The organism is Rothia sp. HMSC067H10 (genome assembly GCF_001810635.1).
Classification (GTDB): Bacteria; Actinomycetota; Actinomycetes; order Actinomycetales; family Micrococcaceae; genus Rothia; species Rothia dentocariosa.
Window position 1 is genome coordinate 38,807 of the sequence record NZ_KV802315.1, and the last position, 45,439, is coordinate 84,245.

The window sequence follows — 45,439 nt, forward strand, 5'->3', positions numbered from 1 at the left end:
TGGCTTCACCCTAAGCTTATAGCCTGGGTATTCAATGGAAGCTCCCTGAATATTCTCAAAAAATAATACTTTTAATTTATCTGATGCTAAAAAGGCTCTTTATTTATATAAAGCAAGATTTCTAACGCTTTATTGAAATAAAGAGCCTTTTTCGCACCCCGAGATATGCGTATTACTCAGGTGAACCTTCCGATGCCGATTTCGGAGAATCCGCACGTACACCTTCAGCGGCACTATCTACGCCATACGTTTCTGCCGAGCCAGCATCCTCGGTGCCCGCATTCTTCTGCGACTTCTGCCCCTGCTCTCTGCGAACCTGAACCAGCGGGATCTGCCCGGTGCTGAGGTCCTCAACCAATTCGTCAGTCAGAGTTGGGCCGTTCACCACTTGAGGCTGCGAAGCTGACGCGGAATCAGCCTCCGAGGCGTCATTCGCCGCATCGTCAGGATGCTCGGTGTAGAGGGGCACCGCATCCGTCGCCGGCTCAGCCTGCATAAGCACCCGACCCTTCTTGCGCTTGCGCCTAAAACGCTTCTTCTTGCCTGGCTTGAGCTCATGAAGCTGCACGTCAAGCCCGGATGTCGCGGTTGCTCCCGCACCCTTCGGAGGTTTACGTTCCAGGGTGTAGATAACCCGTGCAGGCTTCGGTTCCATGCCGATCTTGGCGCGCATCCAGTTGATAATACGGTCAAGCCAGTTGTAGTCTGCGGTCGCCTCAACTACCTGGTGGTTGCGCGGAATCATGCCCACATCGCTGAGCACGCGCGGATATTCATCAATCTCTTGAATGCCCGCCATGTACATGTTCTCGCGGAACTGCTGCGCGAACTCGTGCTGCCCAATAAAAAGCAGGTCAGAGTAGGTTTTCGCGGTCAGCCGCTCGGTGTACGCCTGCACGGAATCGCGGCTGCCTCGCTTGGCGCCGTAGGTGTCCCAGAAATAGAAATACACGTTATTGGCGATAATCGCCGAACGAATCTTGTTTTGTAGGTACCAGAGCCCGCCAACGGCGAGAAGCCCAATAATGATGATGACGAGCGAGCCAACCGGAATTGAATAGTCCACATAGTTATCGGCGCTGCGGGTTATAAACATGCGGTACAAATACGCACCGAACGAGATCAGCACCGGAATACCCAAGAAAATGGTGGCTATCGGAATCCAAATAAAGGCGAAAAGCCACAGAATAAGACGATAGTAAATAATGGAATCGCCAAACCCGATGGGGGTAGGCTTTACGGGAGAATGCGCGCGTTTCATCAACAGGTTGAATAGGCGGTTATTCTCGATACCGACCTTACGCAGCTTCGATTCGAGCGATGCACGCTTGAGGAAAACCCGGTAATTTTCAAGGATCTCGCGCTGTTCGGCGGTAAGTTCATCCTCGGGCGGCAGGTCGCCAATGTCGATTCCCGCTTCCGCAAGCAATTTGCTCCACAGCTCTAAGCGGGCAAGTTCCGAGGGTTTGGCTTGAGTTTGTGATTGGTAGTTTTTATAGGAGATGAAAATGGTACTGGCGCCGATGGCGAGCGTGACCATAGGCGCCATCCAGTCTTTAATATCCACGTGGTTATCCTCCCGGCGCGCGGCGACTGTAGCGACTGCCCTTGTGCGCATCCTAGTAGCCTGGATGCGCGGATGCGGCGGCAAAGAACGCGTAAGCTGACGCGGCACCTACTCGCTGAAGCTGGTACTTCTACCGTAGCATCTGAGCTTCTTTCTGCCGCGTTCATTTGGTTTCCATGTAAAATTTTATTCCCTGAATTATGCATTTTCTGCCGCCTTACCGGTATCTACCTCCGCGATAAAAAGAGCCTTTATGTGAATAAAGAGTATTTTTTACCGCTTTATTTACATAAAGGCTCTTTTTAGCAGTGAAACCGGAGTTCCGTCCTAGTGCTCTGCTTTCTCCAGTTCGGCGGGTGCCGAGTGGAGCATCCGGTAGGTGAAGACCGACAGCACCGCCAGAAGCACGGCGCTAAAGGTTGCGGTTACCAACACACCCGAATCGAATGCGGCATGCGCCGAATGCAGCAGCTCGGCACTTAGATCCGAGGGAAGCTGCCCGGCAACTGCGGTCGCGCCGCCGAGGGTTTCGCCCGCCGCATGGGCCGCATCCGCATTAAGACCGGCGGGAACCATCACCTGTGCACGGTAAATTGCGGTCAGCATGCCACCGATCACCACGGTACCCAGCACGGTGCCGAACTCATAGGCGGTCTCAGAAATCGCCGACGCAGCACCCGCCTTATTCGCTGGAACGCTGGAAAGAATTAGGTCATTCGAGATGGTCTGTGCTGCACCCACGCTCAACCCTAGGAACATGAAGGAAAGCATGAGCAGAAGGTCGTTGCGCGAACCAAAGAACACCACAAACAGGTACCCGAGGGCACCCAAGGCAAGCCCTGAAGACACAATCACCGCCGGGTGGAACCGCGAAACGAGCTTAGCGGCGTACAGGCCCGCAACAATGGTGCACGCCAGACCGGGAATCAGGAACAGTCCAGCCTGCATGGGAGAGTACCCTGAAACCAGCTGCAAATGCTGCGAGACGAAGAGCAGGAACCCAACATCTACGAACATGGCGAACAGGCTCGCCAGAATCCCCCCGGTGAACACGGTGTTTTTGAAGAGACGAACATCGAGCATGGGGGTGGTTCCCGCACGTCCGCGGCGCAGTTGACGGCGCACGAAGAAGAACCCGAATACGGTGCCAATAAGCGCGGTGGTGAGTGCGAGCGCATCCACGCCTGCCTCAGAAATATGGGTGAGGCCGAAGGTTACGCCGATCATGGCGATCATAATGAGCAGGATGCTCACCATATCGAGCGGTCCGGGGTTTGGATCCTTCGATTCGGGCACGGTCATGGGTGCTAGGGCGAGGAACGGTACGAGTACGGGTACCGCCATGAGGAACACCGACCCCCACCAGAAATGGCTCAGCAGGAATCCGCCCACGATGGGACCGAGTGCTGCACCGGCGGAGAAGCCTGCCGCCCACACGGCGATTGCGGTGCGGCGTTCTTTCGGGTCACGGAAGATGTTGCGAATGAGTGAGAGCGTGGCGGGCATGAGCATGGCGCCGAAGAACCCGAGTACGGCGCGGGCGACGACAAGCAGCAGAGCGGTGGGTGCGAATGCGGCGAGTGCTGAGATAACTGCAAACCCGACGGAACCGATCAGCAGGATTTTACGCCGCCCGATGCGATCCCCCAGGCTTCCCATAGGCACGAGCAGCCCAGCGAGCACGAGCGAGTAGGCGTCTACGATCCAGAGTTGCTCGCTGGAGGATGGTTCGAGCGCCTGCGCGATTGAGGGTACGGCGAATGCGAGCACGGTGTTATCGACCGAGACAAGCAGCACCGGCAGCATGAGCACGGTCAAAGCAATCCACCGTTTGATTTTCTGATCGGGCGCGTGAATAGGCAGCGCCTCGGTGACGGGGTATGAGTTGTTCATCGTTGTGTTCACACGCATCTGGGAGTTTTCGGCACTTGCGGCAGATGCGCCGGGCGGCAAGTGCTCATAGCCCGCAGAGGGGTTGCTGCTAGAGGCTTTGTTTAGGGTAGTAAGGATGCGCCGCGCAGACAACCACGGACACACCAACTATACCAACTAGACGGTAAAGTTTCTAATCCGTAGAATGGTTATTATGACTACCCCAGCCAGCGCCTCCAGAACCCCGTGCGACCCGCGCCAACAACTCGCGCGAGCAGATTCTAGACGCTTATGAACATCTGCTGGTACAGGCCGGTGAACGTGCCGCAACCCTTGATGCGGTCGCCGCCCAAGCGAAAGTTTCTAAAGGTGGGCTGCTCTATCATTTCGGCTCGAAAAAGGCGCTCTTCCAAGCGCTTTTAGACCGCACCCGCACCTACGCAGACGAAGACCTTGAGAAGATGCGCGCCGCACCCGAGGGGGCCAGCGCCTATTACATCAACACCTCAACCTTTCAGGGCACCCCATTCGATATATGCCTGGTTGCCCTCTCGCGGTTGGCGCAGGATAAGAACCCGGCGGCACGCGAACTCATGGACGAGATTCAGGGGCAGTGGTATGAGCTGATTCGCGCGGAGATTGGGGACGATAAGATGGCGCGCACCGTGCTTTTGCTGGGGGACGGCATGTATTACAGCGCGGCGTTTGCGGGAGGCATGGCGAACCCGGCGGCGCGCAAACGCATCAAGGCCGATCGGGATATTCTGCTGGATGCGCTCGACATTCTCAGGCGCGCAGCACGGTAGTGTTTGTATCGGTATAACACCGCGAGCAGATAGTATTTCGACGAGCAGATAACGGATTGCTATCTTTTCGTCGAAATACTATCTGCTCGCAGGCAAGAAGCAGGCAAGAAACAGCCTCTACCCCTCGAAGGTGCGGTGCAGTTTCGCCAGCGACAGCCCAATATTACGGCGGTTACGCGCGAACACACCAACCCTACGGAATACCGGCGCAGCTGGGATGAACCCAAAAATTTTCGCTTCGGAAGCATCCCAGGTTTCACGCACGGTCACGGTGCCGTCGTGGTTATCTGCGATCTCCCAGGTCCAGTAGTGGCCGGTGGGCATACGCCACGAGAGGGCCCGGTTCTTTTCGGCGCGCACGACCTTGGGAGACATGCGGTACGGCAGGCCCAGGAACATTTTTTCGGTGAAGCTATCGCCCTCGCGCAGTTCGGGGGTGCCGCCGGATATCAGTCCGCGCACCGAACCGCCTCCGTCAAGCTCGGTATGGCGAGCGGGGTCGGCAATTAGGGCGTACACATCACTTGCCGCCACCCGCAGAGTAGTTTCGGCAGAGATCATGGCGAGGTCAGTCTCAAGGAACTTTATCTGTGCAGTAGTCATACCTTTAACCCTACGCCCGTGAACACCCCACGACTAGCCGCGAGCAGGTGGTTTTTGGCCCGAGCAGGTTGGAAAATCCTACCTTGTCGACGAAATCCGACCTGCTCGTGAATCTGAAGCTCTGCCCGCGCGAGTGCATCCTGTGAAAGAATAGAAGTGTTCCGTATCTTGCGTATTAGGAGTCGTTATGATTTTTATTGTTGTGAAATTTCCCGTCAAGCCCGAATACACCGAAAAATGGCTGGATTTAACCCGCAACTTCACCGAGGCAACCCGTGCCGAACCCGGAAACAAGTGGTTTGAGTGGTCGCGCAGCGTTGAGGATCCGAACGAGTTCGTGCTGGTAGAGGCGTTCGAGGATGACGGCGCGGCGGCGCACGTGAACTCCGCGCATTTCGCCCAAGCTATGACCGATATGCGCCCGGCCCTGCGCGAGACTCCGAAGATTATCTCCCGTCAGATCGACGGCGACAGTTGGGGTGCTATGGGGGAGCTGAACATCGAGAATTAGCCGCTTTACATCAAGAGCCTGACTATGCAGCGCGTGTATCCGCCGGATGCGCGCGCCGTAAGTCGTGCGACGCCGTTTTTACCCTTAAGATGGTTATAGTGCACACAAAAATAAGTACAGGAGTCATGGATGAACTCATCACCACATTACCAAGCTGAGGTCCCCGAAGAACACGAGGTCGACCACAGTTCGGTTTCGTTAGCGGTTTCTACCGTGATTCTTGCATTACGCCACAAAAAGAATAGTGCGCGCCCAAGTCTTTGGCTGCCGCTGGTGCGCCGCCTGCGCGAGCCCTATAAGGGTCAGTGGGCGCTTCCTGGCGGTCCCTTGCAGTCCCAGCAGTCCCTAGAGCAGGCGGCGGGGTACACGCTCAAGCGCGCGACCGGTCTTGAGCCTGGGTATTTGGAACAGCTGTATGCGTTCGGTGATGTTTTGCGTGCCCCGGAGGCGCGTGCAGCGCGCATCAACGGCACGCCGGTTCCGGCGCCTGGGGCGGATCATGAGCGCGTGGTTTCGGTGGTTTATTGGGCCTCGATCCCGGCGACTGAGGTTTCGCAGACTCGCGTGCACGAAAATATTCGCTGGTTCCCGGTAGATGAGCTTCCCGAGCTGGCTTTCGACCACAACGAGATTGTGGAGTACGCCCTGTATCGCCTGCAGAATAAGGTCGAATATTCGCGTATTGCGCACTCGTTCTTGGGTGATGAGTTCACGTTGGCACAGCTGCGTGAGGTGTACGAGGCAATTCTCGGTCGCCCGTTGGATCCCGCGAATTTCCGCCGCCAGATTGCAGCTTCAAAGTCGATTATTGATACCGGCCGGCGTATTGAAGGTACCCGCCACCGCCCACCGCGCCTATACCGTTACAACACGGCGCAGGCTTATGCGGATGCGGGTCCGCTGGGCATGTACCGCGAACGCCGCGAGTCTTAGACGAGTTCCGGGAGCGGCAATTTTGTGCCGCTCAGGGGTCGTTATTTTGATCGTGTAGAGTACTGGTACCAGGTTTAAGACTGGTGGAATATCAGACACTCTGAATCCGGGGGTGTTTTCTTCATACGGGAGCAGTAAAGTGCTCCCGCCTGAAGAAAACACCCCCGTTTTTATATTCTCCGCATCATGACGTCTTGGTCAGCAGAAAATCCTGCATTAAGAACCCTTGTTACTGTGGCAAATCTGCGGTGATTGACAGAGAAGAGCCCTCAGACATTAAGTTTTGATGTCTACACATAAATAACAAAGCCAGACATGAAAAATTTTCATGTGAGCTTCTTACTAAAGCACAGTGTCAAGACAAGTTCAGCGGTATATCGGCTTTTTCAGACATAGAATCCTCACATCAGACATGAAAAGTTTTTTCTGATGAATAATTTTCGTAGATGGAGTATTATATTTTTTGTTCTCTGCGTAGAACAGGAATACACCATGGAAGGCACCCCTTACAATAACCAACCTTCACTCGCTAAACCCAATGAAAATAAAGCAGGAACCTACACACTCATAGGTTGCCTGGGCTGTGCCGGGCTGTTGGCTCTTGGCCTGGTATTTGTTGGAGTGATAGCCCTCATTGGCGCATCGTCTCCCAGCAGGCCAGCATCGGCAAGCCCCTCTGCTGTTGCTTCTTCTCACATGCCCGAAGAAGCAACCCCAGAAAGCACCGCCGCGCAACCTCCCGCCGAAGAAAAGAAAGAAGAACCGCCACAAAACACTCACACAACCACAAAGAAAAATACGCGTACTGTGACCATTGAAGCTACTGCGTCAGGCTCTGGAAATGCATCCTACGGAGGTTCAGGGTCGCATAACACCGCAAAATTTGAAAATTCATGGTCATACACCGAAGAAATTGGCAAGAGAGATTATTACAGCGTTTCCGTTAGTGGAGACATTTTCAACTCTGATGATTCACAGGTCGTCACCTGCAAACTCATAATTGACGGCAAAGTTAAATCAGAGAAAAGTGCCACCGGTAAATATGGCAGCGCTTATTGCTCTACGTTATAACCATCGAATAGACAAACTCATCACGCAGAGATCTATAATTACTGCGGTACCAATGGCCGGTACCGTTATCACACAAATTACTTACAACTATTTCTAAGGAAACACTGATGTCTCAACCTTCCGCACCTCAATACCCCATGCCCGAACCCAAGAAAAAACCTAAATGGCCTTGGTTTCTTGGTGGCGGCTGCCTGGTCATTCTCCTCATTTTTGCAGGATGCTCAGCGCTAGTTTTTGCTGGCGCAAAATCTGCGTCAGATTCCATTAGTTCTGCGTCAGCCCATGCAGACGAGGATATCAAAGTTGAGCTAGTAGCGACCTCCACCGGCGAAGGACACGTGACATATGGCACACTAGGGTCTACAAGCAGCGCAGATTTTAACGGCGAATGGAAGCAAGAAGATCAGACTAAGCGCAAAGACGGTTATAACCTCCACGTCAGTTCCACCGAAGACGGCGTAGAAGTAACGTGCAAGATCATCGTTAACGGCGAAGTTAAAGATGAGCAGAAGGCTACAGGAGACGGATACTCCAGCGCACATTGCAATCTCTCTGCCGATTTTGGATATGGAGACAAGTAACCAAAAATACCTGAAACCAGCTACCGGGACTTATTAGTAAGTAACAGTAGCTCATGGCCGAATCAGAGCTCCGGCATCTTTGAAGGTGCCGGAGCTCGATGTTTACAAGAGTTCGAGCAGAGCTTACGAGGCACTTTGTCCGACGTCAGCCTCGCGCCAGCTGGCACTAATGTGTAAATATAAAAGCTATCCGCGTATATACGCGTTCTGCAGCCTCAACGTGGAAAGGGATCGCCTAGTGACAGTCAGCAGCAGGTATGGGGCGCGGGCGGCGGAATATTGTGAGGCGCTGGGGTCGCTCGATCAGATGGAACCGACTGATATTGCCCTGATCACCTCGTGGGGCGCATCCGTGCCAGGCAGTATTCTTGATGCCGGATGCGGCCCCGGGCATTGGGCGCGCCTGCTCGCCTCCGCAGACCGGCTCGTCACAGGCATAGATGTAACTCCCGAATTTATTGCCCATGCCCGCGCCGCCTCTAGCGCCCCAAATCTTAACTTCGAGGTCATGGATATGGCACACACGCCTTATACTGACGGGTCTTTTGCGGGAATTCTTGCCTGGTATTCGCTCATTCACACGCCGCCAGCTCACCTTACCGGCACACTCACCGAGTTCTATCGGCTGTTGATTCCGGGAGGAAGCCTTCTTCTGGGGATGTTTCTGGGCGAACACGGTTTGCCCTTCACACACGCCGTAACAACCGCCTATTATGTGAGCGTTCCAGAGTTTTCCGCGCTGTGCGAGAAGGCTGGGTTTACGGTGAAAGAAGTTCACACCCGCAGCACCGGGAGGCACCGCGACCACCTGGCGATAGTAGCGCGCAAGCCAAAGATTAATGCGCCCCATGATTGACAGGCGCTATCGCCACTCCCTACACTAGAGGTTATCCGGGTCACATTCCGGATTGTCCCTATCTATTCCACCGAGGCGCACGGAAGCGCATCGGCACACGAGGAGGCACCAGCACATGAACGGCTCCCGAGCATAGCCCGGATCAAAATACCAGGTCAGAGCGCTTTTATGCGCCCACCCCACTACCCGGGCTTACGTGTATCTAAACACCGTGCTCGGGTTTTTTCATGCCCTCACGCCTAACGCGCGCTGCGCTGGCGGGGACCCGAGCACCTACTCGAAGGGACTCGGCCCATGCCACGCTACATTACACTCGACCATATTTCGTATGCGCATCCGGGTGAACCCCCGCTTTTCACCGACCTCTCCGCCGTATTTTCCGCCCCGCTCACCGGGCTTATTGGCGATAACGGCACCGGGAAAACTACCCTCTTCAGGCTTATTCTTAGCGAGATAAAGCCTAGTCACGGCACAATCAGCACCCCGCCGCGCATAGCGTATCTGCCGCAAGATTTAGGGTTGAGCGAGCATCAGCATCTTGCCGATATTTTTGGAATTACAAAAATTCTGCGAGCGCTTGATGCCCTGGAATCGGGCGACTACTCCCCTAGCCTTTATGAAACCATTGGCGACACCTGGGATGTTGAAGAGCGCACCCTCGCAGTCCTTGCCGAGTACGGTTTTAGTCCTGCGCGCACCACGGATGCCGCCGACCCGCACGCCATTCGCGACCTTCTGATGCGCCCCCTTAGCACCTTTTCGGGCGGTCAGACGGTCACTGCCGCCCTCGCCGCGCTTCTGCGCTCGAACCCCGAGTTTATCCTGCTGGATGAGCCCACAAATAACCTGGATTCCGCCGCGAAGAATCGGCTTTTCACGACTCTTGAAACCCTCACCTGCCCGGCGCTCATCATCAGCCATGACCGGGATCTGCTCGCGCATATGAACGCGATTGCCGAGCTGCACGCCGACCGTGAGGGGCGGGCGCATCTGCACACATATGAGGGCAACTACGACACCTACCGAGCGGCGCGAAAGGCTGAGCAGAGCGCCGCGCATCGCCGCGTGAACGAGGCGAAAAATGAGATGCGTAAGGCTAAGAAAGAATGGATTCGTGCCCATGAAGTTATATCACGCAATACCTCCCATGTTTGGAAAGACGACCAACCAGATACGATTCGAGCTCTTGCTAAAGATGCCTCGCGCCAAGCAGCAAACAAGCTACGCGGAACCCGTAGCTCAGACCTTTCCAAGACACAGTCTATCTATGAAGAAGCCCAAGAGAACCTGCGCGTGCAGGAGCGTATCTATCTGGAACTTGCTCAGGATGCGCTCCCGGCAGGGCGGAAGGTACTGGAATTACAGCGGGTGGGGAAAGACCCTTGCGCGTCTGCGCAACAGAGTGCCGATTTTAAGAATGCACACACCCAAAATACAGTTTCACGTGAAACACAATCTTATGAAGTTGATTATTCGTCCTGCGGCCAAGACTTTCCCAAGGCTCTTATCCTGACCGGACCCGAGCATTTGCGCATCATGGGAGCGAACGGCAGCGGCAAGACCGTGCTTCTCAACGCGATAGCGCACGCGAATGACCCCGACTACCGCTCCCCCGTGCTGCCCGCTTACCGGGTGCTCTACCGCCTGGACAACGCCGCGTATCTGCCGCAGCGCATTACGCTTGACCCTGAATGCACCCTCCTTGAAACCGTGCAGCGGGCGAACCAGGGGGCGAGCGAACAGCATCTTCGCGACCAACTGGCGCGGCTGTTGTTCAGGCGCGAGAGCGTGCATCAGCGTATTGGGGAGCTTTCCGGGGGCGAACGTTTTCGTGCCGCGCTGGCGACGATTCTGCTCACCGACCCGGTGCCGCAGCTTCTTCTGCTGGATGAGCCTACGAATAACCTGGATATTTCGTCGGTGGATTGGCTGGTGCAGGCGCTCGACGCCTATACCGGCGCGTTGATCATCGTTAGCCACGATGAGGATTTTTGCGAGCGCATCCGCATCGACCGCACACTCAGCCTTTCGGCAAAAACCCTCAGGGAGGCACCGTGCTAAACATTCTTCGTTCCATCCCGTGGGCATTCCGTATAACCCTTCACACGGCACCCATTCCCTTCCTTGCTGCGGTTTGTACGGCCCTGCTTCTCACGTTCATGCCGAGCGCGCAGGTGATGCTGGTGAATGCTGCGGTGGGTTCGGTGGCCTCCGGCGATACTGCAGCATCACTCACGTGGGCCGCGGTAATCGGTGTCCTCGTGGCGGCGTACCTTCTGGTGCAGCGGGCAAGCATGTCGCTCTTCACCATGACGAAGGCGCGCGTGAATGCCGCCGCGCATCAGAAACTCAATACCACCCTGGCGCGGGTGAATCCTGAGATGATGAATGAATCCGAGATGCAGAAGCATCTTCGTGCAGCCCGTGAATCTCTTACGAAGCAGGAGATCCCCACGCAGGCAAATTCCGTGGTGACTCTCTGTGCCGCCGTGGCGATGGTTCTGCTGCTGTGCGCGACAATTGCAGGCACGAACCTTCCGGCTGCGTTCTTTGTGGCGGGATGCATGGTTCCGCTCTCTGCCGCGATGGTTCTGCTGGCGAAACGTGACTACCGCATCTACGGGCAGGTTTATGAGGACCGCCGTGAAGAGGCATATTTTCTGGATGCGCTCACCCACCCCAGTACAGCCCGGGAAATCGCGACCCTAGGGGCCGGTGGTTTCTTCGCTGACGGTGTGGCGCGGGCACGTGATCGTGCCACCGGGCGGGAATATAATCTGGAGGCGGTGCGCGGCATCGTGGTGGGGTTCGCCGGGCTCATCTGCTCGGTGCTGCTGATGGGTGCGCTCTACTGCCTGATCGGCTCCACGGCGAGCGCGGGCGAGATTGCCGGTGCGCTGGTGGGAACGCTCACCTGTATTGCGTCCACGCAGGATGTTGGCTACGCCTTCGGGCAGGTCTCGAACGGGGCGATGTCAATTGCTCAGTACCGCGCGTTTGTGGATAATCCGCGCTATGTGCTTGCTTCAGAGACAACGCATCATAATCCGCCCGCAACCGGTGATTCTCCGCGCGAACTCACTGTACGCAATCTGAGCGTCACCTATCCCGGGGCGGATGCACCAACGCTGCACCACGTGAACCTGCATATAAAACGCGGGCAGATGGTGGCTTTGGTCGGTGCCAGCGGCACGGGCAAGACTACGCTGGTACGCGGACTTCTCGGACTGACTCCCACCACCGCAGGCAGCGTGCTCTTCGACGATACTCCGGTCGAGTCGCTAAGCATGCAACAGGTTTTTAAGCACACCACCCTGCTCAGCCAGGACTACGGGCGGTACGAGCTGACAGTGCGAGAAAACCTGCTGTTGGGCACGCACGCTCAGGGGCAGGAACCGCCCACCGATCAGCGTCTCTGGGATGCGCTCAGCAAAGCCCGTGCCGCCGAGTTCGTGCAGGCTCTACCTGCCGGTTTAGACACTCAGCTGGGTGAGCAGTGGGGCGGCGCTGGTCTATCGGGCGGGCAATGGCAGCGTTTAGCATTGGCGCGTCTGATCCTGCGTAACACTGCCCTATGGATTCTGGACGAGCCGACCAGCGCTATTGATGCCCACGCCGAAGAGCAGATTTTCGCTACCCTGCGCAAAGTTGCGGCGGATCACATGACAATTCTGGTCTCACATCGAGCCTGGACTCTCAAACACGCGGACATCATTCATGTAGTGGATCACGGAACCATCGTCGAATCGGGAACCTACACCGAACTATTAGGCGCTGGCGGGCGGTTCGCCGAAATTTTCGCCTCACAGATAAAGGATGCGCCGGAACACACGCCGTCGAACTTGCCGGTTGCTGACGGTGCCGAATCCGCAGATGACACCGGGTTCACGAAAGAAGGAACACCATCGTGTTAAAAACGATTAGACAAACTCTCTGGGCCCTGCGGTATGCGCTGCGGGCGCATCCTATTCTTGTACTCAGCTCGTTCACCCTTCTCACAGTGCTCTCGTTTCTGCCCAGCGTACAGATGCTCCTCATAGCCGCAATCACCGACTCGCTCAGCACCGGGGATACGCACACTGCACTCACGTGGGCGGGCGTAACCGGGGGCGTGCTGGCGGGTAACCTTGCCCTACAGCAGGTGTCTAATTCGCTGGATATGTCGCTGCGGGCAGGTATGGCGCAAACAGGTATCCGGGCGATCGCCCGCAGGCTCGCTTCCCTCACCCCCGAGCAGATTTCGCGCGGCTCATTTTCGCAGCGCTCGCGTGCCGCCCAGGATGCGGTCGCCAACGGTCACCTGCACACCCAAGTAACCAGCACCGGAGTACTTCTCTTCACGTTTCTTATGGTGGGTTCGCTCTGCGTCATGGTAGCTCGCGTCAGCCCTGAGGCGGCGGCATGCCTTCTGTTGTGCCTGATTCCGGTGGCGTTCGTAGCGGGACTGTACACACGGCACAACGAGCAGGCCTGGGATAGCATTTATGCGCATAATCACCGAGCCTGGTACGCTACCAACCAAATAGCCTACCCGGATACCGCTGAAGAACTTTCGACCCTGAAAGCAGGCTGGTTCTTTGCGGCACGGGCTAACCGACAACGCAGGCTGGCCGCTGACGAAGAGGTGAAACTTACCGCATATGCCCTGCGTTTGCAGGTAATATCGGGGGTAATGTGCGCAGTCTTCCTGGTGGGTGCGCTAGATTTTCTGGTGTCCTCCGGGGCGAGCGCGGGTATCATCTCTGGTGCAATAGTGGGCGCGCTTTCCGCCATGATGTCGCTGACTGCAGCGAGTCACGATATGAGCTCGCTCGGCGCCGGGGCTAACGGAATTACACGGTATAGAGAGTTTCTGGAAGGCTCCGAAAATCCGTCTCGCAAGGCGGTCGCCACTCTTGATGCGCCGCTTAGCCGCGTGCGCATCGAGAACCTTTCCATCACCTACCCCAACGCTGAAAAACCTGTGGTGCGCGGGGTATCCTTCAAGATTGAGCGCGGTCAAACAATTGCGTTCGTGGGGGCAAACGGTGCGGGCAAGACCACGCTAGTACATGGGATTCTGGGCATGCTCGCCGTTCACGAGGGGCGTGTTCTTTTCGACAACACCCCGGTGAATGCTCTCGATTCCGCCGAACGGCACCGGCTGGCAACTATTCTCACCCAGGATTTTGGACGCTACGAGCTGACGGTTCGGCAGAATCTCCTCATGGGGATTTCCGGGCGCTCCGCAACCGACGAGCAACTGTGGGATGCGCTCAACAAAGCCCACGCCGCCGAGTTTGTTCGCACCCTGCCTGCCGGTTTAGACGCTCAACTGGGTGAACAATGGGGCGGCGTTGGTCTATCGGGCGGGCAATGGCAGCGGCTCGCATTGGCTCGCCTAATTTTGCGCAATACCGACCTGTGGGTTCTGGACGAACCAACCAGTGCTATCGATGCCGAAACGGAGGAAGATATTTTCGCCTCTCTGCGCGAGATTGCGGCGGATCACATGACGATTCTGGTCTCGCATCGCGCCTGGACGCTGCGTCATGCCGACCGTATTTATGTGATGGATGCCGGTAAAATCGTTGAATCCGGCACCTACGCCGAGCTGATGGCACGCGACTCCTATTTCGCCCGGCTTTTTGCTTCACAGACAGGGTGATTACTCGGTCGCTTCAGCCAACCCCACCAATCCGGGAGAAGTTTCTTATTCCGGAGCGATGAGAATACTCCCGCTTCTACGCCTCCCGCGCACAAGGTCAAGAATCGGGTCGTTTTCCACCCGGAACATCCGTATTCTCTAGTGTTAAGACCTTGAACTAGGAGAATCTTTGAGCATCACAGACCGTTCTGCAGCGAGCACAGACCCGATCGAGCAAACCGTCCAGTTCGGGCGCATAGCCGCCGCTATCGAGTACCTATATGACCACGCCGCAGATCAGCCCACGCTCGCGCAGGTATCCCAGGCAGTTCATGTGAGCCCCGAATACCTGCAGCGGCAGTTCCAGCAGTGGGCGGGAGTGAGCCCCAAGAAAATGCTGCAGCATATCAGCCTTGAACGGGCGAAGGCGGCGCTCGCTGGGCAGCAGAGCACGCTCGATGCGGCCTGGTCGAGCGGGTTCAGCGGCACAGGGCGCCTGCACGATGCGTTCGTCACCATTGAGGGCATGACCCCCGGTGAGTATAAGAACGGCGGGGCGAACCTGCGCATCGTCTGGCGTTACGCCGCGTCCCCTTTCGGCATGGTGCTGATCGCCGCAACGGATAAAGGCATATGTCATATGGCATTCGCCGATAACCCGGATGCGGCTCTTACGAACCTGCGCGCCGAATACCCGAATGCGCAGTTGCATGAGGGCGAGCATCCTTTTCACGAGCAGGCGTTGAGTATTTTCGGTGGCGGCGGGGAGCGCATCGCCCTGCATTTGAAGGGTACGCCGTTTCAGGTGCAGGTGTGGCGTGCGCTTTTGAATATTCCGCAGGGTGCCGTGCAAAGTTACGGGTCTGTAGCTGAGAGTATTGGTCGCCCGCGTGCCGCCCGTGCCGTGGGAACCGCTGTGGGGCACAATCCGGTTGCCATGATTATTCCCTGCCACCGAGTGATTCGTGAGAGCGGGGTGATCGGGGATTACCGTTGGGGTCGCGGCCGCAAAATGGCGCTTCTCGCCCAAGAACTCGGTGCGGCCTAGCGAACATCGGTCCATCCCAGTTTTACCCGCTCCCGTTTTTACGCTTTCGAGAGCATCCCGCGAGTATGTGTGCCCCTTTGGAAGTCGGCAAAGTTCAAAGGGGTTCCGTTGACTCCCCGGTGAAAGTTACACAATTGCCATCGAGAGTCACATTTTTGTCACTTTCATTCCGTTTTTTATGCCAAAGTGACAAAAACCCGTCTGAAAGTTACATTTTGTCACCCAAAATCACCAGCTTTGTAACTTTCAGCCCGGTCAGATGTCCACATTGTCACTCTCAGAGTTACAATATTTACATGTATACGCCTGAAGAAGTAACACAAACTCTGAATGAGCTACGCCTCCTCGGTCGGGATAGCCTGACCGTTGAGGTGAAGTCGGCGCATAACGGTTACCCATCGTCCATTGCTGAGACTATCTGCAGTTTCGCCAACCTTCCTGACGGCGGCACCATCATATGCGGTGTGGACGAATCCCAAGATTTTGCTCCCGTGGGCGTTTACGATCTTGAAGATTTACGAGCGAAAATTATTGACGCCGCGCAGAATCTCAAACCAAAAATCGCGGTAGAAACCACCGATATGGGTCTGGGCGATCATCAGGTGCTCATCGTATCTGTTCCAGGGTTACCGGTACAGGAACGCCCCTGCTTTAAAGGTAATGTGGCGTATCAACGCCTCGGAGACGGTGACTACCCGATGGATAGTTACGCGCTAAGCCTTATGTATGCCCAACGCCATAAACCACAGAATGACCTACGAAATATTCCTGGCACGTCCATCAAAGATTTAGATGAGCCGTACACTGAGGACTTTCTGCGTCAGGTTCGCCTCTCCTCAGCACGTTTGCGGCATGACTCTGACCAGGAAATTCTGCACAAACGTAATGTTCTCGCCGCCGCGCAGAACGATTTAACCTTGGCCGGATTATGTGCTCTGGGGGATTATCCGCAGCAGTTTTATTCTGGGGCAAGTATTATCGGCGTAGTGTCTATGAGCGGTACAGCCCGTAATGATGACCGTTTTCGGGGCGAAGGCCCTATTCCTGCCATGCTTGAAGATGCGCTTGCCTGGCTTGTGCGTAATCTTAAAAACCGCACCGTAACAACCCCTGACGGGGCGGGTCTGATGGATGAGCCCGAAATTCCTCTAGTGGCTCTGCGCGAATTCGTGGCCAATGCCCTTGTGCACCGCAGTTATGAGCAGGATGCTTCGGGGAAGTTCGTGCAGATTTTTATTAAGCGTGGCCGTGTTGAGATCATCAGCCCCGGTGGTTTTTGGGGTATTTTACCTAGTCAGGTTGGTCTTGTGCACCGCCCTGCGGCTGTGAATGAGGCACTGTACGCTATCTGTCAGAATATTCGTCTCAGCGACGGTCGTCGGCTCATTGAGGGAGAAGGCGGGGGTATTTTGGCGGCGCAGCAGGCCTTACGCAATGCTGGTTTGCGCGAGGCTCGCATCCTTGATGAAGGTATTCAGGTACGCGTTATCATTTACCGATCCACCAACGATGCACAGTCCACACGGGAGCGACGGGCGGCACAGTCTTCCCAGCATGTTGACGTACCGCAGGAACTATCCGCCACAGAATCACAGGTGTATTCTGCCTTAGCGCAGAAGCCCGCTACGGTCACCGATCTCGTAGAAGATACCCAGTTAACCGCGCGGCAGGTTCGGTATGCACTGCCCAAATTGGTCAAACGAGGTATGGCAGAGCAGCGAGCACACTCAGGGCGTCGCGGTTCTGTATACCATCTCATCACCGTGTAGCCACTAACCCATGAGTTCTATAGCGCAAAGCGGGTGCCCGGCGCCTCTTCTAACGAAGGCACCGGGCACCCGCCCGTATACGATACGCCCTGAGTGCGAGCGCACGTTAATCCTTAAGGACTACTCGGGAAGCACCAGACCCTTGGTCTGCGACACTGCACGGGCGAAGCGCTCAGCGACATCTGCCCAGTTCACGATGTTCCAGAATGCCTTGACGTAGTCGCCCTTCACGTTCTGGTAGTCCAGGTAGAAGGCGTGCTCCCACATATCGAGCTGCAGAACGGGAATCAGTGCCACCGAGATGTTGCCCTGCTGGTCGTACAGCTGCTCAATGATGAGGCGCTTGCCCACGGTGTCCCAGGCGAGAATTGCCCAGCCGGAGCCCTGAATGGTGAGGGCAACGTTGGTGAAGTGCTCACGGAACTTGTCGAAAGAACCGAAGAACTCGTCGATAGCCGCTGCGAGCTCGCCGGTGGGCTTGTCGCCGCCCTCGGGGGAAAGGTTCTTCCAGAAGATGGAGTGGTTGGTGTGACCACCCAGGTTGAAGGCAAGATCCTTGGATAACTTGGAAACGTTGCCGTAGGAGCCGTTTGCGCGTGCTTCCTCAAGCTGCTCTAGGGCTGCGTTTGCGCCTGCAACATAGGCTGCGTGGTGCTTATCGTGGTGCAGCTCCATGATCTTTGCGGAGATGTGGGGTTCGAGCGCCGCGTAGTCGTAGGGGAGCTCGGGAAGAGTGTACTTTTCAGCCATGGTGTATGCCCTTTCATTCAGAAGATGGCGTCGTTACAAGGGTACCAGCGTTTGCCTGCGAGTTCAGTGGGTTCTGGGCATTGTGCGGGGATGCTGTGCATAGGGTGGAGAAAGTTTTCCACAGGGGTGGATAAACCCGTGGATTTTATTTCAAATTCATCACGATTTCGGAGTATTTGCCGGATTTTTGCGGGATTCAGACCCGCAAATAACAGGTATGTAAGTTATCCACGCTGTGGATAAACTTTGTGGATAACCCATAATGATATTCTCTGTCGCGCATAGATAGGGACGATTTATGACGCCAAAAGCCGAAAATTAGTGTCGTTATGTTACGTGTAATTTTTACCGTGTTCGCTGTTTTTTAGCGTCTTTTCGCCCATAAAAACTCACGTGCTAGTACCGCATATAGTTTTCATAAGCAGAATTTAGTGTGTGCATAATGCACAACCTATTCTGTGGATAATGACCGGTGGAAATTGTTCACAAAGTTTTCCACAGGTGTGGAAAGTATCTGTTTAAAACTTGTCTCGACATCCTCAAAATTCTGGATGCGTCCACCGAAGATTTTCATCTCAGAGTTATTTTTGTGTATTTGCACGGATTAACGGGTGCGTTCTAAGACACAGTGGGCGTGATGCGTGTGTGAGCCAGATTCCCTAATAACAGTCGTGTAAATTCTCCACAGTGTGGAAAAGTACTGTGGATAAAGCCTCGGGAAGAGTTCATTGGGGGTCATATCAGCCGCATCTCCCAGAGCACGCTTACACTGCCTGCCCCTGTCGTTCCGCGTCGTGAGAGAGGTGCCTTTACCCTGTGAATGTCAGAATGCGCAGGAACGCGACACGCCGGGCGCATCCTGCTCTGATGGGGTATTAAGGTATGGATCTGGCGTACTGTGTGCGATCCCGCACGGCCCACTATGCACCACGCCGTGCAGAAAGGCATGAAAAATCCCCCAAGACCGTGACTGTCGGGGAAAAAATTAATAGAAAACCCCCGAAATATCGGGGGATTAGAGGGGTAGACACCGCATAATCTTTTTGATGTGCGCTTGCCCACCTATGAGGCATTCTTGCTAGTGTGGGCGGGGTGCTTAGGGTATTCTTAAAAAGAACGGCGCGGGAACCGCCCAACCACGAACAGTACCCGCACCGCACAACCGCCGGTAGAAATGCAGGTTACCTGCACACCGACGACAATCACCGATAAATAGAGAGTCGAACCCTGTCGGTTTGAGCTTCCGGTCTCGCCCCGCGGGCTTCTTTTTCGACCCCGTTATGCATACCAGTGTACACGCTTATTTATCATGTGCAAACCCAAATGGTATTTTTTCCCAAATTTTTTTAATCATTTTGTAATATTCCTGGCGAGTACTACCTAAGTGGCCTCAAAATTTTACCTTCTTTACGTGTAAAACCTTGAATTATCAAGTATTTTTTACAGGTAATCATTACAATGATTTCATTCGGGAAGCGCTATTTCCCGGGCAAATTGTCGAAGACACGCCGACAATGGTGTGACGTATTTCGGACAAATTTGTGCCGTCAGTGTGTACTTTAAGGAAAGACATACCAAGTTTTGAGCAATATCTGAGGGTTTGCTGTCTTAACAAGTACAATGAACTTTACACACCTTATATATGCGCTCAGTTTAAAAGCTGGAGGTGCGAGGAGGAACACTCATGCCCAAACAAGCAACCACCGTCTCTGGCGATCTTCCAGAGAAGGCGGAGCCCAAATGGCTAAATGAAGAAGAACGTGAGGGATGGCTGTTTATCAGCTCGATCATCTTCAACCTCACACGGCAGCTCGATAATCAGCTTCAGCAGGATGCCGATTTGAGCTATGTCGAGTACATGGTACTTGTTGGACTCTCAGAGTCAGAGGATCATGAGTTAACAATGACGCAGCTGGCACTGGCCACAAATACTCTGCCAGCGCGTCTTTCGCGCGTGGTCGCCAGACTGGAGAAAGACGGGTACGTGTCCCGGTCACTCAGCGCCGAAGACCGCCGCGTCAGCATTTGCCATCTGCTTCCTCAGGGTTTGCAGAAGCTTCAGGATGCGGCACCCGGTCACGTAGCACAGGTACGTCACGAGATTTTCGACCACCTCACGGAAGATCAGGTGCGTGCTTTAGCTAATATCGGCGAAAGCATCTTGGGAGATACGCCTTCTAAACTTATTTCATCGTCGAGTTTGCGGCGCGGAAGTTACCCCGCCTAAGCCTGCGCGAACGAATACATCCGGATTTTCCGAGGCTTGCGAGCACATCATAACGGTTTTGTTGTGGTGTGATAGACCGAACTCAGGAACCCCTAAATACGCCTCCAGATTAGCCTTTTCTCTCTATACAGTGCTGATTCAGCCCTCTATGATGGGTTCGACAGCGTTGCACTGCACCCTACGCGAATAGAACACACACCCTAATTCAAGGAGAGAAAAGTTATGTCTAAGTCCTTCTACGATCTGCTCAACGAACAGATCGGTCACGAGTTTGCCGCATCCCACCAATACCTTTCAATGGCGATTTGGCTTGATGGTGAGGACCTTCCCCAGTTGGCGCGTTACTTCTACCGCCAGTCTTTGGAGGAGCGCGGGCACGCCCTCATGATGGTTCAGTACAAGCTGGATCGCGGCCACAAGGTTGAGATTCCCGCAGTTCCGAGCGTCAAGAATGACTTTAAAGATGTTCAGGAGATCGTGGATCTTTCCCTGGCGCAGGAAAAGGAAGTCACCGGTCAGATCGAGGCTCTTTTCTCCGCAGCACGCAACGAAAACTATGCTCTGGGTGAGCAGTTCATCCTCTGGTTCCTGAAGGAACAGGTTGAGGAAGTTGCATCGATGGAAACCCTCGTCACCATCGTGAAGCGTGCAAACGGAAACCTCTTCGACATCGAAAACTATGTGGCTCGTGAGCTCGATGAGTCGCACGGCGAAGACAGCTCCGCTCCTGCCGTTGCAGGTTCCTAAGGTGCCTCACACCTCATAATTGCATAATTTTTATATTCTCGCTCCGAGCCAATATTACGGCAGGGGCGAGAATATTTATATTAACCCTGAAATTTCAATTACGTTATAGAATATATGCCCAAAATGGCATATATTGGTTAAGTATATTTATACTTTTAGAAGCAAAAAATACCATCTTCCAGGTAGGAGCGTTAGAATAGTAAAGATTATTCCTATCGGAGGATAACTACAGAGAATATGACCCAATCACAGACACCGAACTCAGAAAATACAGTTTTCAGCCGCGGATCCTACAGCAACTCTAAGCGAGTTGCAGATATTTTGCGCACGGAGTCCGTGGGCGGCAGCATCCTGCTGGTGGCGACCGTCCTCGCGGTAGTTCTTGCCAATACCCCACTGGCAGATGTTTATTTTGGGGTGCGCGATACCGTTATAGGCCCCGAAGTTCCAGGGTTTCACCACCTTCACATGAAGATAGGCACCTGGGCGGCAGATGGTCTCTTGGCAATATTCTTCTTCCTGACCGGTCTTGAACTCAAAAAAGAGTTCGCGATCGGTGACCTCAAATCACCGGCAACCGCGATCGTTCCCATCGCAGCAGCCTTCGGCGGCGTGATTACCCCCGCCATCATCTACACCGCTATCAACTTCAGCAGCCCCACAGCTATACATGGCTGGGCCATTCCCACGGCAACCGACATTGCCTTCGCGGTCGCCGTATTGGCGGGCGTGGGAACGTTCCTGCCCTCGGCAATGCGCATCTTCCTTCTTACCCTGGCAGTGGTTGATGACCTGATCGCTATCTGCATTATTGCAATCTTCTACACCGGCACATTCCACGGCGAATACCTGCTCCTTGCGATCATCCCTATCTCGCTGTTCGCCTTTATCGCCTATCGTGGCGAAAAAATGCTGCACCTCAAGCCCGCCGCGGCGTGGATTCTGCTTCTGCCCCTGGGTTTTATCACGTGGGCGCTTTTCCTTGAATCCGGTATTCACGCAACTATTGCCGGCGTGGTGCTTGGTTTCTGTGTTCCGGTTAAATTCAATAAACGTACCGAAGCTGCGGGCGCGGATGCTGGTCTCGCCGAGGTTTTCGAGCATCGTTTTCGCCCGCTTTCCACGGGTATCTGCGTGCCGGTCTTCGCCTTCTTTAGCGCCGGTGTTGCTATGGGCGGTTTTGACGGTCTTAAGCGGGCCCTCACCGACTCAGTCTCCCTGGGTATTATGTTCGCCCTAGTTTTCGGCAAGACCATCGGTATTACGGGAACCACCTGGCTGGTTACCAGGTTCAGGCACGCCAACCTAGACCCGGATGTGCAGTGGATTGACGTCATAGGTCTTGCGGTTACCGGCGGTATCGGCTTTACCGTATCGCTTCTGGTGGCAGAACTGTCATTCACCGGTGGATCGCCGCACGGTGAAGACGCCAAAATTGCTATTCTCTTCGGTTCAGTAGCCGCCGCAATTCTGGGTGCTCTGATTCTCTCCCGCCGTAATAAGCACTACCGTTTACTGGCGGAAAAGGAGAGCGTGGATGCCGATATGGATGGCATTCCGGACGTGTTCCAGCAGCGTAAATCACAATCCTAGATGGTCTGTCTTCGGTGGAGAGACATCGGTGAATACCCTGCTCTACTATTAAGAATCCGGTGGTGACATTCATAAGAATCACCACCGGATTTTTCTATTCTCGTTCTGGAATATAGCTGATATTTCTCAGGTTTGAGAGCTTTTTCTAAACATCCAGCCCAACACCTCTAACCATGCTGCACCCTTTCAGATATATTCTATTTTTGGAATATATCGATGGTGGGGGAGTCTACCGCATATGCCATATGGCATTCAAAGTACTCCCTGCATGGCGACCCCTGGCAGCGCTTTCGACCTCCACCCCAATGGTGCGCTGTCTTACGTCCTCAGATTCTACGCATACACACGGCATGTCCGTAGAATGAAATGTACCGAGTGATTGGTGGAGAACGGTTTATGGCACATCAGAAGCGGGGCGCAGACGCCCATCACACGACATCACGCTATGCGGAAATCATCGCCCGCTGGGTTATCGGTATCTACTCAATCGCGACAATTCTGACGCTTTTCACCTGGATTATTTCCCCGCTTCGCAGGGGTCACGGGTTCACCTGGTGGGAAATCACCGCGAGCCTGCTCAACATCCCATCAAGTCATACGCTGGTGAGCGCGGTCATCATGGTGGTCATGACATCCGCTCTGATTACCCGTAAACGAGCCGCCCTCTACGCCGTCATCTTCTTTCAAGTCATCGGCATCCTCATCGGAACACGAAGTGCGCTTCTGCTCTTCTTCCCCGATAACGTGATGCCGAGCGAAGAATTTTTCTCCTCCACACTCGACACCGTAGCTATTATTGTGGCGGCTATCTTTATTCCGCTTCTCATCCTGGCACGCTCTGCCTTCCCAGCGCATATAGGCCGAATTTCATGGGTATTGGCAACCGTGGTCTTCCTCGGCGGGCTAACGGTGACAACCCTGCTGGCCTGGTACTTTGGGCATCACGTGCCGGGGGTTACGGTTCCCCACCTGCTCAAACAGGGGTTAGGGCTCGATAGTTTTCCCGAACTCAAGGGTGCAAACCCGGGTGCTACGGTGGTGGGAGCGGCATCCGTGTTCTACGGAATTTTTGCACTGATCGCGGTGTATGTGGTGGTGCGGGGGTACCGTGTCCCTAATACCTGGACCGCCGATCGGGAATTGCGCCTGCGCGAACTTTTACAGGAGTATGGCGGGAACGATTCACTCTCGTACTTTGCAACACGCCGCGATAAGCAGGTGATTTTCTCGGCGGATATGCGCGCCGCTGTCACCTACAGGCAAGTGGGCTCTGTATGTTTGGCGTCCAGCGACCCGGTGGGCGATCCGGCATCCTGGGGTTCCGCAATCGACCGGTGGATGCACCAGGTGCGCCGCTACGGGTGGATTCCCGCCGCCATCAGCGTGAGCGAAGACGGCGCCAGAGCTTTCGCATGCCGGGGACTGGGCGTAATCCGCATGGGGGACGAAGCCATTCTAGAGGTCTCACGTTTTAGCCTGAACAATACCTCGCTTACGGAGGTACGCCACGCCCACCAGCGGGTTCGTAAGGCCGGGTACACTCTGAAAATCTGCAGGCATCGTGAGCTTTCACCCGAGCAGCTGCACGAGGTGGAAAATAACGTAGACGCTTGGCGTCACGGCAAGGTTGAGCGCGGGTTCTCGATGGCACTCAACAGGCTCTCAGACCCCGCAGACGATCGCAATCTGCTTGTTTCAGCGCATGATTCTGCTGGCACAATGGTTGCGCTCCTCTCATTCGTGCCGTGGGGCCGCACCGGCATATCGCTGGATGTGATGCGCCGCTCCCCTGACAGCCCCAACGGCATCGTGGAATATATGGTTGCCCAGCTTATGGAGGATGCCCCCGACTACGGCATCACGCGTGTTTCACTGAACTTTGCTATGTTCCGCCATGTGTATGAGAACGCAGATCAGTTCGGTGCTGATGCTTGGAGCAGGTTCGCTTCTCGGTCGCTGGGGGTTTTAGACAGGTTCCTTCAGTTGGAGAGACTGTACCGCTTCAACCTCAAGTTCGCCCCGGAGTGGATGCCGCGCTATATGGTTGCGGAACCGACGCTGGCCTTTCTGAACGTTGCGGCAGCGGCTGGGGTTGCCGAGGGCTTCCTGCCCGATTTTTCAGCACGTAAACAGCGCCATGAAGTGCACCGCCTGACTGAAGACCAGATCGCGCGAGTGCACGAGATCGAGCGTATGCATCCGGGCGAGGCGCAGGCCCCCGAACACCGCTTCAGCGATCAGACCAAGCACCGTATTCGTCACCTGCAGATGCTTCGGGATGCCGGTATGAACCCGTACCCGTTGGGAGTCACATGCGAGTATTCGACGGTGCAGGTGCACGATGGGCTGAGCGGCCATACGCTTCCAAGCGGGGAGTTTACCGTGTCGGGCAGGGTGCGGTTTATTCGCAACCACGGCGGGGTTATCTTCCTGACCCTGTCTGAGGAAGGCAAACAGGTACAGATTATTGCCGAGCGCAGCCTTGTGAGTGAGCGCGAGTTTCAGCTTCTCAAGTCCGCCGTCGATACGGGTGATATTCTGCTCGTGACCGGCACGGCGGGGGCTAGCCGCACCGGAACCGCATCTGTCATTGTGCACGGCTGGCAGATGGCGGCGAAGTGTCTACACCCCATTCCGTACGGGGCGTTGAATGATCCGGAGGCGCGCATCCGCAAACGCTCGACCGACCTGTTGGTGCATCCGCAGCAGCTTGAAAACCTTCGGATGCGCTCCTCACTGATCACTGCCATTCGCCGCACGCTCGATGATGCAGGGTTCACCGAGGTTGAGACCCCGATTCTGAATACTATTCATGGCGGTGCGAGCGCGCGCCCCTTCAAAACTTTTATTAACGCCTATGGCGCGGATTTGACGCTTCGCATAGCACCCGAGCTGTATCTTAAGCGCCTGGTGGTTGGCGGTTTGGGCGCTGTTTATGAGTTAGGGCGGGATTTTCGCAACGAAGGCGCGGATGCCACCCATAACCCGGAGTTCACGGTGTTAGAGGCTTATAAGCCTTACGCAGATTACACGGTCATGCGCAAACTTACCGAAACGCTCATCAAGAATGCCGCCCAGGCCGTCTATGGTTCCGAGGTACTTCCGCTGGGCGAGAAGGGCAGTACCGAGCGTACTCTCACGGATGTCTCGGGTGAGTGGCGGGCAGTTTCGGTATGCGAAGCCCTTTCGCGTGCGCTGGGGCGCGATATTTCGAGTGAAACAGATTTTGAGACTTTGCTTGAGCTGGCGCATGAGCATCAGATTCATGTGCGTGATGACATGGGCGCGGGCGCCATTCTTGAGGAGCTTTACGGTGAGCTGGTTGAGGCGAAGACCGTGTTCCCCACGTTTTATACGGATTTTCCGGTGGAGACCTCTCCCCTGGCGGGTGCGCATCGCGCCAAGCCGCACCTGGTGGAACGCTGGGATCTAGTGATTAACGGTATGGAGATGGGAACCGCCTATTCCGAGATGACGGATGCTTTAGAACAGCGCCGCCGCCTGACCGAGCAGTCTCTCAAGGCTGCTGCGGGAGACCCGGAAGCCATGCAGATTGATGAGGATTTTCTGTACGCCCTTGAGACCGGGCTTGTCCCGACGGGCGGGTTGGGCATCGGCATTGACCGCTTGGCGATGCTCATGGCGCAGACCCAGATTCGTGGGGTTCTTTCTTTCCCGTTTGTTAAACCCGTGAAGTAGCATGTAGTCAAAGATTCATTTTCTCCACTGGAGAGTGTTTTTATGTCTATTAAACGATGTTTGATATGATTTGTGGTTCAGCCATAACTTTTTGATGTTTTTGCTTGTCAAACGGAGTATCACCCGTGTTCCGGCTATATTAATTATTCGTTACAAATGTGGACAAGACCCCCAATGAGATTGCCGTACACCCTCCATCAACGGAACAATAAGTACCTGTAATTTCTAAAGGGAATTTCTTTCCCTGGCGTGCGGTCTACCCGGTTTGCACCTTCGCGCCTTCATGCCCGCATAGTTGCTACCCCTATTACGCTTCTATGCCGTGACGAAAGAGAAAACCTGTGGACTCACTTGTGAATTATATTCAGGACATCAACGCCTCCACCGCTGGCGCCACCAGCGTAGTTGACAGCATTCAAAGCTGGATATGGGAAAACTTTCTGTTCGTTGCCTTGATTGTCGTGGGCTTGTTCTTGACGATCCGCACCCGTGCCGTGCAGTGGCGTTCCCTGCCCGAGATGCTGCGCGTGCTCACCGACCCGTCCGGCCACGAGGCCGATGGGCGCAAGAGCATTTCCTCATTCCGCGCGTTCACCGTTTCGGCGGCATCCCGCGTGGGCACCGGCAATATTGCTGGCGTGGCGATCGCTATTGCAATGGGTGGTCCCGGCGCGGTGTTCTGGATGTGGGTCATTGCTGCCGTGGGCGGCGCATCCGCTTTTGCCGAATCCCTGCTGGGTCAGCTGTATAAAGAACGCGGCAAGGATTCCTATATTGGCGGTCCTGCCTACTATATGCAGCGTGGCCTGAATGCACGCTGGCTGGGCCTGATTTTCGTGGGCTTTATTGTGCTCACCTATAGTTTTGTGTTCTGCGCGGTACAAACCAATGCGATCGTGGAAGCTAGCGCGAATTCCTTGGATATCGGTATTTCCGGTACCGAGGGTATGGCTTTCCGTATCGTGGTAGGCCTTTTCATTGCCGCACTGACGGCTGCGATTATCTTCGGCGGTATCCGCACCATTTCTACGGTCACCGAGTTTATGGTGCCGTTCATGGCGGTTCTGTACATGCTGCTGGGGCTGTTCGTGGTTGTGCTCAATGTGGGCGAAATTCCGAACGTTCTGCTCATGATTCTCCAGGGTGCTTTCGGTGTGCGCGAGTTCGTAGTGGGCGGCACGATGGGCGCCGTTATTTGGGGCATGAAGCGCGGTCTGCTCTCGAACGAGGCCGGCATGGGTACCGCCCCGAACGCGGGTGCAACCGCAACTATTTCGCACCCCGCAAAGCAGGGCTACGTACAGGCTTTGGGCGTATATTTCGATACGATGCTGGTCTGCTCGGTCACCGCGTTTATCGTGCTTTTGTCAAACCCAACCTATGGCAATAAGACCCGCGGTGCTGGACTGACTCAGGATGCGCTTGCCCACCAGCTCGGCACCTGGGCCACCCACTTCCTAACCATCGCGATTTTCCTCTTCGCCTTCTCCTCGGTCATCGGCAACTACTATTACGGCGAATCGAATATTCGCTTCGTGACCGAGAAGCCCGGGGCGTTGACGGCGTTCCGTCTGGTGGTGCTGGGCTTCGTATTCTTCGGGGCAATCGCATCACTAGAGCTGGTGTGGACCACAGCGGATATGCTCAACGCGGGCATGGTGATTGTGAACCTGACTGCGGTGGTGTGGCTTTCGCCGAAGGTCGTTGCGGTGCTCAAGAACTACGAGCGGCAGCGCAAATCCGGTGTGGAGCCTATTTTCAAGGCATCCGATATGCCTGAGATTAAGAATCTTGCGGCCTGGGACGGCACCGATGAGGTGACCACCCGCGAGTTCTGGGCTGAGCGTGATGCCGCGACTGCGGCCAAACGCGCCACAAAGGCTGCGAACGTATAACGTTTCACCTAGATAACTCTCCCCGCACAGCGCCCGAGGACATAAATTTTATGTTCTCGGGCGCTTGGCGTATCCTCTGGCATACTAAAGACGTGCTGACTTTAGGTTTTTCGGTATTTCCTCTTGTGCTTTTTCAGAATCCGACGGCGCAGGCACTCTACCAGTACACGCTGCTTGCCCTGATTTTTATCTGGATCGCTTCGGTGCTGTACTGCATTTTGACGGTGCATCGCAGCCCCTACTTCAACGAGATTCAGAAGCTCAAGTGGCTTCTGTTCATTCTGGTGCTCCCGTACTTTGGTGCGCTGGCATGGTTTTTGCGCGTGCATCGCGAGAAAAAGGATGCGGCCGCCGCGAACCAAACCGATACCGCCTCGAACCCTCACGACGGAGAAAAATAACATATCCTATGACAATTTCAACCTTCGGTGAGTAAGTTCACGAATACCGAAGTGGACGGTCTGTTACGGAGCCTGTATAGTTCTATATGTTGCCTGCGACTCTTTGAGTCGTATGACACTTGCGCGAGTGGCGGAATAGGCAGACGCGCACGGTTCAGGTCCGTGTGCCCGTGAGGGCGTGGGGGTTCAACTCCCCCCTCGCGCACCAGCAATCCCCGGCTCTGATGAGCCGGGGATTTTTTGTTGTGTCGGCAACATTTGGGGTTTTCGAGTCTATATTTTACGAGTAAAAAGTATATTATCGGCATGGTGGTCACACTATCCCCTAGAATAGAGTTGGGTGTGTGCACTCACACCTGACACAGCAAATGCACAGCTACAAAAGCTAGACTGAACCCTTCGGGTTCCCAACCACGGGATGCCAGGGGTGACATCCGGCCCGAGCCATAAAGGAGGAGGCAATGAAGTTATTTGATAAGTTGGAACGACTGGAGCAAGGCATCGGTCGTACCGTCGGCTTTTCTAAAGGCTTTGGCACCTTCGCAAAGGCTGATGTAGCTAACCGTATTCGCACGTCGATGGATGATGCCTCATATGTGGACCAGGGCGGTCACACGATGGCACCAAATATCTTCAACGTTCGCTTTTCGAGCGCCGATTTTTCGCGCGTGCGGGAGTGGGGCAACCCATTCGCGGTTGAGCTGTGCAATCTTGCTATTTCACATGCGCGTGCGCAGGGGTATTCGCTGATTGGGGCTGTACGTATTACCTTCAGTCCTATTGCCGATCTCGAAGCCGACGAGTTCGAGGTTGTGCCCAGTTTTGAGGCGTTCCAGGCCCCTCCCTCGGGTGCGACGAACTATGTTCCTCCCGCCGGTGCCGCCCACGGCGCCTCCGACTACGCCCCCGTTGCCCCGGCTCGTGATACCGGTCTGCCGACCAGAATTACAAAACCGCGGGCTACTCCGCCGCGCCGCACGGAACAGCCTCAGCAACAGCAACAGCAGGCACCTGCCGCGTCCGCGCCGAAACCGCGTTCCCCGCAGAATCCTCCGCAGCAGCAGCAACGTGCTGCGGCGCATCATGCTTTTGTGGATATTAACGGGCAGCGGTATGAGCTTTCTGGGGCACCTCTCGTCATCGGTCGCGGTTCCGATGCGTCCGTGCGGCTGGCTGACAAGGGTATTTCGCGCCGCCACCTACAGATTTCCCGCCAGGGAGGCAACTATGTTGCCACCGACTTGGGCTCAACCAATGGAACCCGGCTGAATGGTTTTCCGCTGAAAACCCCCACCGTTCTCCAAGATGGAGCGGTGCTACAGTTGGGCGGAGCCCGAGTTCTCTTCCGCTCAATTGCCTCTGGAGGTATACGTTAATGGCATCCGAGCTAACTGTAACCATACTGCGCTTTGCGTTTTTGGGGTTGCTCTGGTTCTTTGTGTTTTTCGTGGTGGCAGCCGCCCGCCGCGATTTGGGGCTGGGCAAGAACTTCCGCTCCGTACCCGTAGAATCTGCCGCAGACTCGCAGCCGCAACCGCAACATATTGCAGCTCCTCCTGCACGTCCTTCCCGCTTGGTGATCACCAAGGGAGTGCAGGCGGGAGCTATGATGCAGTTGGGTGACTCCCCGGTTACTATCGGTCGCGCCAATGATATTGAGGTTTCGTTGCAGGACGATTACGCCTCCGGTCGCCATGCCCGTCTGTTCCCACAGGGTTCTCGCTGGTTCTTGGAGGATTTGGGCTCAACCAACGGCACATTCGTAAACAACCAAAAGCTGACCCGCGCTACTGCTATTGAGCCGGGTGTCGATTTCCGTGTGGGCGGAACGACTATGCAGCTGAGGGGGTAATCGTTGAAGATAGCCTTTCGCTTTGAAGCCCGTTCCGATACGGGCGTGAAACGCAGCAAGAATGACGACTCCGGGTACGGTGGGCGTTATCTTGCTGTTGTTGCTGACGGCATGGGCGGGCACGTCGGTGGTGACGTCGCATCCGCTACCGCCGTTTTGAACCTGACCCCTTTGGACCACCCCGACTTTGACGGTACCGGCGGCATATACCTCGCCGACGAAATCCAAAGTGCCAACGCCATTATCAATGACCTGGCAGCCAGTGATCAGCGCCTTGCGGGCATGGGTACCACATGTACCGCTCTGCTGGTGGACGGCGAAAAGATCGAGATGGCCCATATTGGCGACTCGCGGGCCTATCGTTTACGCGCCGAAGAAGACGGCGGTTTCGAGCAGATTTCCACCGACCACACCTTCGTGCAGCGTCTTCTCAACGAGGGTCGCATCACTCCCGAAGAAGCGGAGAATCACCCGCACCGCAACGTGATTATGCGCGTGCTTGGCGACGTCGATGCCTCCCCCGAACTTGAACTGCAGACTTTAGAAGCCATTCCCGGTGAGCGCTGGGTGCTTGCTTCCGATGGTTTAGAAGCGGTGGTCTCTGATGAAGAGATCGAAGCCGTCATGCGTTCCACCGATGATCTGGGTGAGATCGCGGACGTTCTTATCCAGATGACTCTCGACGGCGGCGCACCCGATAACGTGACGGTCGTGGTTGTACAGGTTATCGATCGTGAGGAGCTTCCCGCCGATGAACCTGTAGGTCCTTCTGCTCTGCCGGAAACCGGCGAGATCGATACCTCACCGACGACCTCTGAGCTTGAGGAAATCACCGAAGAAGTAAACGCCGAAGAGGGTCTGTCCGATCACGATCGTGCGCTCAAGAAGTTCCGCCGCGCCCGTGACCTCACAGATTCCTTCCCCCACGACGGCGACGCGAGCGATCAGGATGCGGTGTACTTTGCCCGCACGAATGCCGCCATTTTGCGCCACGAGCTTGGCTCTCGCCCGCATCAGCTGGTGGGCAGCGCATCCGTAGCAACAGAGACCGGGCGTATTCCGGCGGTGACGAGCCGCACCCTGGAGCATCGGGCCTCATTGGCGCAGCGTGTGCCGATGAGCACCGAGGAACCCGCAAAGCTGCCGGATGAGCTTGAAGAGCTTCTGGCGGACCCGATTCGACGCCGTCGGCGCCCGATTCTGCTGGTGAGTGCAGCCGTAATCCTTGTGCTGGCCCTCATTGCGGGTTGGAGCGGGCTGAAATGGGTTGAGGGCCGCTACTACGTTGGCGAAAATAACGGTAAGGTCGCCGTCTATAACGGAGTTCCGCAGTCGTTGGGGCCAATCCATCTCTCCCATGTGGTCGAGGAAAGCGAAGTGGAAACTTCACAGCTGCCCGAACATACCCGCACGCTTTTGAAGAATACGATTCACGCGGATAATCTTGACGATGCACGGGTTATCGTAAACCGTATGCAGGCTCAGGTGAATCTGCAGGATGACCGGAATACACAGCCTTCCGGTGCGGCTTCGTCCGGCGCGCAGACAGGTCAAAAAACTTCAGCAACGGAAGGTGGTAATCGTGGCTAGGCTATTGCGTGATGCACACATACCCCGTTCGCGTCGCCTGATTGAGCTTGTTCTGCTCGTAGTTGCGGTCGGCATCGGCTCATTTTCCATGTACCTGATTGACCCCGAAACGGCGTGGGATATGGGGAAAAACCCGTGGATTCAAGGTACCGTGGTGCTGGGCGTGTGCGCGCTCATCGCGCATCTGGTGCTTCAATTCCGGGCGCGTTACGCCGATCCGTTTATTCTGCCGCTTGTTGTGGCGCTCAACGGAATCGGGCTGGCGATGATTTTCCGCATCGATAAGGATCCCGCCATGCAGAAGTCCCCAGTGGGCGAGTCCCAGCTGTTCTGGACAGGCTTCTCAATGATCCTCTGCTCCGTTGTACTGTACTTCCTGCGGGATCATCGAGTGCTGCGTAAGATCACCTATATTTCGCTGGTGCTCTCCTTCATCCTGCTTATCATGCCGCTTATCCCCGGCCTTGGTACCGAAATCAACGGCGCACGGATTTGGATCAGGCTCGGCGGGCGTACCTTCCAGCCCGGCGAAATTGCCAAGATTACTCTGGCAATCTTCTTTGCGGGCTACCTGTCCACACACCGCGATTTGATTCTCACAGCGGGTAAGCGTCTGGGGCCCATCAATCTGCCGCGTCTGCGCGATTTGACCCCAATTTTCTTGGCGTGGATGGTCAGCATCGGCGTGTTGGTTTTCCAGAAGGATCTGGGTTCTGCAATCCTGTTCTTCGGGCTGTTCATGGCGATGCTGTACCTCTCGACCGGCAAGATTTCCTGGCTTGTAGTCGGCGGTGTCGGCGTGGTGGTTGGCGGATACTTCGCCTACAACTCCATTTCTCACGTGCACGCCCGTATCTATGGCTGGATGCACGCCTTTGATCCCGAGGTCTATATGTCCTCCAGCGGTGGTTCCGGTCAGATCCTTCAGGGTATTTTCGGTCTGTCCTACGGCGGTCTCTTTGGCCGTGGATGGGGTCAGGGCCTTACCTCTTTGGTGCCGTTCGCTAACTCGGACATGATTATTACTTCTCTCGGTGAGGAACTCGGTCTGATCGGTCTGGGCGCTATTTTGATGATGTTCCTCATCCTCATCTCGCGTGGCTACCGCGCGGCGTTGGGCACTCGTGACGGTTTCGGCAAGCTCTTGGCGGCGGGCCTTTCCACGGTTATGGTGCTTCAGCTCTTCGTGGTGGTTGGCGGTGTAACCCGGTTAATTCCGCTGACCGGTTTGACCACACCGTTTATGTCTGCCGGTGGTTCATCCCTGGTGGCTAACTGGATTATCGTGGCGTTGTGGCTTTCGATTTCGCATACCGCGCGAGCGCCTCACGTCGTGGTCGGGTTCGACGTTCCCGAAAGTATCGACCACGAAGACTACAGCTATGAATCTGAGGGCGCAACCAGCGTTCTCGCCCGCATTTCAACTCAAGAAGCAGGAGGTGACCGCAATGGATAGGGCAATTCGCCGCATGTGGATGGCCGCAGGTTGCGTTTTTATCCTGCTCATGGGTACGTTGAGCTATATCCAATTCTTCGACACCGAATCTCTCAAAGATAACCCGTGGAACTCGCGTTCTCTGTACGATAACTACGGTGCCAACCGTGGCTCTATCGTGGTCGATGGAACCGAAATCGCCTCGTCGGTGAAATCGGATGATGAGTATAACTATCAGCGCGTGTACTCTGAGCCGGAAAAGTATGCGGCGCTGACGGGTTATTTCTCGTCAGTGTATGGTTCTACCGGTGTCGAGTCCGCTATGGACAAGGAGCTTTCGGGTACTTCCGACAGCCAGTTCTACGATCGTGTTGCTCAGCTCTTCTCGGGTTCTTCGGCACGCGGTGCGAGCGTCGAGCTCACCGTGGATTCTAAGCTTCAGGAGCTTGCTAACAACCTGCTTCAGGGCCGTAAGGGTTCTATTGTGGCGATTAACCCCAAGACTGGCGAAATCTTGGCGATGGCCTCGTCTCCCTCATATGACCCGAATACGCTCGCATCCCACGATGGGTCTACGGTAGTCAGCAACTATGAGGAACTGAACTCGAATCCGAATAACCCGCTTTACAACCGTGCTATTGCGGGTAACACCTATTCGCCCGGCTCGACCTTCAAGATTATTGATGCCGTCGCAGCTTTGGAGTCCGGCAAATATGATGCGAACTCCACGATCGATAACCCCGCACAGCTTCCCCTTCCGGGAACCAATGTGTCGCTTCCGAACTATGCGGGCGGTCAGTGTGGAGGACGCACCAAGGCTACGATTGAATGGGCTATGGCGCAGTCCTGCAACACTCCTTTTGCGCAGATCGCAATGGATTTGGGTGAAGATAGGATCTCCAGGACTGCCGAAAACTTTGGTTATGGTCAGGATTTGAAGATTCCGCTGGCGGTGGCTAAATCGAATTTTCCGAAGGGTATGTCGCAGAGCCAGCTGGCGCAGGCATCCGTGGGTCAGTACGATGTACGCACCACCCCGCTGCAGGTGGCAATGACTTCTGCCGCGATCGCTAACGGCGGTGTGCAGATGAAGCCCAATATGATTCGTTCTGTCAAAACCAGTAACTTGAGCGTGCTCTACGAGTTCTCACCCGAGAAGTTGCGCACCTCAACTTCTACTAAAGTCGCCGATCAGGTGAAACAATGGATGGTGAACTCTGTGGATAACGGTATTGCCCGTAACGCAGGCGTGCCCGGGTATAAGGTTGCTGGTAAGACCGGTACCGCAGAAACTACGGGTGGTTTGAATAACTCTTGGTTTACCGGGTTTGCACCCGCCGATGATCCTCAGATCGCCATTGCGGTGGTCTATGAGGATATGGATGCAACAACCGGTTCCCAGCTTTCGACAAATGCAGGTAAACAACTTTTTGAGGCGGTGTTGAACAAGTGAGGCCTTCGGCTGATATCACCTTGGGCGGGCGCTACACCCTAACCGAACGTATCGCTATCGGCGGTATGGGTGAGGTCTGGAAAGCTCGCGACAAGGTTCTCGGACGCACCGTCGCCGTTAAAATCCTGAAAGAGGAGTATACGGGTGACCCCGGGTTCTTGGAGCGTTTCCGTGCGGAGGCGCGCCATACTGCGCTTCTGAACCACCCCGGTGTTGCCAATATGTTCGATTACGGTGAAGAGGATAACTCTGCATACCTGGTGATGGAGCTGGTTCCGGGTGAGCCGCTGTCGAGCATCATCGAGCGCGACGGCACGCTGCCGCCGGATCGTATCCTGAACTTTATTGCGCAGACGGCTCGCGCGTTGGCTGCTGCACATGCTCAGGGCCTCGTGCACCGCGATGTGAAGCCCGGTAACCTAATGATCACCCCGGATGACCGGGTGAAGGTTACCGACTTCGGTATTGCTAGGCTTGCGAACCAGGTTCCGCTGACCGCTACTGGTCAGGTGATGGGTACAGCCCAGTATTTGGCGCCCGAACAGGCAACCGGTCAACCTGCAACCCCGTCCTCCGATATGTACTCGCTGGGTATTATCGGGTACGAGTGCCTGGTCGGTCACCGCCCGTTCACGGGTGAATCACAGATCGCGATTGCTCTAGCTCAGGTGAACGATCCGCCACCGCCGCTGCCGGAGAGCATCCCGGCACCTGCCCGCGCCTTGATTATGTGCCTGCTTGCTAAGGATCCTGCGGAGCGTCCTAAGGATGCTACCGCGCTGGCGTCTGCTATTGATGCTATTCGCCGTCGCGATATTCCTGCCGCGATTAAGGCCGTGCCCACGCTGGAGGCGTTCTTGCCGGAGAATCTGGATACCGCCCAGACCTCCCTGATCGCCGAGCCTATTTCGGCATCCGCCGCTCCGAAGTTCGGATCTGGGTCGCACTTCACGCCCGGTCCTTCGACCGCTCCGATTCCTGAGCCCGGGTCAAAGGCTGCGGCCGCACGTACGGCACAACAGGGTCCGAAGAAACGCAACTGGGTATGGATCGTCGCTATTGTGGCGGCACTTGTGCTTATTCTCGGTATCCTCTGGGCTGTCTGGGCGGCAAATAGCCGTGCAACCCCCACTCCGAATACCACCAGCTCGGCAGCACCCAGCTCTGCGGCAGGGACTGTCACGGTAGCCACCCCGAGCGAGGAGTCCTCGGCTGCAAGCAGTACTCAGAAGCAGAAAATTAACCTGCAGGCACGCAGCTACGAGGGTCGTCCCCTTCAGGATGTTGTCAATGACCTGAAGAACCTGGGTCTTTCGCCCAGGACTGAAAGTGTTGAGTCTGAAGAGCCCGCCAACACCGTTCTGTCGATTTCACCGGCTGGTTCGGTAGACGAAGGCAGCACCATTACCGTGCGTTATTCAAGCGGTTCCAGGGGCGCGACCCTACCTAATGTTGATGGGAAGAACTACGAAGAGGCTTCTCGGACGATTACCTCGCTTGGTGTTGACGTGAACCTTCACTTCGAGCATTCGGACACTGCACAGCCCGGTACGGTGCTGCGCACCAGCCCTTCTTCTGGCACTAAAGTGTCAGTTCCTAGTAAGGTAGAGATGTATGTAGCTAATGAGTCTTCAGGTACGAGGACGGATTCTGACTCGTCGCCATCCGCAGCTACGCCTTCAGGCGCGTCGACTTCTTCTAGTCCTCGTACTGGGCGTTAGTGTCTGAGTCCACTCACATCAAAAACTATTTTTACCCCAGGAGAACGTATGGACCTGTTGGTTCCTGAAACGGTAGATGGCCGTTATAAGGTACTCGATGTTATCGGTACCGGTGCGATGGCTACCGTATACGCGGCGGAGGATACTCGTCTCGGTCGTAAGGTCGCGATGAAGATCCTGCGCCCGGAGCAGGCCCAAGACAAAACCTTCCGTTCACGGTTTAAACGTGAGGCGGAGGCTGTCGCATCCCTGAACAACCCCGGTATCGTTGCGGTGTACGACACGGGCGCTTATTCCCCGTCAGATCCCAACAGCGGATATGGCGTTGATGATGCCGCCGACGATGACGAGGCTAAGATCCCGTACATCGTTATGGAATACGTTGATGGCAGGACGCTGCGCAGTGTCCTTTCGTCGGGCGGGTACATTCCTGTGCGTGATGCGGTGGGGTACGCAGAGCAGCTTTTGAGCGCTCTAAAATACAGTCATTCGATGGGTATTATCCACCGCGATATTAAGCCCGCGAATATTATGGTGCTTCCCCGAACCGAGGACGACGCCGCGAAGGGGCAGCCGGGTCAGATTAAGGTGATGGACTTCGGCATCGCCCGAGCTATTGAAGAGGCTGGCGAGGCTCTGACAAAGGCCAATGTGGTGATGGGTAGCGCACGTTACATGTCTCCCGAGCAGGTCAGTGGTAAAGAAGTCGACGCGAGAAGTGACCTTTATTCGGCAGCATGTGTGCTGTATGAAATGGTTGCTGGACGTTCCCCCTTCGACGCGGAAACTAACGTCGATTTGGCGGCAAAGCATCTCACCGAGACTCCCGCCGCACCGAGTACCTTTAGTCCGCTGAGCGTACCCCCTGAGCTTGATGAGGTTATTCTTCGAGGTCTTGCCAAGAACCCGGATGATCGTTACCAGACCGCCGATGAGTTTTCGCAGGCGATCCGTCAGGGAGCGGGTCTGCAGGTTGGCGGCGGTATGCCGCAACAGGTTCCCGATGACTCCATGACCACCGCTTTTGCGCCTCTTGAGGCTCCCGCGGCGGGTGCGGCAGGAACCAGTACGGGTGAGGTTGATTTCGATGCCTACACCACGACCATGCCGCAGGTTTCGACTCCTGTTGAAGATGCGAACCTCAACGGTTTCTTTGATGACGATGAGTACGGCGGAGAAGAATTTGTTGAAGAGGAAGAGTTCCTTCCCGCCGAGCAACCCCGTAAGCGAACCTGGGTTCGTTTCCTCGTTGGTCTTGCTATTGCAGCATCGCTTCTGCTGGGTATCGGCTCGTTCCTGTACTACCAGGGCAAGCTCAATGAAGTTCCGCAGGTCGCTATTCCTACCGTGATGAACCAGTCGAAGGACGATGCCGAGAACCAGCTGCGCAATGCTGGCTTTGCCGTGGAGAGCCGCGGGGCATACTCCGAGAACGTGAAGAAGGGCGATGTTATTAGCGTCAACCCTGGCGAGGGTACGAAGGCGGCTAAGGGTTCTACCGTATCGCTAACTTACTCGAATGGTCCCGAGCGCGTAACCCTGCCCGATAACCTGCAGGGTCAGAGCGAAGCCTATGTGCGCAACGCTCTGAAGGAGCTCGGCCTTAAGGATGGTCGCGTCAGCACCGTTGAGAGCGCATCCGTTCCCGCCGGTATGGTAGTTTCTCTGGAGCCTGAGAAGGCTGAAACCGATGCCAACGGTAAGACCACGATCGAGGCTGGCAGCAACGTAAACCTGGTGCTGTCCTCCGGTAAGGTCAAGGTTCCTTCGCTCGTGGGTCTGACGAAGGATCAGGCTATTGAAGCTCTGACTGCGTCCGATGTTCTGCTCAACACCAATATTGAGACCGTTCAGACAAGCTCTGCGGCACCGAATACGGTGATTTCTCAGAGCTCCGCTGCGGGTACTCTGGTGGCCCAGAACAGCACTGTTACTATTCGTGTAGCGGCTGCCCCGGCGGCGACCGCATCTGCCTCACCGCGTGCGACTACCCCGTCGACGAATAATAACAACAACACCCAGCGCCAGCAGGGCAATCAGCAGCAGAATCAACAACAGCAAGGTCAACAGGGCCAGCAAGGTAATCAGCAGCAGAATCAACAACAGCAAGGTCAACAGGGCCAGCAGGGCAACGCTCCTGTACCTTCTGCAACGCCGAGTGCCGCTGCTCCTTCATCCAAGGCCGTACAAAACGGCAAGGAGAATGAAGAGAAAGAAGAAAGGTAAGGCTGGTTTGCTCAGGTAAATCCTGGTCATATATGTGGGGCGTGCTTTAGAATTTGAATCTAAAGCACGCCCCACATATATTTCTTCGGCTGTACCGCACACATAGAGAAGGCGCCTGACAGACCTACTTGGGTCTGTCAGGCGCCTTTACCGCTGCCCGCTAGGCAATTAGTGGGGACAACGATTTGGCACGCTCAGCGGCTCCCTCAAGCCCCGTTTCTTCCAGCCAATTACCCAGCATCAGATAACCGCTCTCGGTAAGCACGGATTCCGGGTGGAACTGCACGCCATGCATGGGCGCATCCCGGTGCCGCAGGCCCATAATAATGCCGCTCTCAGTCGTCGAGGTGGTTTCCAAGACCTCAGGCATAGTCTCTGGGACGACCGCCAGCGAATGGTAGCGAGTCGCAGTGAAGGGGTTCGGTACGCCTTTGAACACCGAGTCATTCTCGTGAACCAAGGTTGAAGTCTTGCCGTGCATCAGCTCGGGGGCGTGCGTGACGGTGCCGCCAAACGCCTCCGCGATAGCTTGATGCCCCAGACACACGCCAAGCAGGGGTTTATGAGTCTGCGCAGCCCAGCGAATGGTATCGATAATGACCCCGGCTTCTGCGGGGGCACCGGGTCCCGGAGAGATGAGCAGGCCGTCGTACTCGGCAGCCATTGTGAGCACGGTATCAAGGTCATACTCGTCATTGCGGATTACGGTTGTCTCGGCTCCGAGCTGCTGCAGATATCCGACGAGAGTGAACACAAAACTATCGTAATTATCTATAACCAGGATGCGGGTCATGGCTTCTCCTTTGGCAAGCGCCGCTAATGGTTGATGGTAACGTCAAAGTTGAACGGACCGTACTCGGCAAAATTCGGAAACACGAATTCCATGAGGGCGTATACGATCACGGCGATAAGCAGAATAGCAATGATAATGCGAACCCATAGAGGTCCGGGAAGATGACGAAAAATCCAACCGTACATGTTATATCCTCTCGGGTTAGGCGGGGTTCTGGGCTGCTTGGGCAATTTCCGCAGGCGCGCCAGCAGAGTTAGGCTGCCAGGATTCAAAACGGGCGTGCACAATATAACGTTCTGTGTCACCGTAACGCGGGTGGCAGGTCGTGAGCGTCATAATACGCTCCGTGGGCTCTTGTCCGGGTTTACTCGGAACCGGCTCGATCACCTCAATATTGTCAGGCTGCACAATCACATGCTCGTACACGGTGTAGGTGTAGTAGCCGTCTTTGGTGCGCACATAAATGTGATCGCCCACCTGCAGCTGGTCGATATAGTCGAGCACTGCGCCGCGTGTCTGTCGGTGCCCTGCGAGCGCGAAGTTGCCCACGCCGCCCGGCATGGCGGTTCCGTCGTAGTGTCCCAAACCGAGGGTATCGATCACGTCTGCGCTGGTACCCTGCGCGGCGGGGCGCTGGTAGTCTGCACCAAACCGGGGAATGTAGACAACCCCGAATCCTTTTCCGTGCTCAGGTTCGGCTTCAGGCTCCGGTGGATTTTGGGGATCCCACTGTTCGACTGGCGCGGCAGAGCTGAACTCGTGCGTCAGGGAATCGACGGCTTGGGACTGTGAACGGTTTGCGTCTATATTGGTCCACCAGAGCTGCCACACGACAAAGAGCAGCAGCACAAGACCAACGGTGATCAGAAGCTCACCCGTGATTTGGATGGTCCACCGCAGAATAGATTTATGAGGCTGAACTGCCTGATGCGCTTTCGCGGATGCATGCGCCATAGTTTTGGGTGTCCTCCATAGCGGGATGTTACCATCCCAGTCATTACACTTTCTTTAATGACAACGCCGGTGAAAGGTGAAATCATCCCGCGAGTCTGCAAAGATAGTTTTTAACGTACTACATAAGGTTACCCATACATCTGAGGCGGAGGAAAATATGTCCCCTAAGTCGGCTGCGAAAAAGTCGAAAAAGACTGCCAATACTAAGTCAAAGAAGTCACAAGACAAGAAATCGGCTAAGGCCGTTGAAGAAGATGCGAGCGAGCTCCGTCTGTTGGAGGTCGCTCGCGAGATGGAAACGAGCGGAACACAGAGAGAGGGTACTCCCCTGTGGTATCGAGTAGTGATGTTTTCGCTCGTTGCGCTGGGTATTCTCTGGATTATTGCGTATTACATTTTTGAGGGTCGACTTCCTGTGCCCGGTATTGGCATGTGGAATGTGACTATTGGCGTGGGTGCCATGATGGTGGGTATGGTCATGATGACTCGGTGGCGTTAGGTTAGGGCTATGTCCGAATCAGATGGGTCTCCTTCGCCTCAAGAATCTCAGGATGCCCCGCATGGCTCTACCTCCGATCCCATGCGGAGTACCGAGGATATTTCAAAACGTGCGGATATTCGTGCCGCCCGCGTGGAGACAAGGCTGCGCCGCTGGGCGTTGATCGGGTTTATCGTCGCTGCGGCGTTATTCTGGTTGGCGTCTCTTTTCTTCCGTTAGATCACGTATAAACGAGGCGGTGCCGTATCCTTGGGATGCGCCCGCCGCGTTCTTCTTGCTTTTAATCATGCTGAGGCTCTGCGACTGGTTCTTCGCGCAGGGGCTGCAGAATCCGCACGAATACGATCATGACGATCAGCTCCACCTCGTCTGGGTCAGCGCTGTGTGCTGCATGGGTCGGTCTGCGGCATGCACTTTCTTTGAGTCGTTCCACATGCTGTGTCATATACGGGGGTATACACCCGAGAATCCCTATACAGAGCGCAAAGATGACGTAGAACAGTACCCAGCGAACAAGATTCTAGGGCGCTTCGTCGATGCGACGTGCAGCAGAAAACACTGCCAAGATCTATATATGCAAATATTCCGATATAAGCATATATACTAGTCGATTTAGGTTTTAAAGAGCTGGTAAAAACAATGGTTTGTGTAGCAGCAATGTACTGTCATCAGCGTAGCAAATAAATGCCGCAACATAATCTGCAACAGCGCCAACACCACCAGGAATGCTGCCAAGGCGATCGTGGAAGTAAAGTCATAACCAGTAGAATACCGCCACGAAGTTGAGCGTTATCAGCCACAGGGTGAATCCGTGCGATGCAGCAGTGGGTGCGGTGCGTTTGATGTCGTTCACCCCTAGCTGTCCGTCATGAGTTCAAGAGCCCCTGATGAGCCGCATCAGCAACTCGACGACTAACTTTTTCCAGAACGGGCGAGTTGATATTCCAGTGCTGCCAGTACAGTGGGAACTCCACGGGCTTCTGAGCAAGTTTCACAAGTGTTTGGGCGGCGAAATATTCGCTACACTGTGCCTCCGGAAGCAGACCCCACGCAATACCCTCATAGACCGCCTGCGCATAGTCCGGTGACGAAGGAATATAGAGCGTTGGGCTCTGTTCGAATTCGGCTCTGGACAGTTTTAGGTCTTCCTCAATCAGAGCGCGTGCAGCATCCTGCACAAAGTCTTTACGATCGTATTCCACCACGGGTGCCCGGTTCAGGTCATCACGGGTAGTCTTCGCGGGGAACCCCGGAAGGTAACGATCCACATACGCTGGCGATGCCACGCACCAGTAACGCGCCACGCCCAGGTAATCTACCGAGCATCCGGGGATTTTTCCGGGCTGTGAGGTTATGGCAGCCATAACTTCCCCGGTACGCAGAAGGGCTGAGGAATGAAATTCGCCTTCACGCCGCAGGTCACAGAAAATTTCGTCCTCCTGAGCGAGCGTGCGTATAGCTTCCAAAAACCACGTTGCTAAAGAATCGGCGTTCAAAGCTATAGAGACTGTCTGGAATCCGCCCTCGCCCATGAGTTCTCGTTCCAGCTCAAGCTGCAGAAATTCACTTTGCCGGGCAATACGTAACACGCTCTGCCCGGAGGCTGTTGGGGTAACCGGGTTGGTGCGCTGCAGCAGAACTTTACCGGCCAGCTGTTCCATTGTTTTTACACGCTGTGATATTGCGGAGGGGCTAACCCCAAGAACGTCGGCAGCAGCGTCGAAGGTGCCGTATTCGATGACCGTGACGAATGTTTTGAGGTGGTCGGTCGTAAAACGTGTCATAAGAACATCTTACGTACATTGAAATAACTTAGCTAGGTTTACGGGGTTTTCAGACTTTTGATGTTCATCATCGCCCTGCGCATGTCCTATTTGGCGTACACCATTTTCACCCTGGATACACACCTCTAAGATAAAAGCAGTGGGACTGTTCCCCTTCAACGTGTCTACGCTGTCATTTAACCACCCGAAGGATATCCTCCATGGTCAAGCCACCATTCATGGAAATTGCATGCCCCGTTTGTTCCAAGCCCGTGAAGACTTTAGAATATTATCCTCGCTCGCTCTGTCCCGAATGTTCTGCACGGGTGACTGACCGGTCTGGCCGCCCGGTCGTTTTCTACGATATACAGGCGCTGCCGACTCCCAATAGCTCGGGTATAACGCTACTTGGCGGATTTTACGGATATTACGCCAATACCGGGCTGCAAGAAACCTACTCCAGTTCAACCTGCTACGTTGATGGAATAACCTGCGAGGCAAAGAATGCCCGTTTTGGCGGCATTGTGATCGAGGCGCTGTGAACCTATCTTCACCTCCGGATGAGTCTGTACTCCCGGATTCAGTGGCTTCTTCGAGTCCATTATCCTTCACCGTCTCCTTATCGGTAGAGTCAACGGACTCTGTACTATCTTCTTGCGCCGATGCGGACCACAGTTCATAGCTCTCCAGTGTCTCTTCGGCGCCCATACCTGAAAATGGAGAGGTATATATCTCGAATATCAGGATTTTTCGCAGACGCAGCACCATCGGTTCCAAGAAGTCACGCGCATGCCGATCGTCGCTGCTGGTCGTTGCCACAAAGCTCAGCCCAGAGAATACCGCAACGATCATCGTCACTTTAAGCACAACCGCGTTGTAGCTGACTTCAAGGTCTAAAATTTTCAGATGGTCGGGCTTGGTTCCTACTCACAGCTCGATGGTTTGGTCGGTAGCCGCCACAGAAGCAAACCATAAGAAGAAACCGAACACCAGCAGAACGAAGAAAACAGTTTGAATCAGCTGCCCCAAAATCGGGATTGCTGGCAGGTTCAGCCACTGCACAACCATCAGAGGGCGACGAACGATAATGTCGTGTTCGGCCTCTTGTACTGTACTGTCTGCGGTGCCTCGTTCCGATACGGCATGCCTAGCGCTCATAGCTGTCAAGCATACCCGATACAAGAGACTCTGCTTGAAGCTCAGCGCCAAAGAATCGTGCGCACGCCTTCAAAATAAGTTCTGTGCCATAACGTTGGATCGTATAAACACCCAGCTCGTCGTACTCAGCCGCAAGTTCACGGGGTTTCGCTAAACCAGAGGTGATTTCCATAAGCGAAGATTCTGCGCCGTCTTCGTCGAAAAGTAGGCTAAACCCGCTGTCATCACGTAGAAGCTGATGCAGTTTAGTGTCGGGCAGAGGCAAAAAGCCCAGCACGTCCTCGGGCTCATAGTAGATTACCTCAGCAAGGGTTGTTACATACCCCTGCGAGTCTTCTTCAGTAAGAACTGTATCGGTAAGCTCCAGATAGCTTTCTTCGTCCCGCAGAAGCTCCCGCGGCCACCACAGATGGATATACTCGGTGCACGCCAGCCATAGTTCCGCTAAAGGCAGCTTAACCTCAGCGGTGAGCGCCACCGTCCGGTATTTTGAGGTGTCCTCTCCCGTATACGGTTCCTGCTGTCGGTCTGAAAAAAGCGGGTACTCCATACATTCACTCTAACTCGGGAATAGGTTATTCGTCGGTACTTGATGCAGTAAACGTTCCAGAAACTCGTTCAGAAGAATGTGCAAACGATTGGTATTAGTATTCCCGTCATGAAGCCTCAGGCACGCTATCACAGACCGGTAAAAAGGACTTCTCTGGCTTCTGAAATTCTACGTATGGGTATACGCTGCTTAGCGCGTGAAAACATAGCTGAAGAATCGAGCAGGAATATGTGCCCGTTGCCATTCGAGCTCTTCGGTCAGAGATTTTCCCGAAAGCACTTTGCGAGTATATCGCTCAATATTGCGTGCATGGGCACCCATATGGGCTATGGCAATCGCATGTCCGCAGGCTCTAGCTACGGCTTGCGCAGACGGGGTCTCACAGTCCCGGGCCGTAGCATGGCAGAGCAAAGCGTGCTGACGCATAGTTCCCAACAGATAATGCACCGCGGTTGAACTCAGCGACCGCAGCAAGCCCCTGCCGAAGCCGAGGATCAGCAGGATATTGTTCCTCAAAAATGGGCAGTATCCGATACATACAATCTGCCGCCCAGACGATAAGTTCACGCCTCTCATCTATCGATAGCGTCAAATCCTTCGGGTCTGGGGCAGATTGTAAAGTCTCCATGCTCCTAAGATAACAAGAAAGCATATGCGCTCTCACAGATTTTCAACACCCCTGATGCGCCGATTATATTTCATGAGGTCTTCTTAGCCTTTAGAGCATTCACCAACGCGCGCCATAAGAACACAGCAGAGCCGATAGCTATCAAGAAGAATGCAAATCAATGGTTAAAACAAAAGAGACCCCTCACGGGGGTCTCTTCCATACATATGTAATTAACTAACAAACCCTCAGGCTTGTTGTTTCAAAACTATACAGCGAACGC

General features: G+C 55.1%; 40 protein-coding genes, 1 tRNA gene and 1 pseudogene. 29 read left to right on the top strand and 13 right to left on the bottom strand.

Features of this window, described 5'->3' with window-relative positions; genetic code table 11:
• Positions 1 to 172: 172 nt before the first annotated feature.
• Both HMPREF2756_RS06895 and HMPREF2756_RS06900 read right to left on the bottom strand, forming a co-directional pair.
• Positions 173 to 1,675, bottom strand: a complete 1,503-nt coding sequence (locus tag HMPREF2756_RS06895) for a CoA-disulfide reductase (protein ID WP_246825878.1) — start codon at positions 1,673 to 1,675, stop codon at positions 173 to 175.
• A 219-nt stretch (positions 1,676 to 1,894) separates the two neighbouring features.
• The gene (locus tag HMPREF2756_RS06900; RefSeq protein WP_070619776.1) at positions 1,895 to 3,460 is read right to left on the bottom strand and encodes an MFS transporter; all 1,566 of its coding nucleotides are present in this window, start codon (positions 3,458 to 3,460) and stop codon (positions 1,895 to 1,897) included.
• Positions 3,461 to 3,741: 281 nt separating this feature from the next.
• Here HMPREF2756_RS06900 and HMPREF2756_RS11515 point away from each other — a divergent pair.
• Together HMPREF2756_RS11515 and HMPREF2756_RS11520 are read left to right on the top strand one after the other, a co-directional pair.
• Positions 3,742 to 3,798 (top strand): annotated as a pseudogene (locus tag HMPREF2756_RS11515) (hypothetical protein); the annotation flags it as partial.
• A 102-nt stretch (positions 3,799 to 3,900) separates the two neighbouring features.
• Positions 3,901 to 4,245, top strand: coding sequence for a hypothetical protein (locus HMPREF2756_RS11520; protein ID WP_246825879.1), 345 nt, complete (start codon positions 3,901 to 3,903; stop codon positions 4,243 to 4,245).
• Positions 4,246 to 4,362: 117 nt separating this feature from the next.
• Here HMPREF2756_RS11520 and HMPREF2756_RS06910 read toward each other — a convergent pair whose 3' ends face one another.
• On the bottom strand, positions 4,363 to 4,848 hold the full coding sequence (locus HMPREF2756_RS06910; protein WP_070619704.1) for an SRPBCC family protein: 486 nt from the start codon (positions 4,846 to 4,848) through the stop codon (positions 4,363 to 4,365).
• Positions 4,849 to 5,035: 187 nt separating this feature from the next.
• Here HMPREF2756_RS06910 and HMPREF2756_RS06915 point away from each other — a divergent pair, with 187 nt between their 5' ends.
• The 10 genes from HMPREF2756_RS06915 to HMPREF2756_RS06960 all read left to right on the top strand — a co-directional run bounded on the left by HMPREF2756_RS06915 (position 5,036) and on the right by HMPREF2756_RS06960 (position 17,243).
• On the top strand, positions 5,036 to 5,359 hold the full coding sequence (locus HMPREF2756_RS06915; RefSeq protein ID WP_048751111.1) for a putative quinol monooxygenase: 324 nt from the start codon (positions 5,036 to 5,038) through the stop codon (positions 5,357 to 5,359).
• A 129-nt stretch (positions 5,360 to 5,488) separates the two neighbouring features.
• Positions 5,489 to 6,292, top strand: a complete 804-nt coding sequence (locus HMPREF2756_RS06920) for an NUDIX hydrolase (protein WP_070619706.1) — start codon at positions 5,489 to 5,491, stop codon at positions 6,290 to 6,292.
• Between the two features lie 429 nt (positions 6,293 to 6,721).
• The gene (locus HMPREF2756_RS11525; RefSeq protein ID WP_246825880.1) at positions 6,722 to 7,363 is read left to right on the top strand and encodes an MmpS family transport accessory protein; all 642 of its coding nucleotides are present in this window, start codon (positions 6,722 to 6,724) and stop codon (positions 7,361 to 7,363) included.
• Positions 7,364 to 7,470: 107 nt separating this feature from the next.
• A complete protein-coding gene (locus HMPREF2756_RS06930) occupies positions 7,471 to 7,944 on the top strand; it encodes an MmpS family transport accessory protein (RefSeq protein WP_070619709.1) in 474 nt (157 codons plus the stop codon).
• Between the two features lie 238 nt (positions 7,945 to 8,182).
• Complete coding sequence (locus tag HMPREF2756_RS06935) at positions 8,183 to 8,800, top strand: class I SAM-dependent methyltransferase (protein ID WP_246825881.1); 618 nt, start codon at positions 8,183 to 8,185, stop codon at positions 8,798 to 8,800.
• 294 nt (positions 8,801 to 9,094) lie between these two features.
• Entirely contained in the window at positions 9,095 to 10,861 is a 1,767-nt protein-coding gene (locus HMPREF2756_RS06940) for an ABC-F family ATP-binding cassette domain-containing protein (RefSeq protein ID WP_070619712.1), read from the top strand.
• Positions 10,855 to 12,714 carry an ABC transporter ATP-binding protein gene (locus HMPREF2756_RS06945; RefSeq protein WP_070619715.1) on the top strand — a complete coding sequence of 620 codons (1,860 nt, stop codon included), beginning with the start codon at positions 10,855 to 10,857 and terminating at the stop codon, positions 12,712 to 12,714. The genes HMPREF2756_RS06940 and HMPREF2756_RS06945 overlap by 7 nt, the downstream gene beginning before the upstream one ends.
• On the top strand, positions 12,708 to 14,447 hold the full coding sequence (locus tag HMPREF2756_RS06950) for an ABC transporter ATP-binding protein (protein ID WP_070619717.1): 1,740 nt from the start codon (positions 12,708 to 12,710) through the stop codon (positions 14,445 to 14,447). Before HMPREF2756_RS06945 ends, HMPREF2756_RS06950 begins: the two co-directional genes overlap by 7 nt.
• Positions 14,448 to 14,616: 169 nt before the next feature.
• Positions 14,617 to 15,474, top strand: coding sequence for a bifunctional transcriptional activator/DNA repair enzyme AdaA (locus HMPREF2756_RS06955; protein WP_070520941.1), 858 nt, complete (start codon positions 14,617 to 14,619; stop codon positions 15,472 to 15,474).
• Between the two features lie 296 nt (positions 15,475 to 15,770).
• Positions 15,771 to 17,243 (top strand): RNA-binding domain-containing protein, encoded by a 1,473-nt coding sequence (locus HMPREF2756_RS06960; RefSeq protein WP_070619721.1) that lies wholly within the window; start codon positions 15,771 to 15,773, stop codon positions 17,241 to 17,243.
• Positions 17,244 to 17,363: 120 nt separating this feature from the next.
• Here the strand turns inward: HMPREF2756_RS06960 and HMPREF2756_RS06965 are convergent, their stop codons facing one another.
• Positions 17,364 to 17,993 (bottom strand): superoxide dismutase, encoded by a 630-nt coding sequence (locus HMPREF2756_RS06965; RefSeq protein ID WP_006886979.1) that lies wholly within the window; start codon positions 17,991 to 17,993, stop codon positions 17,364 to 17,366.
• A 1,684-nt stretch (positions 17,994 to 19,677) separates the two neighbouring features.
• Between HMPREF2756_RS06965 and HMPREF2756_RS06970 the strand changes: the two genes are divergently transcribed.
• The 14 genes from HMPREF2756_RS06970 to pknB all read left to right on the top strand — a co-directional run bounded on the left by HMPREF2756_RS06970 (position 19,678) and on the right by pknB (position 38,832).
• A complete protein-coding gene (locus HMPREF2756_RS06970; RefSeq protein ID WP_070619724.1) occupies positions 19,678 to 20,220 on the top strand; it encodes a MarR family winged helix-turn-helix transcriptional regulator in 543 nt (180 codons plus the stop codon).
• Positions 20,221 to 20,442: 222 nt separating this feature from the next.
• Complete coding sequence (locus HMPREF2756_RS06975; protein ID WP_013398195.1) at positions 20,443 to 20,967, top strand: ferritin; 525 nt, start codon at positions 20,443 to 20,445, stop codon at positions 20,965 to 20,967.
• Positions 20,968 to 21,204: 237 nt separating this feature from the next.
• Positions 21,205 to 22,560 carry a Na+/H+ antiporter NhaA gene (gene nhaA / locus HMPREF2756_RS06980; protein WP_070619726.1) on the top strand — a complete coding sequence of 452 codons (1,356 nt, stop codon included), beginning with the start codon at positions 21,205 to 21,207 and terminating at the stop codon, positions 22,558 to 22,560.
• Positions 22,561 to 22,956: 396 nt separating this feature from the next.
• On the top strand, positions 22,957 to 26,259 hold the full coding sequence (gene lysX, locus HMPREF2756_RS06985) for a bifunctional lysylphosphatidylglycerol synthetase/lysine--tRNA ligase LysX (RefSeq protein ID WP_246825882.1): 3,303 nt from the start codon (positions 22,957 to 22,959) through the stop codon (positions 26,257 to 26,259).
• Positions 26,260 to 26,600: 341 nt separating this feature from the next.
• Entirely contained in the window at positions 26,601 to 28,154 is a 1,554-nt protein-coding gene (locus HMPREF2756_RS06990) for an alanine/glycine:cation symporter family protein (protein WP_070619729.1), read from the top strand.
• 50 nt (positions 28,155 to 28,204) lie between these two features.
• The gene (locus tag HMPREF2756_RS06995) at positions 28,205 to 28,555 is read left to right on the top strand and encodes a PLD nuclease N-terminal domain-containing protein (protein ID WP_070619733.1); all 351 of its coding nucleotides are present in this window, start codon (positions 28,205 to 28,207) and stop codon (positions 28,553 to 28,555) included.
• 121 nt (positions 28,556 to 28,676) lie between these two features.
• A tRNA-Leu gene (locus tag HMPREF2756_RS07000) sits at positions 28,677 to 28,763 on the top strand.
• A 253-nt stretch (positions 28,764 to 29,016) separates the two neighbouring features.
• Positions 29,017 to 29,931 carry an FhaA domain-containing protein gene (locus HMPREF2756_RS07005; RefSeq protein WP_004006322.1) on the top strand — a complete coding sequence of 305 codons (915 nt, stop codon included), beginning with the start codon at positions 29,017 to 29,019 and terminating at the stop codon, positions 29,929 to 29,931.
• Entirely contained in the window at positions 29,931 to 30,407 is a 477-nt protein-coding gene (locus tag HMPREF2756_RS07010) for an FHA domain-containing protein FhaB/FipA (RefSeq protein ID WP_004006321.1), read from the top strand. Before HMPREF2756_RS07005 ends, HMPREF2756_RS07010 begins: the two co-directional genes overlap by 1 nt.
• Before the next feature lie 3 nt (positions 30,408 to 30,410).
• On the top strand, positions 30,411 to 31,997 hold the full coding sequence (locus HMPREF2756_RS07015) for a PP2C family protein-serine/threonine phosphatase (protein ID WP_070619737.1): 1,587 nt from the start codon (positions 30,411 to 30,413) through the stop codon (positions 31,995 to 31,997).
• Complete coding sequence (locus HMPREF2756_RS07020; protein WP_210393538.1) at positions 31,981 to 33,453, top strand: FtsW/RodA/SpoVE family cell cycle protein; 1,473 nt, start codon at positions 31,981 to 31,983, stop codon at positions 33,451 to 33,453. Before HMPREF2756_RS07015 ends, HMPREF2756_RS07020 begins: the two co-directional genes overlap by 17 nt.
• On the top strand, positions 33,446 to 34,885 hold the full coding sequence (locus HMPREF2756_RS07025; protein WP_070619740.1) for a peptidoglycan D,D-transpeptidase FtsI family protein: 1,440 nt from the start codon (positions 33,446 to 33,448) through the stop codon (positions 34,883 to 34,885). The genes HMPREF2756_RS07020 and HMPREF2756_RS07025 overlap by 8 nt, the downstream gene beginning before the upstream one ends.
• Positions 34,882 to 36,606: a protein kinase domain-containing protein gene (locus tag HMPREF2756_RS07030; RefSeq protein WP_070619743.1), complete on the top strand. Its 1,725-nt coding sequence runs from the start codon at positions 34,882 to 34,884 to the stop codon at positions 36,604 to 36,606. Before HMPREF2756_RS07025 ends, HMPREF2756_RS07030 begins: the two co-directional genes overlap by 4 nt.
• Positions 36,607 to 36,654: 48 nt before the next feature.
• Entirely contained in the window at positions 36,655 to 38,832 is a 2,178-nt protein-coding gene (gene pknB, locus HMPREF2756_RS07035) for a Stk1 family PASTA domain-containing Ser/Thr kinase (protein WP_070619746.1), read from the top strand.
• Between the two features lie 160 nt (positions 38,833 to 38,992).
• Here the strand turns inward: pknB and HMPREF2756_RS07040 are convergent, their stop codons facing one another.
• The 3 genes from HMPREF2756_RS07040 to HMPREF2756_RS07045 are packed head-to-tail and all read right to left on the bottom strand — an operon-like array spanning position 38,993 to position 40,579.
• Positions 38,993 to 39,625 (bottom strand): aminodeoxychorismate/anthranilate synthase component II, encoded by a 633-nt coding sequence (locus tag HMPREF2756_RS07040; protein WP_004006315.1) that lies wholly within the window; start codon positions 39,623 to 39,625, stop codon positions 38,993 to 38,995.
• 23 nt (positions 39,626 to 39,648) lie between these two features.
• The gene (locus tag HMPREF2756_RS11270) at positions 39,649 to 39,810 is read right to left on the bottom strand and encodes a hypothetical protein (protein WP_004006314.1); all 162 of its coding nucleotides are present in this window, start codon (positions 39,808 to 39,810) and stop codon (positions 39,649 to 39,651) included.
• Positions 39,811 to 39,826: 16 nt separating this feature from the next.
• Entirely contained in the window at positions 39,827 to 40,579 is a 753-nt protein-coding gene (locus tag HMPREF2756_RS07045) for a class E sortase (protein ID WP_048751100.1), read from the bottom strand.
• A 157-nt stretch (positions 40,580 to 40,736) separates the two neighbouring features.
• Here HMPREF2756_RS07045 and HMPREF2756_RS07050 point away from each other — a divergent pair, with 157 nt between their 5' ends.
• Complete coding sequence (locus HMPREF2756_RS07050) at positions 40,737 to 41,078, top strand: cell division protein CrgA (RefSeq protein WP_070619749.1); 342 nt, start codon at positions 40,737 to 40,739, stop codon at positions 41,076 to 41,078.
• Between the two features lie 9 nt (positions 41,079 to 41,087).
• A complete protein-coding gene (locus HMPREF2756_RS07055; protein WP_004006311.1) occupies positions 41,088 to 41,297 on the top strand; it encodes a hypothetical protein in 210 nt (69 codons plus the stop codon).
• Positions 41,298 to 41,358: 61 nt separating this feature from the next.
• Here HMPREF2756_RS07055 and HMPREF2756_RS11275 read toward each other — a convergent pair whose 3' ends face one another.
• Both HMPREF2756_RS11275 and HMPREF2756_RS07065 read right to left on the bottom strand, forming a co-directional pair.
• Complete coding sequence (locus HMPREF2756_RS11275) at positions 41,359 to 41,523, bottom strand: hypothetical protein (protein ID WP_168163752.1); 165 nt, start codon at positions 41,521 to 41,523, stop codon at positions 41,359 to 41,361.
• Between the two features lie 421 nt (positions 41,524 to 41,944).
• A complete protein-coding gene (locus tag HMPREF2756_RS07065; RefSeq protein WP_048780289.1) occupies positions 41,945 to 42,862 on the bottom strand; it encodes a LysR family transcriptional regulator ArgP in 918 nt (305 codons plus the stop codon).
• A gap of 200 nt (positions 42,863 to 43,062) precedes the next feature.
• On the opposite strand from HMPREF2756_RS07065, the gene HMPREF2756_RS07070 reads away from it, so the two are divergent.
• Complete coding sequence (locus HMPREF2756_RS07070) at positions 43,063 to 43,383, top strand: hypothetical protein (RefSeq protein ID WP_070619755.1); 321 nt, start codon at positions 43,063 to 43,065, stop codon at positions 43,381 to 43,383.
• A gap of 385 nt (positions 43,384 to 43,768) precedes the next feature.
• Here the strand turns inward: HMPREF2756_RS07070 and HMPREF2756_RS11530 are convergent, their stop codons facing one another.
• The 4 genes from HMPREF2756_RS11530 to HMPREF2756_RS11535 form a co-directional block, all read right to left on the bottom strand.
• Positions 43,769 to 43,999: a hypothetical protein gene (locus HMPREF2756_RS11530; RefSeq protein WP_070619758.1), complete on the bottom strand. Its 231-nt coding sequence runs from the start codon at positions 43,997 to 43,999 to the stop codon at positions 43,769 to 43,771.
• Positions 43,989 to 44,549, bottom strand: coding sequence for a hypothetical protein (locus tag HMPREF2756_RS07080; protein ID WP_070619760.1), 561 nt, complete (start codon positions 44,547 to 44,549; stop codon positions 43,989 to 43,991). Before HMPREF2756_RS07080 ends, HMPREF2756_RS11530 begins: the two co-directional genes overlap by 11 nt.
• A gap of 189 nt (positions 44,550 to 44,738) precedes the next feature.
• Positions 44,739 to 44,975, bottom strand: a complete 237-nt coding sequence (locus HMPREF2756_RS11615) for a putative immunity protein (RefSeq protein ID WP_371440704.1) — start codon at positions 44,973 to 44,975, stop codon at positions 44,739 to 44,741.
• Positions 44,929 to 45,177, bottom strand: coding sequence for a putative immunity protein (locus HMPREF2756_RS11535; protein ID WP_246825883.1), 249 nt, complete (start codon positions 45,175 to 45,177; stop codon positions 44,929 to 44,931). Before HMPREF2756_RS11535 ends, HMPREF2756_RS11615 begins: the two co-directional genes overlap by 47 nt.
• Positions 45,178 to 45,439: the final 262 nt, after the last annotated feature.

Bases quoted from the DNA above. Each gene is read 5' to 3' on its own strand.
- HMPREF2756_RS06900 (WP_070619776.1), bottom strand. From the start codon at position 3,460: ATGAACAACTCATACCCCGTCACCGAGGCGCTGCCTATTCACGCGCCC.
- HMPREF2756_RS11520 (WP_246825879.1), top strand. From the start codon at position 3,901: ATGCGCGCCGCACCCGAGGGGGCCAGCGCCTATTACATCAACACCTCA.
- HMPREF2756_RS06910 (WP_070619704.1), bottom strand. From the start codon at position 4,848: ATGACTACTGCACAGATAAAGTTCCTTGAGACTGACCTCGCCATGATC.
- HMPREF2756_RS06915 (WP_048751111.1), top strand. From the start codon at position 5,036: ATGATTTTTATTGTTGTGAAATTTCCCGTCAAGCCCGAATACACCGAA.
- HMPREF2756_RS06920 (WP_070619706.1), top strand. From the start codon at position 5,489: ATGAACTCATCACCACATTACCAAGCTGAGGTCCCCGAAGAACACGAG.
- HMPREF2756_RS11525 (WP_246825880.1), top strand. From the start codon at position 6,722: ATGAATAATTTTCGTAGATGGAGTATTATATTTTTTGTTCTCTGCGTA.
- HMPREF2756_RS06930 (WP_070619709.1), top strand. From the start codon at position 7,471: ATGTCTCAACCTTCCGCACCTCAATACCCCATGCCCGAACCCAAGAAA.
- HMPREF2756_RS06940 (WP_070619712.1), top strand. From the start codon at position 9,095: ATGCCACGCTACATTACACTCGACCATATTTCGTATGCGCATCCGGGT.
- HMPREF2756_RS06960 (WP_070619721.1), top strand. From the start codon at position 15,771: ATGTATACGCCTGAAGAAGTAACACAAACTCTGAATGAGCTACGCCTC.
- HMPREF2756_RS06965 (WP_006886979.1), bottom strand. From the start codon at position 17,993: ATGGCTGAAAAGTACACTCTTCCCGAGCTCCCCTACGACTACGCGGCG.
- HMPREF2756_RS06970 (WP_070619724.1), top strand. From the start codon at position 19,678: ATGCCCAAACAAGCAACCACCGTCTCTGGCGATCTTCCAGAGAAGGCG.
- HMPREF2756_RS06975 (WP_013398195.1), top strand. From the start codon at position 20,443: ATGTCTAAGTCCTTCTACGATCTGCTCAACGAACAGATCGGTCACGAG.
- nhaA (WP_070619726.1), top strand. From the start codon at position 21,205: ATGACCCAATCACAGACACCGAACTCAGAAAATACAGTTTTCAGCCGC.
- lysX (WP_246825882.1), top strand. From the start codon at position 22,957: ATGGCACATCAGAAGCGGGGCGCAGACGCCCATCACACGACATCACGC.
- HMPREF2756_RS06995 (WP_070619733.1), top strand. From the start codon at position 28,205: ATGTTCTCGGGCGCTTGGCGTATCCTCTGGCATACTAAAGACGTGCTG.
- HMPREF2756_RS07005 (WP_004006322.1), top strand. From the start codon at position 29,017: ATGAAGTTATTTGATAAGTTGGAACGACTGGAGCAAGGCATCGGTCGT.
- HMPREF2756_RS07010 (WP_004006321.1), top strand. From the start codon at position 29,931: ATGGCATCCGAGCTAACTGTAACCATACTGCGCTTTGCGTTTTTGGGG.
- HMPREF2756_RS07025 (WP_070619740.1), top strand. From the start codon at position 33,446: ATGGATAGGGCAATTCGCCGCATGTGGATGGCCGCAGGTTGCGTTTTT.
- pknB (WP_070619746.1), top strand. From the start codon at position 36,655: ATGGACCTGTTGGTTCCTGAAACGGTAGATGGCCGTTATAAGGTACTC.
- HMPREF2756_RS07040 (WP_004006315.1), bottom strand. From the start codon at position 39,625: ATGACCCGCATCCTGGTTATAGATAATTACGATAGTTTTGTGTTCACT.
- HMPREF2756_RS11270 (WP_004006314.1), bottom strand. From the start codon at position 39,810: ATGTACGGTTGGATTTTTCGTCATCTTCCCGGACCTCTATGGGTTCGC.
- HMPREF2756_RS07045 (WP_048751100.1), bottom strand. From the start codon at position 40,579: ATGGCGCATGCATCCGCGAAAGCGCATCAGGCAGTTCAGCCTCATAAA.
- HMPREF2756_RS07050 (WP_070619749.1), top strand. From the start codon at position 40,737: ATGTCCCCTAAGTCGGCTGCGAAAAAGTCGAAAAAGACTGCCAATACT.
- HMPREF2756_RS07055 (WP_004006311.1), top strand. From the start codon at position 41,088: ATGTCCGAATCAGATGGGTCTCCTTCGCCTCAAGAATCTCAGGATGCC.
- HMPREF2756_RS11275 (WP_168163752.1), bottom strand. From the start codon at position 41,523: ATGACACAGCATGTGGAACGACTCAAAGAAAGTGCATGCCGCAGACCG.
- HMPREF2756_RS07065 (WP_048780289.1), bottom strand. From the start codon at position 42,862: ATGACACGTTTTACGACCGACCACCTCAAAACATTCGTCACGGTCATC.
- HMPREF2756_RS07070 (WP_070619755.1), top strand. From the start codon at position 43,063: ATGGTCAAGCCACCATTCATGGAAATTGCATGCCCCGTTTGTTCCAAG.
- HMPREF2756_RS11530 (WP_070619758.1), bottom strand. From the start codon at position 43,999: ATGAGCGCTAGGCATGCCGTATCGGAACGAGGCACCGCAGACAGTACA.
- HMPREF2756_RS07080 (WP_070619760.1), bottom strand. From the start codon at position 44,549: ATGGAGTACCCGCTTTTTTCAGACCGACAGCAGGAACCGTATACGGGA.
- HMPREF2756_RS11615 (WP_371440704.1), bottom strand. From the start codon at position 44,975: ATGCGTCAGCACGCTTTGCTCTGCCATGCTACGGCCCGGGACTGTGAG.
- HMPREF2756_RS11535 (WP_246825883.1), bottom strand. From the start codon at position 45,177: ATGGAGACTTTACAATCTGCCCCAGACCCGAAGGATTTGACGCTATCG.